The organism is Bradyrhizobium sp. 26S5, from assembly GCF_036923295.1.
GTDB lineage: Bacteria > Pseudomonadota > Alphaproteobacteria > Rhizobiales > Xanthobacteraceae > Bradyrhizobium > Bradyrhizobium septentrionale.
On record NZ_CP145948.1, the window covers coordinates 57,672 to 113,800 of the forward strand.

At 64.9% G+C, this 56,129-nt stretch carries 53 protein-coding genes, 1 tRNA gene and 2 pseudogenes (2 of these 56 cut by a window edge); 31 read left to right on the forward strand and 25 right to left on the reverse strand.

What is annotated here, in order from left to right; translation table 11 throughout:
* Both pncA and V5279_RS00270 read right to left on the reverse strand, forming a co-directional pair.
* Positions 1-623, reverse strand: partial view of a bifunctional nicotinamidase/pyrazinamidase gene (gene pncA, locus V5279_RS00265; RefSeq protein WP_338694087.1) — the 5' portion only. 100 nt of this gene lie to the left of the window's left edge; the window shows 623 of its 723 coding nt (coding positions 1-623); the start codon lies at positions 621-623; its stop codon lies beyond the left edge, outside the window.
* 97 nt (positions 624-720) lie between these two features.
* Entirely contained in the window at positions 721-1,656 is a 936-nt protein-coding gene (locus tag V5279_RS00270; RefSeq protein ID WP_338694089.1) for a hypothetical protein, read from the reverse strand.
* Positions 1,657-2,271: 615 nt separating this feature from the next.
* Here V5279_RS00270 and dnaK point away from each other — a divergent pair.
* The 8 genes from dnaK (at position 2,272) to V5279_RS00310 (ending at position 9,433) form a co-directional block, all read left to right on the forward strand.
* A complete protein-coding gene (gene dnaK, locus V5279_RS00275) occupies positions 2,272-4,173 on the forward strand; it encodes a molecular chaperone DnaK (RefSeq protein ID WP_029081006.1) in 1,902 nt (633 codons plus the stop codon).
* A 146-nt stretch (positions 4,174-4,319) separates the two neighbouring features.
* Positions 4,320-5,453 (forward strand): molecular chaperone DnaJ, encoded by a 1,134-nt coding sequence (gene dnaJ, locus V5279_RS00280; RefSeq protein WP_029081007.1) that lies wholly within the window; start codon positions 4,320-4,322, stop codon positions 5,451-5,453.
* Positions 5,454-5,548: 95 nt separating this feature from the next.
* On the forward strand, positions 5,549-6,151 hold the full coding sequence (locus V5279_RS00285; protein ID WP_029081008.1) for a class I SAM-dependent methyltransferase: 603 nt from the start codon (positions 5,549-5,551) through the stop codon (positions 6,149-6,151).
* A gap of 51 nt (positions 6,152-6,202) precedes the next feature.
* Positions 6,203-6,781 (forward strand): NAD(P)H-dependent oxidoreductase, encoded by a 579-nt coding sequence (locus V5279_RS00290; RefSeq protein ID WP_338694093.1) that lies wholly within the window; start codon positions 6,203-6,205, stop codon positions 6,779-6,781.
* A 6-nt stretch (positions 6,782-6,787) separates the two neighbouring features.
* Positions 6,788-7,498, forward strand: coding sequence for an orotidine-5'-phosphate decarboxylase (gene pyrF, locus V5279_RS00295; protein WP_338694095.1), 711 nt, complete (start codon positions 6,788-6,790; stop codon positions 7,496-7,498).
* Positions 7,499-7,520: 22 nt separating this feature from the next.
* Complete coding sequence (locus V5279_RS00300) at positions 7,521-7,817, forward strand: DUF1330 domain-containing protein (RefSeq protein ID WP_166300201.1); 297 nt, start codon at positions 7,521-7,523, stop codon at positions 7,815-7,817.
* Between the two features lie 132 nt (positions 7,818-7,949).
* Positions 7,950-8,762: a 4-hydroxy-tetrahydrodipicolinate reductase gene (dapB, locus tag V5279_RS00305; RefSeq protein ID WP_166212892.1), complete on the forward strand. Its 813-nt coding sequence runs from the start codon at positions 7,950-7,952 to the stop codon at positions 8,760-8,762.
* Between the two features lie 47 nt (positions 8,763-8,809).
* On the forward strand, positions 8,810-9,433 hold the full coding sequence (locus V5279_RS00310) for a 2,3-bisphosphoglycerate-dependent phosphoglycerate mutase (protein ID WP_166300205.1): 624 nt from the start codon (positions 8,810-8,812) through the stop codon (positions 9,431-9,433).
* Between the two features lie 202 nt (positions 9,434-9,635).
* Here V5279_RS00310 and V5279_RS00315 read toward each other — a convergent pair whose 3' ends face one another.
* A complete protein-coding gene (locus V5279_RS00315) occupies positions 9,636-10,532 on the reverse strand; it encodes a bifunctional helix-turn-helix domain-containing protein/methylated-DNA--[protein]-cysteine S-methyltransferase (protein WP_338701755.1) in 897 nt (298 codons plus the stop codon).
* 57 nt (positions 10,533-10,589) lie between these two features.
* A complete protein-coding gene (locus V5279_RS00320; RefSeq protein ID WP_338694099.1) occupies positions 10,590-11,165 on the reverse strand; it encodes a DUF2244 domain-containing protein in 576 nt (191 codons plus the stop codon).
* A gap of 22 nt (positions 11,166-11,187) precedes the next feature.
* Between V5279_RS00320 and nth the strand changes: the two genes are divergently transcribed.
* From nth to V5279_RS00350, 6 genes are all read left to right on the forward strand, one after another.
* On the forward strand, positions 11,188-11,958 hold the full coding sequence (nth, locus tag V5279_RS00325) for an endonuclease III (RefSeq protein ID WP_414645987.1): 771 nt from the start codon (positions 11,188-11,190) through the stop codon (positions 11,956-11,958).
* Positions 11,959-12,022: 64 nt separating this feature from the next.
* Entirely contained in the window at positions 12,023-13,174 is a 1,152-nt protein-coding gene (locus V5279_RS00330) for an HlyD family secretion protein (RefSeq protein ID WP_338694103.1), read from the forward strand.
* Positions 13,161-14,789 (forward strand): MFS transporter, encoded by a 1,629-nt coding sequence (locus tag V5279_RS00335; RefSeq protein ID WP_338694105.1) that lies wholly within the window; start codon positions 13,161-13,163, stop codon positions 14,787-14,789. The genes V5279_RS00330 and V5279_RS00335 overlap by 14 nt, the downstream gene beginning before the upstream one ends.
* A gap of 150 nt (positions 14,790-14,939) precedes the next feature.
* Positions 14,940-16,001: a type III polyketide synthase gene (locus V5279_RS00340; RefSeq protein WP_338694107.1), complete on the forward strand. Its 1,062-nt coding sequence runs from the start codon at positions 14,940-14,942 to the stop codon at positions 15,999-16,001.
* Positions 15,998-16,510: an isoprenylcysteine carboxyl methyltransferase family protein gene (locus V5279_RS00345; protein WP_338694109.1), complete on the forward strand. Its 513-nt coding sequence runs from the start codon at positions 15,998-16,000 to the stop codon at positions 16,508-16,510. Before V5279_RS00340 ends, V5279_RS00345 begins: the two co-directional genes overlap by 4 nt.
* Positions 16,507-18,075 (forward strand): DHA2 family efflux MFS transporter permease subunit, encoded by a 1,569-nt coding sequence (locus tag V5279_RS00350; protein WP_414645885.1) that lies wholly within the window; start codon positions 16,507-16,509, stop codon positions 18,073-18,075. Before V5279_RS00345 ends, V5279_RS00350 begins: the two co-directional genes overlap by 4 nt.
* Here the strand turns inward: V5279_RS00350 and V5279_RS00355 are convergent.
* The 3 genes from V5279_RS00355 to V5279_RS00365 form a co-directional block, all read right to left on the reverse strand.
* Positions 18,072-18,824 carry a sulfate transporter family protein gene (locus V5279_RS00355; RefSeq protein ID WP_338694111.1) on the reverse strand — a complete coding sequence of 251 codons (753 nt, stop codon included), beginning with the start codon at positions 18,822-18,824 and terminating at the stop codon, positions 18,072-18,074. The genes V5279_RS00350 and V5279_RS00355 overlap by 4 nt on opposite strands.
* Before the next feature lie 91 nt (positions 18,825-18,915).
* Positions 18,916-20,328: an MFS transporter gene (locus V5279_RS00360; protein ID WP_338694113.1), complete on the reverse strand. Its 1,413-nt coding sequence runs from the start codon at positions 20,326-20,328 to the stop codon at positions 18,916-18,918.
* A gap of 208 nt (positions 20,329-20,536) precedes the next feature.
* A complete protein-coding gene (locus V5279_RS00365; protein WP_338694115.1) occupies positions 20,537-21,460 on the reverse strand; it encodes a LysR family transcriptional regulator in 924 nt (307 codons plus the stop codon).
* A gap of 171 nt (positions 21,461-21,631) precedes the next feature.
* Between V5279_RS00365 and V5279_RS00370 the strand changes: the two genes are divergently transcribed.
* Both V5279_RS00370 and V5279_RS00375 read left to right on the forward strand, forming a co-directional pair.
* Positions 21,632-22,801 carry a CoA transferase gene (locus V5279_RS00370; RefSeq protein ID WP_338694117.1) on the forward strand — a complete coding sequence of 390 codons (1,170 nt, stop codon included), beginning with the start codon at positions 21,632-21,634 and terminating at the stop codon, positions 22,799-22,801.
* A 7-nt stretch (positions 22,802-22,808) separates the two neighbouring features.
* On the forward strand, positions 22,809-23,756 hold the full coding sequence (locus V5279_RS00375; RefSeq protein ID WP_338694119.1) for a hydroxymethylglutaryl-CoA lyase: 948 nt from the start codon (positions 22,809-22,811) through the stop codon (positions 23,754-23,756).
* 208 nt (positions 23,757-23,964) lie between these two features.
* On the opposite strand, the gene nikR is transcribed toward V5279_RS00375, so the two are convergent.
* Positions 23,965-24,408 carry a nickel-responsive transcriptional regulator NikR gene (gene nikR, locus V5279_RS00380; RefSeq protein ID WP_338694122.1) on the reverse strand — a complete coding sequence of 148 codons (444 nt, stop codon included), beginning with the start codon at positions 24,406-24,408 and terminating at the stop codon, positions 23,965-23,967.
* A gap of 201 nt (positions 24,409-24,609) precedes the next feature.
* Here nikR and V5279_RS00385 point away from each other — a divergent pair, with 201 nt between their 5' ends.
* The gene (locus V5279_RS00385; protein WP_338694124.1) at positions 24,610-26,754 is read left to right on the forward strand and encodes a TonB-dependent receptor; all 2,145 of its coding nucleotides are present in this window, start codon (positions 24,610-24,612) and stop codon (positions 26,752-26,754) included.
* Between the two features lie 4 nt (positions 26,755-26,758).
* Here the strand turns inward: V5279_RS00385 and V5279_RS00390 are convergent, their stop codons facing one another.
* Complete coding sequence (locus V5279_RS00390; RefSeq protein ID WP_338694126.1) at positions 26,759-27,640, reverse strand: YiiX/YebB-like N1pC/P60 family cysteine hydrolase; 882 nt, start codon at positions 27,638-27,640, stop codon at positions 26,759-26,761.
* 198 nt (positions 27,641-27,838) lie between these two features.
* On the opposite strand from V5279_RS00390, the gene V5279_RS00395 reads away from it, so the two are divergent.
* Positions 27,839-29,251: an NAD(P)/FAD-dependent oxidoreductase gene (locus V5279_RS00395; RefSeq protein WP_338694128.1), complete on the forward strand. Its 1,413-nt coding sequence runs from the start codon at positions 27,839-27,841 to the stop codon at positions 29,249-29,251.
* A gap of 1,058 nt (positions 29,252-30,309) precedes the next feature.
* Here the strand turns inward: V5279_RS00395 and V5279_RS00400 are convergent.
* The 5 genes from V5279_RS00400 to pheS form a co-directional block, all read right to left on the reverse strand.
* Positions 30,310-31,251, reverse strand: a complete 942-nt coding sequence (locus tag V5279_RS00400) for an MBL fold metallo-hydrolase (RefSeq protein WP_338694130.1) — start codon at positions 31,249-31,251, stop codon at positions 30,310-30,312.
* Between the two features lie 36 nt (positions 31,252-31,287).
* A complete protein-coding gene (locus V5279_RS00405; protein WP_338694132.1) occupies positions 31,288-32,064 on the reverse strand; it encodes a sulfite exporter TauE/SafE family protein in 777 nt (258 codons plus the stop codon).
* A gap of 215 nt (positions 32,065-32,279) precedes the next feature.
* On the reverse strand, positions 32,280-34,688 hold the full coding sequence (gene pheT, locus V5279_RS00410; protein ID WP_338694134.1) for a phenylalanine--tRNA ligase subunit beta: 2,409 nt from the start codon (positions 34,686-34,688) through the stop codon (positions 32,280-32,282).
* Positions 34,685-35,119 carry an endonuclease domain-containing protein gene (locus V5279_RS00415; protein WP_338694136.1) on the reverse strand — a complete coding sequence of 145 codons (435 nt, stop codon included), beginning with the start codon at positions 35,117-35,119 and terminating at the stop codon, positions 34,685-34,687. Before V5279_RS00415 ends, pheT begins: the two co-directional genes overlap by 4 nt.
* Positions 35,120-35,292: 173 nt before the next feature.
* The gene (gene pheS / locus V5279_RS00420) at positions 35,293-36,375 is read right to left on the reverse strand and encodes a phenylalanine--tRNA ligase subunit alpha (protein WP_338694138.1); all 1,083 of its coding nucleotides are present in this window, start codon (positions 36,373-36,375) and stop codon (positions 35,293-35,295) included.
* A 221-nt stretch (positions 36,376-36,596) separates the two neighbouring features.
* Between pheS and V5279_RS00425 the strand changes: the two genes are divergently transcribed.
* On the forward strand, positions 36,597-37,028 hold the full coding sequence (locus V5279_RS00425; RefSeq protein ID WP_166300241.1) for a hypothetical protein: 432 nt from the start codon (positions 36,597-36,599) through the stop codon (positions 37,026-37,028).
* 2 nt (positions 37,029-37,030) lie between these two features.
* On the opposite strand, the gene rplT is transcribed toward V5279_RS00425, so the two are convergent.
* From rplT to infC, 3 genes are all read right to left on the reverse strand, one after another.
* The gene (gene rplT / locus V5279_RS00430) at positions 37,031-37,390 is read right to left on the reverse strand and encodes a 50S ribosomal protein L20 (protein WP_029081033.1); all 360 of its coding nucleotides are present in this window, start codon (positions 37,388-37,390) and stop codon (positions 37,031-37,033) included.
* 77 nt (positions 37,391-37,467) lie between these two features.
* Positions 37,468-37,668: a 50S ribosomal protein L35 gene (gene rpmI / locus V5279_RS00435; protein ID WP_008539890.1), complete on the reverse strand. Its 201-nt coding sequence runs from the start codon at positions 37,666-37,668 to the stop codon at positions 37,468-37,470.
* Between the two features lie 415 nt (positions 37,669-38,083).
* Positions 38,084-38,560 (reverse strand): translation initiation factor IF-3, encoded by a 477-nt coding sequence (gene infC / locus V5279_RS00440; protein WP_338701759.1) that lies wholly within the window; start codon positions 38,558-38,560, stop codon positions 38,084-38,086.
* A gap of 289 nt (positions 38,561-38,849) precedes the next feature.
* Between infC and V5279_RS00445 the strand changes: the two genes are divergently transcribed.
* The 3 genes and pseudogenes from V5279_RS00445 (at position 38,850) to V5279_RS46855 (ending at position 40,283) form a co-directional block, all read left to right on the forward strand.
* Positions 38,850-39,677, forward strand: coding sequence for an alpha/beta hydrolase (locus V5279_RS00445; protein ID WP_338694160.1), 828 nt, complete (start codon positions 38,850-38,852; stop codon positions 39,675-39,677).
* A gap of 155 nt (positions 39,678-39,832) precedes the next feature.
* Positions 39,833-40,096 (forward strand): annotated as a pseudogene (locus V5279_RS46850) (nuclear transport factor 2 family protein); the annotation flags it as partial.
* Between the two features lie 4 nt (positions 40,097-40,100).
* Positions 40,101-40,283 (forward strand): hypothetical protein, encoded by a 183-nt coding sequence (locus tag V5279_RS46855; RefSeq protein ID WP_414646003.1) that lies wholly within the window; start codon positions 40,101-40,103, stop codon positions 40,281-40,283.
* Positions 40,284-40,412: 129 nt separating this feature from the next.
* On the opposite strand, the gene V5279_RS00455 is transcribed toward V5279_RS46855, so the two are convergent.
* From V5279_RS00455 to V5279_RS00465, 3 genes are read right to left on the reverse strand one after another with little or no spacing between them, the layout of a single operon-like run.
* Complete coding sequence (locus V5279_RS00455) at positions 40,413-41,210, reverse strand: acyl-CoA thioesterase domain-containing protein (RefSeq protein WP_338694162.1); 798 nt, start codon at positions 41,208-41,210, stop codon at positions 40,413-40,415.
* A 34-nt stretch (positions 41,211-41,244) separates the two neighbouring features.
* Positions 41,245-42,435 (reverse strand): tRNA epoxyqueuosine(34) reductase QueG, encoded by a 1,191-nt coding sequence (queG, locus tag V5279_RS00460; protein ID WP_338694164.1) that lies wholly within the window; start codon positions 42,433-42,435, stop codon positions 41,245-41,247.
* The gene (locus tag V5279_RS00465) at positions 42,384-43,076 is read right to left on the reverse strand and encodes a glutathione S-transferase family protein (protein WP_029081039.1); all 693 of its coding nucleotides are present in this window, start codon (positions 43,074-43,076) and stop codon (positions 42,384-42,386) included. The genes queG and V5279_RS00465 overlap by 52 nt, the downstream gene beginning before the upstream one ends.
* 263 nt (positions 43,077-43,339) lie before the next feature.
* Here V5279_RS00465 and V5279_RS00470 point away from each other — a divergent pair, with 263 nt between their 5' ends.
* Complete coding sequence (locus V5279_RS00470) at positions 43,340-44,146, forward strand: undecaprenyl-diphosphate phosphatase (protein WP_166300165.1); 807 nt, start codon at positions 43,340-43,342, stop codon at positions 44,144-44,146.
* Between the two features lie 197 nt (positions 44,147-44,343).
* Here the strand turns inward: V5279_RS00470 and V5279_RS00475 are convergent, their stop codons facing one another.
* Positions 44,344-45,312 (reverse strand): complex I NDUFA9 subunit family protein, encoded by a 969-nt coding sequence (locus V5279_RS00475; RefSeq protein WP_338694168.1) that lies wholly within the window; start codon positions 45,310-45,312, stop codon positions 44,344-44,346.
* Between the two features lie 148 nt (positions 45,313-45,460).
* On the opposite strand from V5279_RS00475, the gene V5279_RS00480 reads away from it, so the two are divergent.
* Positions 45,461-45,547, forward strand: a tRNA-Leu gene (locus V5279_RS00480).
* A gap of 144 nt (positions 45,548-45,691) precedes the next feature.
* Here the strand turns inward: V5279_RS00480 and V5279_RS00485 are convergent.
* From V5279_RS00485 to V5279_RS46865, 3 genes and pseudogenes are all read right to left on the reverse strand, one after another.
* Positions 45,692-45,907 (reverse strand): hypothetical protein, encoded by a 216-nt coding sequence (locus V5279_RS00485; protein ID WP_338694170.1) that lies wholly within the window; start codon positions 45,905-45,907, stop codon positions 45,692-45,694.
* A gap of 32 nt (positions 45,908-45,939) precedes the next feature.
* Positions 45,940-46,095, reverse strand: coding sequence for a hypothetical protein (locus V5279_RS46860; protein WP_371261198.1), 156 nt, complete (start codon positions 46,093-46,095; stop codon positions 45,940-45,942).
* A gap of 64 nt (positions 46,096-46,159) precedes the next feature.
* Positions 46,160-46,342 (reverse strand): annotated as a pseudogene (locus V5279_RS46865) (hypothetical protein); the annotation flags it as partial.
* Between the two features lie 299 nt (positions 46,343-46,641).
* Between V5279_RS46865 and V5279_RS00495 the strand changes: the two are divergent.
* On the forward strand, positions 46,642-47,853 hold the full coding sequence (locus tag V5279_RS00495) for a GNAT family N-acetyltransferase (protein WP_338694171.1): 1,212 nt from the start codon (positions 46,642-46,644) through the stop codon (positions 47,851-47,853).
* Between the two features lie 34 nt (positions 47,854-47,887).
* Here the strand turns inward: V5279_RS00495 and V5279_RS00500 are convergent, their stop codons facing one another.
* On the reverse strand, positions 47,888-49,156 hold the full coding sequence (locus tag V5279_RS00500; protein WP_338694173.1) for an MFS transporter: 1,269 nt from the start codon (positions 49,154-49,156) through the stop codon (positions 47,888-47,890).
* A 438-nt stretch (positions 49,157-49,594) separates the two neighbouring features.
* Here V5279_RS00500 and V5279_RS00505 point away from each other — a divergent pair, with 438 nt between their 5' ends.
* The 6 genes from V5279_RS00505 to lptB all read left to right on the forward strand — a co-directional run.
* Entirely contained in the window at positions 49,595-52,375 is a 2,781-nt protein-coding gene (locus V5279_RS00505) for an autotransporter outer membrane beta-barrel domain-containing protein (RefSeq protein WP_338694175.1), read from the forward strand.
* Between the two features lie 128 nt (positions 52,376-52,503).
* Positions 52,504-53,118, forward strand: coding sequence for a ribonuclease D (locus tag V5279_RS00510; protein WP_166300175.1), 615 nt, complete (start codon positions 52,504-52,506; stop codon positions 53,116-53,118).
* A 166-nt stretch (positions 53,119-53,284) separates the two neighbouring features.
* Positions 53,285-54,007, forward strand: a complete 723-nt coding sequence (gene lptC, locus V5279_RS00515) for an LPS export ABC transporter periplasmic protein LptC (RefSeq protein WP_338694179.1) — start codon at positions 53,285-53,287, stop codon at positions 54,005-54,007.
* Positions 54,004-54,747: an LptA/OstA family protein gene (locus tag V5279_RS00520; protein WP_414645886.1), complete on the forward strand. Its 744-nt coding sequence runs from the start codon at positions 54,004-54,006 to the stop codon at positions 54,745-54,747. The genes lptC and V5279_RS00520 overlap by 4 nt, the downstream gene beginning before the upstream one ends.
* A 29-nt stretch (positions 54,748-54,776) precedes the next feature.
* A complete protein-coding gene (locus V5279_RS00525) occupies positions 54,777-55,466 on the forward strand; it encodes an LptA/OstA family protein (protein ID WP_338694181.1) in 690 nt (229 codons plus the stop codon).
* Between the two features lie 320 nt (positions 55,467-55,786).
* Positions 55,787-56,129 carry the 5' end (the start) of an LPS export ABC transporter ATP-binding protein gene (lptB, locus tag V5279_RS00530; RefSeq protein WP_166300181.1) on the forward strand. 638 nt of this gene lie beyond the right edge of the window, so 343 of the gene's 981 nt are visible here — the first part of the coding sequence; the start codon lies at positions 55,787-55,789; the stop codon falls past the right edge of the window.

The window sequence follows — 56,129 nt, forward strand, 5'->3', positions numbered from 1 at the left end:
TCCTCCACCACATAGGTTTCGAAGTCGGCCTTGCGCGCATCGAGCGCGGTCCAGGCCACGCAGAAATCGGTGGCGAGCCCGGCGACGAACACGCGATTGATCTTGCGCGCCGTCAGATAGGCGCCAAGCCCGGTGGTGGTCTTGCCGTCGGCTTCGGTGAAGGCGGAGTAGCTGTCGACGTCCTTGTGAAAACCCTTGCGGATGATCAGCTCCGCCTGCGGAATCGCAAGTTCCTTCGACAGCGCGGCGCCGTCGGTGCCTTGGACGCAGTGGTCGGGCCACAGCACCTGCTTGCCATAGGCGAGGTCGATGGTCTCGAACGGTTTCTTGCCGGCATGGACCGAGGCAAAGGAGACGTGACCGGGCGTGTGCCAGTCCTGCGTCATCACCACATTGGCAAAGCTCTTGGCGATCTTGTTGATCACCGGCACCACCTGCTCGCCGTCCTTCACCGCGAGGCTGCCGCCGGGCAGGAAGCAGTTCTGCACGTCGATCACGAGCAGCGCGGAGCCGTCGTCGGGCTTGATTGCGGCGGCCCAGAGATTCCTGGGAACCAGCGTCGCGAGCGCCATCGTGCCAAAGATCGTGCCAAGGCCTGCAACAATCCGTCGTCGATCGAACATCGCGCCCTCCTCGCTTTGTGTGATTATCGCGCGAGGAGGCTAGTTCCGTTCGTGGAGCTGCGAAAGCCCGATTTTTCGGAGGGCTTTGCGAAAGGGATCAGCCGCGCGGCTGGATGCCGTCGCGCACCGCGCGGAAGCGCGGGAAGGCCTTCTCCCAATCGGTGCGCGGCGAGCTGCCGATGATGCGCATCGAGGTTTGCGCGCCGAACCGCAGCCACTGCACGATGGTCACCGGGGTGTTGTCCTTGCCGCTGACGGCGTCGATCCGGGTCTCGAAGCCGGGCTGGCCGTCGATCCGGATCGGCTCGGACATGGTGATCCGCCCGTCGCGCACGCCGGGGATCGTAGTCGCGATCTGCTGGGCGAAGCGGCCGCGATCATCGGGTGTGGCCGGGGCCGAGCCGATGATGCCAAGCAGCAAGAAGGGCTTGGTCTCGAGGGCCTTCTCGTCGCCGTCGGCCATCAGCAGTGCCGCGCCCGGCGCCAGCATGCGGATATTCTTGAAACCGCTGAGCTCGGTGACCTTGAACGGCATCATGCCGAGCTGCTCGTCGACCGGCACCTCGTTGCGGATCTGGGCGGTGGCGAACATCTGCCGCACGGCGTCGTCGGTGTAGATCTTGCTCGCATTCTCCGGCACCTGCACCGCGACATAGCCGGAGAAGGTCGGCCCCGGCAGGATCATGGAATAGCGCCGCACATTGCTGGCGCCGTCGCGCCCACTCTCCACGGTGTAGTAGGCGAGGCCGGCCGGCGTCTCGAGGCTCTCGGGCTTGATATTCCCGGTGCCGGCGGGATTGGCCTTGAACGCGCTCACGACCTCCGCGTAGGCGTCCGCGGGCAGGTCGGCGATCAGGACCTTCACGCCCTGGTCCTCAGTCTCGAAGCCGATGAACGACTTGGCCCGGTTGAGGCCCACCAGCGGCTTCATCCCGACATGCGCGCCCGGCGGAAACACCACGTCGGCGGCGAAGCCACGACAGGTGGCAGCAATCAGCAAGGCAACCGCAACGAGAACTCGAAAAGGCGTCATGGGAGGATCTACCGGTTTTGCTTGGTGGCCGCGCAACGGGCCCGGTGCAGGGCTGGGTGGCCTCTTTCAGTCGGACCGCTTTTAGCGGTTTTGATGACCCTGCAACAGGCCGCCAAACCTCCGCTCCGGGCCCGCGAGCCCGATTCCATGGGCTTTTCGCCCTGATTGGCTGGCACTTTTCAGCTTCCCGACGTGTCCACGAGCCTACCGCCTGCGGCCGCCCAGCGGCCAAACAGCGCGCCTCGGCCGTGCGCCGCTCTCGCATACGACGTTTGTGAGCGTTCACTCAACAGCGGTGACGCCGCGCGGCGGACGTTGGCGCCCTAAATCATTGCCGATTTGTTAACTTGGCTTGGGCCTGTCTCGGGGCGTGGCTTGGGCTCGTTGCGGACCTGCTTCGGGCGGCCTGAACTGGCGCCGCAGTCGGGCTGACACAATCTTTCAAACGTCAGTCTTTTCAGGCCTCAACGTTGCGTCCAGTCCTTGCGGGCAGGACCCTCTCTCCTATATCAGGCTCACCGTCGCAATATCGCGAGTATGTGAACGTCTGGGGGTTCGGTACGGAGCGCCGTCAGGGCCCAACCAACCTGCCGCAACAAAGAGGATATCAAAACCATGGGTAAGGTCATTGGGATCGACCTCGGCACCACGAATTCGTGCGTCGCCGTAATGGATGGCAAAAACGCCAAGGTGATCGAGAACGCGGAAGGCATGCGGACGACGCCGTCGATCGTTGCTTTCACTGACGATGGCGAGCGCCTCGTCGGCCAGCCGGCGAAGCGCCAGGCGGTGACCAATCCCGAGCGTACGTTCTTTGCGGTGAAGCGCCTCATCGGCCGCCGCTATGACGACCCGATGGTCGAGAAGGACAAGAAGCTCGTTCCCTACAAGATCGTCAAGGCATCGAACGGCGACGCCTGGGTCGAAGCCGATGGCAAGACCTATTCGCCCTCGCAGGTCTCGGCCTTCATCCTGCAGAAGATGAAGGAGACCGCTGAGGCGCATCTCGGCCAGAAGGTCGAGCAGGCCGTCATCACGGTTCCCGCTTATTTCAACGACGCACAGCGTCAGGCCACCAAGGATGCCGGCAAGATCGCCGGCCTTGAAGTGCTGCGCATCATCAACGAGCCGACCGCTGCCGCGCTCGCCTACGGTCTCGACAAGTCGAAGACCGGCACGATCGCCGTGTACGATCTCGGTGGCGGCACCTTCGACGTCTCGATCCTCGAGATCGGCGACGGTGTGTTCGAGGTGAAGTCGACCAACGGCGACACCTTCCTCGGCGGTGAAGATTTCGACATGCGCCTTGTTGGTTATCTGGCCGACGAGTTCCAGAAGGAGCAGGGCATCAACCTGCGCAACGACAAGCTCGCTTTGCAGCGCCTGAAGGAGGCCGCTGAAAAGGCCAAGATCGAGCTGTCGTCGACCACGCAGACCGAAATCAATCTGCCGTTCATCACGGCTGACCAGACCGGCCCGAAGCATCTGACGATGAAGCTGACCCGCGCCAAGTTCGAGGCGCTGGTGGCCGACCTCGTCGAGAAGACCATCGAGCCGTGCCGCAAGGCGCTGAAGGATGCCGGCCTGACCGCCGGCGAGATCGGCGAAGTGGTGCTGGTCGGCGGCATGACCCGCATGCCGAAGATCCAGGAAGTCGTGAAGCAGTTCTTCGGCAAGGAGCCGCACAAGGGCGTCAACCCCGACGAAGTCGTCGCGATCGGCGCTGCGATCCAGGCCGGCGTGCTGCAGGGCGACGTCAAGGACGTGCTGCTGCTCGACGTGACCCCGCTGTCGCTGGGCATCGAGACGCTGGGTGGTGTGTTCACCCGCATCATCGACCGCAACACCACGATCCCGACCAAGAAGAGCCAGGTGTTCTCGACGGCCGAAGACAATCAGGGCGCCGTCACCATCCGCGTCTTCCAGGGCGAGCGTGAAATGGCGGCCGACAACAAGATGCTCGGCCAGTTCGACCTGATGGGCATTCCGCCGGCTCCGCGCGGCATGCCGCAGATCGAGGTGACCTTCGACATCGACGCCAACGGCATCGTCAACGTCTCGGCCAAGGACAAGGCGACCGGCAAGGAACAGCAGATCCGGATCCAGGCATCCGGCGGTCTGTCCGAAGCCGACATCGACAAGATGGTCAAGGACGCCGAGGCCAATGCGGCCGAGGACAAGAAGCGCCGCGAGGCAGTCGACGCCAAGAACCATGCCGACGGCCTGGTTCATTCGACCGAGAAGGCTTTGGCCGAGCACGGCTCGAAGATCCCGGACACCGACCGCCGCGCGATCGAAGACGCCGTCAGCGACCTCAAGGAAGCGCTGAAGGGCGACGACGCCGAGGCGATCAAGGCCAAGACCAACACGCTGGCGCAGGCTTCGATGAAGCTCGGCGAGGCCATGTACAAGCAGCAGGCCGAGGCCGATGCGGCCAAGGACGCTGCCAAGGATGACGTTGTCGACGCGGAGTTCACCGAGGTCGACGACGACAAGAACAACAAGAAATCTGCTTAAGCGGGTTTGAGATGATGGCCCTCACACCAAAGAGCACGCGACGCGTCTCGGAGGAGTGGGGGTCATTTTTCTTTAAGGCGATCGCTGCATCTTCCAGACAGGCGCAATCCTTGGCGATAGCGATGAACTCCGGACGGAATTGAAGGATGTCGACCAAGCGCTGCTATTACGAGACCCTCGAGGTCGAGCGGAACGCGGACGAGACCAAGCTGAAAACGGCTTTCCGCAAGCTCGCGATGAAGTGGCATCCGGACAAGAATCCGGGCGACTCCAGCAGCGAGGTCCGGTTCAAGGAAATCAACGAAGCCTATGAGGTGTTGAAGGACGGCGACAAGCGCGCCGCCTACGACCGCTTCGGCCATGCCGCTTTCGAGCAAGGGATGGGCGGCGGCGGTCCCGGCTTCGGTGCCGGCTTCGCCTCGTCCTTCTCCGACATTTTCGAGGACCTGTTCGGCATGGCCGGGCAGCGCCGCGGCGGCGGCGGCCGCGAGCGTGGCGCCGACCTGCGCTACAACATGGAGATCACGCTCGAGGACGCTTTCCAGGGCAAGACCGCGCAGATCGAGATCCCGGTCTCGGTCACCTGCGAATCCTGCTCGGGCACCGGCGCCAAGGCCGGCACCAAGCCGAAGACCTGCTCGCATTGTGGTGGCGCCGGCCGCATCCGGCAGGCCCAGGGCTTCTTCACGCTGGAGCGGACCTGCCCCGGCTGCCAGGGCCGCGGCCAGATGATCGAGGACGCCTGCACCTCCTGCGCCGGTTCCGGCCGGGTGACGCGCGACCGCGCGCTGTCGGTCAACATTCCCCCGGGAGTCGAGGATGGCACCCGCATTCGTCTCGCCGGCGAAGGCGAGGCCGGTGTCCGCGGTGGCCCGCCCGGCGACCTCTACATCTTCCTGTCGCTGACCACGCACCAGTTCTTCCAGCGCGATGGCGCCGACCTGCACTGCCGCGTGCCGATCTCGATGGTGACTGCAGCACTCGGCGGCGAGTTCGAGGTGCCGACCATCGACAAGGGCAAGACCAAGGTGAAGGTGCCTTCCGGCACCCAGTCAGGCCGGCGATTCCGCATCGCATCAAAGGGTATGCCGGTGCTCCGCTCGCGCCAGACCGGCGATATGTATGTCCAGGTCGTGGTCGAAACGCCGCAGAATCTGACGAAGAAGCAGCAGGAATTGCTGATGGAGTTCGAAAAGCTGTCGTCCGGTGCAACCCAGCCGGAGGCAGCGGGTTTCTTCTCTAAGGTCAAGGACTTCTTCGGAAACCGCACCACCCAGTAGTTGTCGTCGCGCTTGACCGTAACGGCTTCGATCTATACGTCTTTATGACCGTTTTCTGACAACCGCTCGATTGTGCGGTCCCGCCTGGTAGCGACATGCCCCTGCAATCGTCCGTGCGTGCGTCGAAGAAGCCCCTCCGTCTCGACGACGAGGTTCGTTTTCTCCGTTCATGGATCGAGAAGCCGCTGCATATGGGCGCAGTGATGCCGTCAGGACGGCTGCTCGCTCGCACCATGGCGCAATATGTCGATCCTGACGCGGAAGGTCCGGTGGTCGAGCTCGGACCCGGCACCGGGGCGATCACCAATGCGCTGATCGAGCATGGCGTCGATCAAAAGCGGCTCGTGCTGGTCGAATACAATCCCGGTTTCTGCGCATTGCTGCGTGAACGCTATCCGCAGGCCAGGGTGGTCCAGGGTGACGCCTACAGGCTTCGCGATACGCTGTGGGAGGTGCTGAAGTCTCCTGCCTCCGCCATGGTCTCCGGCCTGCCGCTGGTCACCAAGCCGATGCTGACCCGCCTCAGGCTGGTCCGCGACGCCTTCCTGGCGCTTGCCCCCGGTGCGCCCTTCGTGCAGTTCACCTATTCGGTGGTGCCCCCGATTCCGAAGTCGCTGCCCGGCGTGTCCACAGAGGCGTCCGAGCGGATCTGGATGAACCTTCCGCCCGCGCGGGTCTGGGTGTATCGCAAGGGCTGATCGCCCTGCGGTGTCGCGCTGGGCGGCGCGCGCCCTAACCGCGATTTCGAAATGTCCGCGCTGAAAATCCTCGTGATCCCGGGATCGCTTCGATCCGGCTCGCTCAATACGAAGCTCGCTGCCGTGCTGGCGCAGGAGCTCGCGCAGCTGGGGGCCGACGTCACGCGCATCTCGCTCGGCGATTTTCCGCTGCCGATCTATGACGGCGACCTGCAGGCGAAATCGGGCGTGCCGCAGCACGCGGTCAATTTGAAGCGGATGATCGGCGCCCATCATGGCGTCCTGATCGTGACGCCGGAATACAATTCCTCGGTGCCGGCGCTGGTGAAGAACACGATCGACTGGGTGAGCCGCGTGCAGGATCCGCACGAGGCCCGCGGCCAGGTGTTCCATGGCCGCGCCTTCGCGATCGCAGCGGCATCCGGCAACCGGCTCGGCGGCACGCGCGCGCTGGCGGCGCTGCGCCTGATCCTGTCGGCGTGCCACGCGACCGTGATCCCGAGCCAGCTCGCGCTGTCATTCGCCGAGCAGGCCTATGACGATATGGATCATCTGAAGCACCAGGCCGACATCGACGCGATGCGCGCGCTGGTGCGGCAGCTGGTCGACCATTCCCAACGCATGATGTGAGGTGACATGCAGCCAGCCAAGATCGCTCCAAGAGACCGGTTGATTGCGGCGCTCGATCTGCCGTCCGTCGCTAGCGCCGAGGCGATGATCGACAGGCTCGGCGACAGCGTCACCTTCTACAAGATCGGTTATCAGCTCGGTTATGCCGGCGGCCTCACGCTCGCGAAGCAGCTCGCAGGCAGCGGCAAGAAGGTGTTTCTCGACCTCAAGCTGCACGACATAGGCAATACGGTCGCGCGCGGGGTCGAAAGCGTCGCCGGTCTCGGCGCGACCTTCCTCACCGTGCATGCCTATCCGCAGACCATGAAGGCGGCAGTCGAGGCACGCGCCGGCTCTACCCTGAAGATCCTCGCGGTGACGGTGCTGACCTCCTACGATGACAACGATCTTCAGGCCGCGGGCTACGGCCTCAGCGTCTCCGATCTCGTCGAAGCGCGCGCCAGGCAAGCGCAGGCGCTCGGTATCGACGGCCTTGTCAGCTCGCCCGAGGAAGCCGCAGCCTTGCGCAAGATCGTGGGCGATCAGATGAACCTGGTGACGCCGGGCATCCGCCCCGCGGGCTCCGCGACCGGCGACCAGAAGCGCATCATGACCCCGGCCCGTGCGATCGCCGCCGGCGCCGACTATCTGGTGGTCGGGCGTCCGGTGATGGAAGCCGCCGATCCGAAGGCCGCAGCCGAAGCCATTCACGCCGAAATCGCCGAGGCGCTCGCCTGAACAACAACGAGGGAGAACAGAGATGGCGAAGGGATACTGGATTGGACGCGTCGACGTTCACAATGAGGAGGGCTACAAGCCCTACATGGCGGCCAACCCGGCGATCTTCCAGAAATTCGGCGGCAAGTTCATTGTTCGCGGCGGCAAGTTCACCGGCGTCGAGGGCCAGAGCCGCTCGCGCAACGTCGTGATCGAATTCCCGGACTATCAGACCGCGCTCGCCTGCTACAACTCGCCGGAATACCAGACCAACCTCAAGGTGCGGCAGCCGCATTCGATCGCCGACCTCATCATCATCGAGGGGCACGACAGCCCGTAGCCCGGACACCAAGCCGCCGGTTCGATTGCCGGGAACAGCCGTGGGATTCGTCCGTTGGAGCCATGATATCGGCCCGGAAAAGCGGTTTCCCCTTTTCCGGATCATGCTTTATACGGCCTGCAGAGGTGAGCCATGGCTGACATGCGTCTGATTGTTGCGGGAGCCGGCGGCCGGATGGGCCGCACGCTGACGCGGGTGATTTCCGAAACCCCGGGGGCGGTGCTGGTCGGCGCGCTGGAAGCGCCGGGCTCGGAGCTGCTCGGCAAGGACGCCGGCGTGCTCGCCGGCCTTCCCGCCAATGGCGTCGCGCTGTCGGCCGATCTGTGGTCGATGTCGGCGGGCGCCGACGGCATCCTGGATTTCACCGTGCCGGCCGCGACCATCGCCAATGTCGCGATCGCGGCCGAGCGCGGCCTCGTCCACGTCATCGGCACCACCGGCATGTCGCAGTCCGACGATGCGGTGATCCGGAGCGTCACCGACCGCGCCATCGTGGTGAAGTCGGGCAATATGAGCCTCGGCGTCAATCTGCTCGCCGCGCTGGTCAAGCGCGTCGCGCAGTCGCTCGACCAGAGTTTTGACATCGAAATTCTCGAGCTGCACCACAAGTCCAAGATCGACGCGCCGTCGGGCACCGCCCTGATGCTCGGCGAAGCCGCCGCTGCCGGACGCAAGATCGCGCTCGATCAGCATTGGGCGCGCGGCCGCGATGGCCTGACCGGCGCGCGGCGTGCGGGCGATATCGGCTTTGCCTCGTTGCGCGGCGGCACCGCGGCCGGCGATCACAGCGTGATCTTTGCCGGTCCGTCGGAGCGCATCACGCTGTCGCATCATGCCGAGGACCGCGCGCTGTTCGCGCAGGGCGCGCTGAAGGCGGCGCTGTGGGCGCATGGCAAGAAGCCCGGCATGTACTCGATGGCCGACGTGCTCGGGTTGAGCGACTGAGATCGCCCCGACGAGATGAAATCCAGCTAAGCGAAACGGAATCTGAAATGAGTGATCGCCTTCTTGTGCTCGTTCGTCACGGTCAGAGCGAATGGAATCTGAAGAACCTGTTTACCGGGTGGAAGGACCCTGATCTCACCGAGCAGGGCATCGCCGAGGCCAAGGACGCCGGCCGCAAGCTGAAGGCGCAGGACCTGTCGTTCGATGTCGCCTTCACGTCCGATCTGACGCGCGCGCAGCACACGCTGAAGCTGATGCTCGCGGAGATCGGCCAGACCGGATTGCCGACCACGAAGAATCTGGCGCTCAACGAGCGCGACTATGGCGATCTCTCCGGCCTCAACAAGGACGACGCCCGCAAGAAGTGGGGCGAGGACCAGGTCCTGATCTGGCGCCGTTCCTACGACGTGCCGCCGCCTGGCGGCGAAAGCCTGAAGGACACGCTGGCGCGCACGCTGCCCTACTACGTGCAGGAGATCCTGCCCGGCGTGCTGCGCGGCCAGCGCACGCTGATCGCCGCCCACGGCAATTCGCTGCGCGCGCTGATCATGGTGCTGGAGAAGCTGACGCCGGAGCAGATCCTCAAGCGCGAACTCGCGACCGGCGCTCCGGTGGTCTATCGGCTCAATGCCGATTCCACCGTTGCGTCCAAGGTCGATCTGGCGGGGTAGGCGAGGCGATCACTCCGCTCAACCCGTCATCCTGAGGTGCGAGCGGAGCGAGCCTCGAAGGATGCACGGCCACCAGCCGGGCCGTCGACCCTTCGAGACGCGCTTCGCGCTCCTCAGGGTGACGGTGTGAGGCTGGAAGCCTGGCTTAAGCAAGTCAGCCGTAAGATGGGTTTCGGTTCGCTCTACCCATCCAACAATCAGGCTAATGCAACCCGATCTGGCCGGCTTCCCAGCCGAGCATCGCCTGCTTGCGGGTGATGCCCCAGTGATAGCCGGTCAGCGCGCCGCTCTTGCCGAGTGCGCGATGGCAGGGCACCACGAACGACACCGGATTGCGGCCGACCGCGGCGCCGACGGCGCGCGAGGCCTTCGGGTTGCTGATCTTGCAGGCGATGTCGGAATAGCTTACGGCGCGGCCCATCGGCACCTTGAGCAACGTTTCCCACACCCGCACCTCGAAGTCGGTGCCGATCAGGACCACGCGCAGCGGCTGGTCCGCCCGCCACAACCTTGTATCGAACACGCGCTGGGCCAGTGCAGTGGTGCCGTCGGTGTCCTCGACAAAGGTCGCGCTCGGCCAGCGTCGCTTCATGTCGGCGAATGCAGTCTGCTCATCGCCGGGGTCGGCGAAGGCAAGTCCCGCGAGCCCGCGATCGGTTGCGATCACGATCGCGGTGCCAAACGGCGAGGGGTGGAAGCCGTAGCGCAGCGTCATGCCGCCGCCGCCGGTCTTCCATTCGCCTGGCGACATCGCCTCATGCGTGACGAACAGATCGTGCAGCCGTCCCGGCCCCGACAGACCCGAGTCGAGCGCCGCGTCGAGCACGCTGGCGGAATCGCGCAGCAGGTTCTTGGCGTGATCCAGGGTCAGCGCCTGCATGAAGCCCTTCGGCGTGAGCCCGGCCCAGCGGCGGAACAAATGATGGAGTTCATCCGGCGTGACGGCGGCGGCATCGGCCATCGCTTCGATGGTCGGCTGTGCGCGCCAATGCTCCGAGATGAACGCGATGGCGCGCCGCACCGAATCATAGTCGCGCAGCGCGGCGTTCTGGGGGCCCGGCTTGGCCAGGCGCTGGTCATGTATGGCGAGTGTCATCATGGTGTCTGATTTAGGAGCCATGGCGCAATCAAACCACCCGATTTCTGACAAGCTTACTCAAGCGATGGGGTTGTAGGTCGGGCCGCGTTTCGCGGTGTTCAGCGCAGCCGTCAAGGCTTTGGAAAAGCTGGCCTTTTCGTCGGGGCCGAGGAAGCTGCCGATGCTGATCCGGCGGCCCCGGGACACCAGATAAAGCCGCTCGATGCCGAATTCTTCGTGCGAGATCTGCTCGAATCGCACCCAGAGCGGATTGAGCACCCATTCCGCCACATGGCCGCGGTGACTGATCCGGCGGACCCGCAGTTCCGACGGCGTCACCGTGATCTCCTCGCTTGCTCTGGCGGTACGGAAATTGACCTTGAACGCCCAGTAGATCACCAGCACGTCGAGCCCGAAGAAGCCGAAGATCGGCCAGGCGCCCAGCCACCAGAACACCGCGCCGGCGACGAAGCTGACCACGGTGACGAACGACATCAGCACGATGAAGCCCGTGCGGTTCAGCGAGCGGTGCGGCGTCAGCAATGCCGAGAACAGCTTTGGCTCGGCCCCGACGTCATCAGCCTCGAGGTCACCAGTCTCAACGTTACTGGCCCTGAGGTCGTCGCTCGGATCAAAGTCGTTGCCTGCGGTCATGACGTATCAGTATATCCCGTTCATGGCCAAAATCATCCGCTCTCAACGCGCCAGCTCATCAAGCGTTCGGTCCGCACCGAAGAAGGCCGCGAAAACGCCAAAGCCGCTGCCCAACCGCGCGGCAAAGACGGCGGCCAAGAAGGCCGCCAAACCAAAGCCGTGGACGGCGGCGGAGGTCTACGAGGCCTTCGACCGGTTCCGCAAAGCCAATCCCGAGCCGAAGGGCGAGCTCGAGCATCTCAACCCCTACACGCTGCTGGTTGCGGTGGTGCTGTCGGCACAGGCGACCGACGCCGGCGTCAACAAGGCGACACGGGCGCTGTTTGCGATCGCCGACACGCCGGAGAAGATGCTTGCGCTCGGCGAAGACAAAGTCCGCGAGTACATCAAGACCATCGGGCTCTATCGCAACAAGGCCAAGAACGTCATCGCGCTTTCTGAGAAGTTGATCACCGAATTCGGCAGCGAGGTACCGCGCACGCGCGCCGAGATCGAGTCATTGCCCGGTGCCGGTCGCAAGACCGCGAATGTGGTGCTCAACATGGCATTCGGCGAACACACGATGGCGGTCGACACCCATGTGTTTCGCGTCGGCAACCGCACCGGTCTCGCGCCCGGCAAGACGCCGCTTGAGGTCGAGCTCGGACTCGAGAAGGTGATCCCGACGGAGTTCATGCTGCACGCCCATCACTGGTTGATCCTGCATGGCCGCTATACCTGCCTCGCGCGCGGGCCGCGTTGCGAAGTATGTCTGATCAATGATCTTTGCCGGTGGCCGGAAAAGACCGTCTGAGCCATGATCGTCATCATGTGCTAACCGGTTGTCTCGCGTTCCGGCGTAACCGAGGGAGTGAGGTGTGACAGAGCAGGTTCAGGGCGGTCCGTCACAAGCCAGCCAGACCGCGCCCGCACCGGTACCGGCGCCAGCCAAGCCGCAGCCTGCGGCGAACGGTTTCTGGGGCCGCTTCGCCATTCCGCTGTTTGCGGTGCTCGCCGCGCTCACCTTCGTCGCGGTGGCGACCACGCGCTGGGATGCGTGGGTCGGCAGCGCCACGATCCAGACCACCGATGATGCCTATGTGCGGGCCGAGCTGACCCAGCTCTCCAGCCGCGTGTCCGGCGAAGTCCTGACCGTCGCTATCTCCGATTTCCAGCGCGTCAAGGCCGGCGATCTCCTGGTGCAGATCGATCCCGCGGACTACCAGGCCCAGGTCGCGCAGGCCGAGGCCGGTGTGGTCGGCGCGCAGGCCGCGCTCGACAACCTCAACAATCAGGTCGAGCTGCAATATGCGACCATCGCGCAGGCCGAGGCTTCGCGACTGTCCGCGGAAGCGCAGCAGACGCTGGCTCGCCAGGAGGAAGAGCGTCAGCAGTCGCTGTCGCAAACCGATGCCGGCACGCGGCAACGGCTCGAGCAAGCAACCGCATCTTACGCCAAGGCAGAGGCCGATGTTCAGGCCAGCCGCGCGGTGATCGCTGCGCAGCGCCATCAGCTCGAGGTCCTGCAGGGCACCAAGAAGCAGCGCGCCGCCGATCTTGACGCCGCCAAGGCCCTGCTCGCATCGGCCAAGCTCAAGCTCGGCTACACGAAGATCATAGCGCCGTTCGACGGCGTCACCGGCGAGCGCCAGGTGCAGCCGGGCGACTATGTCAACATCGGCACCAATCTGATCAATGTCGTGCCGCTGCCGAACGTCTATGTGATCGCCAACTACAAGGAAACGCAGCTGACCAACGTCAGACCGGGCCAGCCGGTCGAGGTCACCGTGGATACTTTCTCCGGCGAGAGGCTGCGCGGCGTGGTCGAGCGGATCGCGCCGGCGAGCGGATCGCAATTCGCGCTGCTGCCGCCCGACAATGCCACCGGCAATTTCACCAAGGTGGTGCAGCGCATCCCGGTGCGGATCCAGTTCGAGAAGAACCAGCCATTGCTCGAGCGCCTGCTGCCGGGCATGTCGGTCGTGACGCGGATCAACACCGGCGAGGCGGCCGCCAATGGCGGAAAGTGACGACCGCGGTCATGGTCCGGTCTCGCGCGGCGACGTCGCGCGCTATCCGCTGTTCGCCGTGGTCGCGGTGCTCCTCGGCGCGTTCCTGGCGAACTTCGACAGCCGCCTGACCACGGTCGGGTTGCCCGACCTGCGCGGCGCGTTCTCGCTCAGCTTCGACGAGGGTGCCTGGCTCTCGACCGCTGCGATCGGCTCGCAGATCTTCGTCGCACCCGCGGTGGCCTGGCTCGCCACCGCGTTCGGGCTGCGCCGCGTGCTCGGGATCCCGAGCCTGATCTACGCCGTGGTCTCGCTGACCATTCCGTTCGTGCGGGACTATACGACGTTGATCGCGCTCAGCGTCGCGCACGGCATGTTGCTCGGCACCTTCGTGCCGGCGACGCTGATGATCATCCTGCGCAATCTGCCGATCCGCTGGTGGCTGCCGGCGATTGCGATGTATTCGATCCGGGTCGGCTTCGCGCTGGACTCGTCGAGTTCGCTTGTCGGCTATTATGTCGAGCACCTCGGCTGGCAATGGCTGTATTGGCAGGGCGTGGTGGTCGCGCCGCTGATGGGCCTGATGGTCTATCTCGGCACGCCGAACGAGCCCGTCAATCGCGACCTGCTTCGCAATGCCGATTGGGGCGGCATGCTGTTGCTCGGCGCCGGGGTGTCGATGGTCTATGCCGGGCTCGATCAAGGCAACCGGCTGGACTGGCTGTCGTCGGGCACGGTGATGGCGCTCCTGATCGGCGGCGGATTGTTGATCATTGGCTTCATGATCAACGAGACCTTGGTGCGCCAGCCCTGGGCGCATTTCAACGTGCTGTTCTCGCGCAATATCGGGCTCTCGCTGATCGTCATCCTGCTGTACACGCTGACCAGCCTGTCGAATTCGTCGCTGGTGCCCAACTTCCTCAGCGCCGTCAGTGCGCTGCGGCCGGAGCAATCCGGCGTGCTGCTGTTCACCTATGGCGCGCTGCCGATGTTCGTGCTGGTGCCGGTCTCGATCCTGCTGCTCCGCCATCTCGATCCGCGCGTCGTCGTGGTGCTCGGCTTCTCGGCATTCGCGGCCGCCAATCTTTGGGGCACCCAGCTGAGCCATGTCTGGGCGCGGGAGGATTTTGTCGGCATCGTGCTGTTGCTGTCGGTCGGGCAGGCGCTCACACTGCTGCCGATCATCATGATGGCGCTGTCGAACTCCGATCCGTCACGGGCGACGGCGTTCGCGGCCTATATCCAGATCTGCCGGCTCGGCGGCGCCGAGATCGGCATCGCGCTGATGGGCACCTGGCTGCGGGTTCGCGAGCAGATCCACTCGAACTATCTCGGGCAATACGTCCAGAGTGGCGATGCCGACGTCGTGCACCGGCTGCAGCGGTTGACGGAGGGATTTTCCGGCCACGGCATCGGGGCGGCGACCGGGCGCGCCGTCGGCACGCTCGCGGCGCTGGTGCAGCGCGAGGCCAACACGCTCGCCTATATTGACGGCTTCTGGCTCTGCTTCTGGCTCGCGATGCTGGCGCTGTTCCTGGTCGCCCTGATCAAGCGGGCACCGCCTGGCCCGCTGTCGCCGGTGCCGTTTGGCTTCGTGAAGAACGTGATGCGCAAGTTCGGCGCAGCGGCTTCCTGATCGAGCCTGTGCGCTGTGATTTGCGCGAGGCGGCACTGATATCGCCGGCGGGTCAACTTATAGTGAATGCAGTGCTCTCACCTGTGTGGTGAGCGTCTGAAATATTTTGCTAATCGCGCGGTTCCACACAGCGGGGGAACCGGAGCTACGATGAGCTACAACAGGCAGACGGCCGCGCTTGTCTCCATGGCGACGGCGGTTCCACCGCATCGATTCCATCAGGGACAAGTGCTGCAGGCCGCGCGAAACCTCCTGGCCGACCGCTATCCCGAATTCGAGACGCTCTCCAGCCTGTTCGCCAACACCGGCATTCAGCGTCGCTATGGCGTGAAGCCGATCGAATGGTATCTCGAACGGCGCGGTTGGCCGGAGCGGACGCAAGCCTTTCTCGAGGGTGCGGAGGCGCTGTATGTCGACGTCGCCCGCAAGGCGATCACCCGCGCCGACCTGACCGGCAGCGACATCGATATCGTGGTCACGGTGTGTTCGACCGGCATCGCCACGCCGACGCTGGATGCGCGCGTCGCCGGCAAGCTCGGGCTGCGAACGGATGTGTCGCGCGTGCCGGTGTTCGGCCTCGGCTGCGCCGGCGGCGTGTCGGGCCTGTCGATCGCATCGAGGCTGGCGGAAGCGCGGCCGGGTGCCAACGTGCTGCTGGTCGCGCTCGAGCTCTGCACGCTCGCGGTCCGGCACGACGAACTCACCAAGGCGAACATCGTTGCCGCCAGCCTGTTCGGCGATGGCGCCGCCGCGATCGTGCTGCGCGCCGGGGACGGCGGGGCGACCCGGATCGAGGCGACCGGCGAAAAGCTGTGGCCTGATACGCTCGACATCATGGGCTGGACGGTCGATCCGGAAGGATTCGGCGTCGTCTTTCAGCGCACCATTCCGGATTTTGTTCGCGACAACCTTGGGCCGGCCGTTGCCGAAATTCTGGCGCGGATGCAGCTGACGGCCGACGATATCGACCGCTTCCTCTGCCATCCCGGCGGCACCAAGGTCATCGCCGCGCTGGAGCGGGCGCTGAAGCTCGATCAGGGCACGCTCGACCACGAACGCGACGTCATCGCCACGTGTGGGAACATGTCGGCCCCGACGGCTCTCTTTGTCCTCGAACGCGCCTGCGCCAAGGGATTGCCGCCCCGCTCGCTGCTCACGGCGCTCGGGCCCGGCTTCACGCTCAGCTGTGTTGCGCTCAGGCACGCGGCGTGAGTTTCGCTTCGATCATCCTTGCGCTGGTCACCTTGCAACGTCTCGGCGAGCTGGTGCTGGCGCGTCGCAACACGGCGCGGCTGCTGGCGCAAGGCGCGGTCGAGGTCGGCGCCAATCACTACCCGCTCATTGTGCTGGTGCACGCCGGCTGGCTGATCGCACTGTGGATCTGGGGCCGCGACCAGGATGTCAATCTGGCCGCGCTCGCGGCCTTTCTACTGCTGCAAGGCCTCCGGCTGTGGGTGCTCGCCGCGCTCGGTCCGCGATGGACCACGCGGATCATCGTGCTGCCGGGCGCGCCGCTGGTCGCGTCCGGGCCTTACCGGATCTTCCCGCATCCAAACTATGCCGTCGTCGTCGGTGAAATCGCGCTGCTGCCACTCGCACTGCATCTGCTAGTGTTGGCGCTGATCTTCACCGTGCTCAATCTCGCGGTGCTTGCCATCCGGATTCGCGCCGAGAGCCGCGCGCTCTCCGTCGCCGGCTGGCCGCGCCCAGGCACGCCATGAGCGGCCGGGCGGAGCACTGCACCGACAGCCCATCGGCTGCGACCTGGGCCGGCTTTCTGCTGATGTGCCTCGGCATGTTCATGGCGATCCTCGACATCCAGGTCGTCGCGACCTCGTTGCCGACGATCCAGCGCGCGCTTGCGATCTCGCCGGCGGCGATGAGCTGGATCCAGACCGCCTATCTGATCACGGAGGTGATCGCTATCCCGCTGACCGGATTGTTCACGCATGCGCTGTCATTGCGATGGCTGTTCGTCATTGCCGTGAGCCTGTTCACCATCGCCTCCGTCGGCTGCGCCTTCAGCGGCGGCTTTGCCGTACTGCTGACATTTCGCGTGCTGCAGGGATTTTCCGGCGGCGTCCTGATTCCCGCGGTGTTCTCCGCCGTGTTCATGCTGTTCCCGGCGCGCCTTCATGCGGTGGCCACCACGATTGGGGGCGTCGTCGCGGTGCTTGCACCGACTGTTGGACCCGTCGTCGGCGGCTGGATCACGCAGACCTGGTCGTGGCCGTGGCTGTTCCTGATCAATGTGCTTCCGGGCGCGATTGCGGCCTCGGTTACATCCTTGCTGCTTCCGAAGCAGGGCCTGCATCTCCGCGCGTTCTCCAGGCTGGACGGGTGGTCGCTCGTCCTGCTCGCGGCCGCACTCGCAAGCTTCATGATTGGCCTGAAGGAAGCGCCGCAACGCGGCTGGCTCTCGATGCTTTGCGTGAGCTTGCTGATTGGAAGCATTGCCGGGATGGCGCTGCTGATCCGGCGCACGCTCCGCGCGGCGTATCCGATGGCACAATTGACCCTTTTCAGACGGCGTTCGTTCGCGGCCGGTTGCGCCCTGAGCTTCTGCCTCGGCATCGGCCTCTATGGCTCGACCTATCTGATGCCGGTGTTTCTCGGCTTCGTCCGCCGCCATGATGCCTTCGAGATCGGCAGCATCATGCTGGTCACGGGAGTCGCGCAGCTGATCGCAGCGCCGCTCGCGGCAATCCTCGAAAGCCGCATCGGCGCGCGGTTGTTGACCGGTGCGGGCTTCGCCTTGTTCGCGCTCGGTCTCGGTCTGAGCGCGTTTCAGCCCCGCACTGCGGATTTCGCCGAGATGTTCTGGCCGCAGATCGTGCGCGGCGTCGCGATCATGTTCTGCCTGCTGCCGCCGACGCGCATTGCGTTGGGCGCGCTGCCGGAGGCGGAGGTTGCCGACGCCAGCGGACTGTTCAACCTGATGCGCAATCTGGGTGGCGCGATCGGGATCGCCCTGATCGACACCATCCTCTACGGGCGAAGCTGGATTTATGGCGAGGATTTCCGTGCCCGCCTGCTGGCCGGCGATGTCACCGCGGCGCAGGCGATCGGGCTCGATCCGAAGTTGTTGATCGACCGTCTGCCGGGGCCGCCGGATGAAGCGACAATCGCGTTCGTCCGGCCGCTGGTCGAGCGGGCATCGCTCGCGCTCACCGTCAACGAGGCATGGGCGATGCTCGCCGGCGTGGCGATCGTCGGGCTTCTGCTGGTGCCCCTGGCGCGCGATCGGGCGCCCGCATCACTGCAGGTGCCTCCGGATGCGGCCTAGACCGAGGGCACGTTGCTTCGCCGCGCCGGCTCGATCACCTCGCGCCGGGGACCTGACAGCCGCTTGTACATGTGCACCATGAACGCCATGCCGAACAGCGGCGTCGCCAGATTGACGAGCGGGATCGAGACGAAGGCCGCGATGAACAGGCCGGCGGTGAACACGGTCGCCGCATTCTCCTTGCGCATCGCCTTGGCGTCATCAGGCGAACGGAATCGCATCGCCGCAAGCTCGAAATATTCGCGACCCAACAGCCAGGCGGTCGCGATAAAGAAGATGATGAAGCCCGCGCCCGCGAACAGCACGAACGGCAGCGCGACCAGGTAGACCAAAATCGTCAGCAGCGCCGTCTTGACGCCCTCGATCGTGGCGATTGTGACCGGTAGCGCCGTGCCGGGATGGTCGGCCGGATAGTGCTCGCGCTCGACATGGTCGGCGACGCCGTCGACAAACAGGCTCGCCACCAGCGAGGTGATCGCGGGCATCAGGAAGATGCCGCCGAGCACGACGCCGAGCCCTGCCGAGATCGAGATGATCCAGGACAGCACGTGCAGCGTGGAATGGAAGTTGGGGCCGAGTATGCCTTCGGCCCAGAGCTCGCCAGTGTCGGCAAACCAGCTCAGCAGCCGCTGCAAGCCGATCGCCAGCACGGTGATCAGCACCAGCGCAAGCCCGATCGAACGCCACAGGATCGTGCGCATCGGCGGCGACAGGATTTGCGAAAGCGCCTTGACGGCGGCGTCCAACATGACTGGGTTACCTCTGCAGAATGACGAGCGCAGAGGTAGACACCCAATATGGCTTCGGCAAGTGCCGTTTATGTCGCGATCAAAAAGAGCTCTAGGCGTCGAGCGGCTTGCCGCGGACGTTGGGTCCCCAGACACCGACAGCAATGATCACGATGAGCATCGCCGCGGTGATCAGGCCGAACACCCCGCCGACGCCGGCCTCCTTCAACATGAACGCCACGATGAAGCCGGAGAAGGTCGCGCTGAGCCGGCTCATCGAATAGACCAGCCCCGCGGCGCGGGCCCGGATCGCGGTCGGGAATACCTCGGTCTGATAGGCGTGGTAAGCGTAGGACAGCGTCATGTTGGCCCCCGTCACCAGCACGCCGCTGGCGATCAGCAGCACCGGCTCGGTGAGTTGCGCGAACGCAAGGCCGAACACCGAGATCGCGGCGGCCGCGCCGCAAATGATCCATTGGCGCTCGAAGCGGTCGGCAAAGGTCGCGGCCAAGAGCGGCGCCAGCGGATAGGCGAAGGCGATGATGAAGGAATATTGCAGGCTCTTGGTGACGTTGATGCCCTTCTCGACCAGCAGCGCCGGAACCCAGTTGGAAAAGCCGTAGACGCCGAACGCCTGGCAGAAATTGAAGATCATGAACAGCAAGACGAGCGAAGCGTAAGGCGGCCTGAACAAATCGGCATAGCCGGTCCTGACCGGTGTACGTGTCGCCACCATCGTGACCGTGGATGCGGGGCGCGGAGCGGCCGCACCCGATGAGGCCTCGAGCGTCCGCATGATTGTCTCGGCCTCGGCAACACGACCGTGGCGGGCCAGCCAGAGCGGGCTTTCGGGCACGTAGAGCCGCAGCACCCAGATCACCATGCTGGCGGCCGCGCCGATCAGCACCACCCAGCGCCAGCCGTCGATGCCATAAGGCGTGAGCGGCACCAGCCACCATGCAAGTGCTGCGACGATCGGCACCGCCGACAGCATCACCGCTTGGTTGATCGCAAATGCCCGGCCGCGCATCCAGCTCGGCACCAGCTCGGTGATGTAGGCGTCGATCGTGATGATCTCGATGCCGATCCCGATGCCGGCGATGAAGCGCCACAGCAAGAGGCCGCCGGGGGTGGTCTGGCACGCCATGATGATCGAGGCCGCGCTGTAGAACAACAGTGAATAGGTGAAGACGGCCTTGCGGCCGTAACGATCGGCGAGGAAGCCGAGGCAGAAGGTGCCGATGAAGAGGCCGGCGAAGGTCGCGGCGACGAAGGCGCCGATGCCGGAGAAGCCGAAGAAGGACTGCGTCGTCGTGGTCATCAGCCCGCTGCGGGCGAGGCCCGGCGCGATGTAGCCGGTGAAGAACAGATCGTAGATCTCGAAGCAGCCGCCGAGCGAGAGCAGGATCACCAGCCGCCAGACATAGGCGGAGGTGGGCAACGCCTCGAGCCGCCGCGAAATCCCGTCGGGCCCGGCTGTCGTGTTGGCGAGATCGGCAACCGAGCCGAGTTCGACGGCGCTCATGATGGTCCTCCCCGTATGGTCCAGCGGCCGCCCTTCTTGTGAGGTCGTGCCGGTCACGCATGTTTGGCAGCCGGAAGCCAGAAATCCAGACGAACATATCGAAGGAATCGTTCGATATTTTCGATAGCGCTGTTTCCGACGCGCTTTCTTCACGCGAACCGGTGCCCACCCCGCATCAAGTGCGGGGCAGGCTCCGCTTGAAATCGCTTTAGATCAGGAGCGTGGCCTCCCACGCGCCACGCCCGACCTGTTCGGCGATCAGCGAGCGGATCAGCCGGCACATCTCCTCCATGACATAGGTCATCGGTCGGTTGCGCAGGCGGCACAGATAGAGCGTGCGGCTCAGTTTGGGTTCGATCACCTCGCGTGCGACCAGCGCCCCCGCCTGCAACGGCTCTCGCACGAGGTGCGTCGTCGCGATCGTGCAGCCGAGGCCCGCGGTCAAGGCGCCGATCATGCCGCTGGTCGAATTGAGATGCAGGATGGCGTTGGCCTCCAGCCGCTTCAGCGGCACGGGGTCGTCCAGCAGGGCGCGGGCCGACAGCCCGTGCCGGAGCAGGATCAGCGGTAGCTGCGCCACCTGCTCGAACGTGATCGGCCTTTTTTTGCCGATCAGCTTTTCGGTGCCGACGCAGAACATCTGCTCCTCCAGCACCGGCTCGGCGATCAGGTCCTTTTCCGAGGGCGGATTGTAGACCAGCGCCAGGTCGACCTCCGAGCTCATCAAATGCAGCAGTGTCGCGCCCGAGAGACTTTCGGTCAGCGCCAGCTTCAGGTTCGGATACTTCGTCAGCACCGTCCGCATCAACGGCACGCCGATCGCCTTCATCCCGGAATTGGCCATGCCGATCGAGATCTCACCGGCAATCGCGCTACCGCCTTCCTTGATCTCGCGCTCGGCCGCCGCCATCGCGCGCAGGATGATGCGGGCGTGCTCATAGAGCCGTTCGCCGGCCGCGGTCGGTTCCATGCCGCGCGGCTTACGCTCGAACAGCGGCGTGGCGAATTCCGCCTCGAGATTGGCGATGTGATGGCTCAGCGCGGATTGCGCGACATTGGCCTGATCCGCCGCCCGCGACAGGTTGCGCTGCTCGTAAACCGCGATGAAATAGCGAAGCTGGCGCGAATCCATGAGGGCTCAGCGTTCTAGAACCGCGAATACACTATTCGACAGATTATATTTTTCAGATAGCGTGCGGAAGCCTAACCTGCGCCGATAGCAAAGCGTTTTCGAGCGAAGTGGGTACCGGTTCGCGTGAAGAAAACGCGTCAGAACAAGAGCGCAACGAGCACGGAGAAACCGATGACCGGGAGCGGACTGCCGTTGGAAGGCGTGAGGGTCGTCGAGATGACCCACATGGTGATGGGCCCGACCTGCGGGATGATCCTGGCGCAACTCGGCGCCGAGGTGATCAAGGTCGAGCCTCCCGCCGGCGACAAGACCCGCTCGCTCGGCGGCATGGGCGTCTCGTTCTTCCCGCTGTTCAACCGCGGCAAGCGCAGCGTCGTGCTGGATTTCGCCAAGCCTGAGGACCGCGACACGATGCACCGGCTGCTCGCCGGCGCCGACGTGTTCCTGGAGAACTTTCGCGACGGCCAGCTCGACAAGCAGGGTCTTGGCGCCGAGGAGCTGCGCAAAAAATATCCGCATCTGATCATTGCCGGCCACAAGGGCTTTCTGTCGGGCCCTTACGATCATCGCCCGGCGCTCGACGAGGTCGTGCAGATGATGTCGGGCCTTGCCGCGATGACCGGCACAAGCGACAAGCCGCAGCGCGTCGGTTCCTCCGCCAACGACATCATGGGCGGCATGTTCGGGGTGATCTCGATCCTGGCCGCGCTCTACCAGAAGCGGGGCGGCAACAGGAACGGCGCCGATATTCGTATCGGCCTGTTCGAGAACTGCCTGTTCCTGGTCGCCCAGCACATGGTCGAGTACGAGATGACCGGGCGCAAGCCGCGCTCGATGCCGGAGCGCGAGCATGCCTGGCCGATCTACGACATCTTCGATGCCGCCGGCGGCGACCGCATCTTCATCGGGGTCGTCACCGAAGGCCATTGGCAGAGTTTTTGCCGCGAGTTTGGCCTGACGGAATTCGCCGACGATCCGACCTTGCGCTCCACCACGGACCGCATCATGGCGCGCGACCGGATCATTCCGCGTGTCGCCGAGGTGGTCAAAGGCTGGAACGTGGCCGATCTGTCGGCCAGGCTCGACGCGCTCAACATCTGCTTCTCGCCGATCAACCGGCCGGAAGACCTGTTACAGGACCCGCATGTGCTGCGGCCCGGCGGCCTCGTCAACAATTTGAACGCCGACGGCAAGCCGTTCCGCGTCCCCGCATTGCCGGTCGAATGGAACGGCAGCAATATCGGCGAAGGATTGAGAGTGCCGGTGCTTGGCGCCGATACCGACGCGGTGCGCGCCGAGCTGGCACAACAGAAGATTTCATCAACCGGAAACGCTGCGTGAGGCTGACATGACCCGCGTCCACGATATCTATCCCAACGACAAGGTAACCTTGCGCGAAGTCGGCCTGCGCGACGGTCTGCAACTGGTGAAGAAATTCCCGTCGACCGCGGCGAAGCAGCGCTGGGTGCGCGACGAATATGCCGCGGGCGTCCGGCATTTCGAGGTCGGTTCGTTCCTGCCGGCAAAAACCTTTCCGCAGTTCGTCGATGTCCGCGACGTCGTCACGACCATTGCCGCGCTGCCCGGCGCGCACGGCGTCGCGCTGGCGCTGAACGAGCGCGGCGTCAACGAGGCGCTGGTCTCCGGCGTCGCCGAGATCGCCTCCGTGGTGTCGGCGACCGAGGAGCACAGCCAGGCCAATGCCAACCGCTCGCGTGAATCCGCGATCGAGAACGTCAAGCGGCTCTGCGAGCTGCGCGACGCCAGCGCGCACAAGCCCGTGGTCAATGCCGCGATCTCGATGGCGCTGGGCTGCTCGATCGTCGGTGCCGTCGATCCCAGGGAGGTGCTGCGCCTCACCGAGAAGCTGTACGAGGCCGGCGTCGACATGGTCGCGATTGCCGATACCGTCGGCTATGCCGGGCCGAAGCAGGTCGGTGAGCTGACGCGGGGCGCGGTGAAGATCGCAGGCTCCAAGCCGGTCTGCGTCCACCTGCATGACACCCGCGGCATGGGCATCGCCAACGCTTCCGCCGCGCTCGACGAGGGCGCCCGCGTGCTCGACGGTTCGCTCGGCGGCCTCGGCGGCTGCCCGTTCGCGCCGGGCGCCACCGGCAATGTCGTGTTCGAGGACCTCGTCTTCCTCTGCGAGAGCAAGGGATTTCCGACCGGCATCGATCTCGACTGGCTGGTCGCGGTGCGCGCGATCCTCAAGTCCGAGATGCCGGGCGAAGCGCTCTATGGCGGCCTCGCCCGCGCCGGCCTCCCGGGCGGCACCAAGGCGAGGGCGGCGTAGCTGTTCTTCTCCCTCGCCCCGCTCTTGCGGGGAGAGGGTCGGGGTGAGGGGCCTTCTCCGCGAGTGACGCGCGTGGATGGACCTGTACCCTCTCACCCGGATTGCATCTGGCGATGCGACATAGCCGAAGCATAGCTTCGGCGTTCTTTGGGACGGCCGCCGGAGGCGGCCTACGCCTCTCCCCGCAAGCGGGGCGAGGTAAGCACCTTCAATCATGCGTGTGCCGATGCCCCCGCTTGCGCGGCTTCTTGTCCGCGGCGGTCGGGATCATCACGACGCGGCCGTAACGCACGCCGCGTTCGGCGATGACGTGGTCGGCAAGATGCCGGACCTCGCCGCTGGCGCCCTTCAGCGCCGTCACCTCCATGCAGCTGTCGTCGTCGAGATGGACATGCAGCGTCGCCAGCGACAGGTCGTGATGGCCGTGGAAATTCTGCACCAGCCGCTTCGACAGATCGCGTGCGGCGTGATCATAGACATAGACCAGCGCCGCGACGCATTGCCCTGACGGCGCCTCCTCCGCGCTCTGCTGCAGGCCGGCGCGCGCCAGGTCGCGGATCATCTCGGAGCGGTTCTGATAGCCGCGCGCCTCTGCGGCCGCGTCGATCTCCGCGAGCAGATCGTCCTCGATGGTGATGGTGATGCGTTGCATGGACTATCCGTGTTGGCGGGCCGCCGCGGCGGTATGACATTTTTCTTGTAAGGTCATACTGCGCTTGCTAGCGTCGCTTCGCCGGGTTGGTTGGAGCTGGTGCGGTCGTCGCGTGACTGTAGCAGGTATCATGCGGGGGCATGGGCGTTGCGTCGGACTGTATGGCGGATATTTCCCGCCGCCGCATCCATTGCAGCCTTTGTGCCCGCTGCCGAAGCGCAAACCGTCGACGCGCCCGGGCAGCTGCCGCCGGTGACGGTGACGTCGCCCGACCGAGCGCCTCCCAAACGCAGCAAGCCGTCCCAGCGTCCGCACCATGTCGCCGCCGGCGGCCGCAGGCCGGCCGCGCCGCAACCGAGCCAATCCACCTCTGCGGCACGCGGCGTCACCGGCGGCTCCGCAACGGTGTCTTCCAGCCTGCAGCCGACCGCAGCCAGCGCGGGGCAGATCAGCGGCGACGAAGTGAATGCACGGCCGGTCTCGCGCGTCGGCGAGGTCCTTGAGGCGGTGCCGGGCCTGATCGTCACCCAGCATTCCGGCGAAGGCAAAGCCAACCAGTATTTCCTGCGCGGCTTCAATCTCGATCACGGAACCGATCTTGCCATCACCGTCGACGGCATGCCGGTCAACATGCCGACCCACGGTCACGGCCAGGGCTATGCCGACATCAACTTCCTGATCCCGGAGCTGATCCAGTCGATGGATGTCCGCAAGGGCCCCTACTACGCCGACAAGGGCGATTTCGCCTCGGCCGGCGCCGTCGACATCAACTATCTCGACCGGTTGTCGAAGAACGTCGTCGAGCTGACCGCCGGCAGCTTCGGCTACCAGCGCGCGATGGCCGCGGGCTCGACCAAGGTCGGTGACGGCACGCTGCTCGCGGCCTTGGAGGCCAACAAATATAACGGCCCGTGGGCCGTGCCGGACGACATCCGCAAGCTGAACGGCGTGCTGCGCTACAGCCAGGGCACCGCGACCGACGGCTTCTCGCTGACCGCGATGGCCTATTCCAACGGCTGGAATTCGACCGACCAGGTGGCGCAGCGCGCGATCGACCAAGGCCTGATCGGCCGCTACGGCTCGCTCAATCCGACCGACGGCGGCACCTCGAGTCGCTTCAGCCTGTCGGGCAATTGGGCGCAGTCCAGCGAGTACGGGCAGACCAAGGCCAACGCCTATGTGATCCGCTCCTCGCTTCAGCTCTACAACGACTTCACCTATTTTCTCGACGACCCCGCCAATGGCGACCAGTTCAGCCAGACTGATAAGCGCGCCGTCTATGGCTTCGATGCCAGCCACGCCGTCGATATCAGCGTCGCCGGCATCGACACCCAGACGCGGGTGGGCGTGCAGACCCGCTACGACGACATCAATGTCGGCCTGTTCAAGACCGTGCAGCGCGAGATCCTCTCCACCGTGCGCAACGACCAGGTGCAGGAGGGCAATGTCGGGCTGTGGGCCGATACGACCGCGCGCTGGACCGACTGGCTGCGCACCACGGTCGGCATCCGCGAGGATTATTTCGCCGGCCACGTGCTGAGCGACACGCCGCAGAATTCCGGCAACGCGCAAGCGGCGATGACGAGCCCGAAGGCCGGCATCGTGCTCGGTCCCTGGGCCAAGACCGAGTTCTACGGCAATGCCGGCTTCGGCCTGCACTCCAATGACATCAGGGGCGCGACGATTACCGTCGATCCCAACGACAAGGTCACGCCGCTCGATCGCGTGCCGCTGCTGGTACGCTCGAAGGGCGCCGAGTTCGGCATCCGCACCAAGGCGGTCGACGGCCTGACCTCGTCGCTTGCGGTGTTCGTGCTCGACTTCGATTCCGAATTGCTGTTCGTCGGCGATGCCGGCACCACCGAGCCGAGCCGGCCGAGCCGGCGGGTCGGCGTCGAGTGGACCAACCAATACAGGCTCTCGCCGTGGATGAATCTCGATTTCGACCTCGCCTATACCCGCGCGCGCTTCACGGATTATGATCCGGTGGGTAACTTCATTCCCGGCGCGCCGGCCTGGGTCGCCAGCGGCGGCGTCACCTTCGGCCGCGAGACCGGCTGGTTCGGCAGCCTGCGCGCCCGCTATTTCGGCCCGCGCCCGCTGATCGAGGATGACAGCGTCCGCTCGCTGTCGTCGTTTATCGTCAACGCTCGCGCCGGCTACAAATTCGACAACGGGACGCGGCTGCAGCTCGACGTCCTCAATCTCTTCAACGCACAGACCAACCAGATCGAATATTACTATCTGTCGCGGCTGCCGGGCGAACCGATCGACGGCGTCGCCGACCGCCATGTGCATCCGGCCGAGCCGCTTGCCGTGAGGCTGACGCTGGCGGCGACGTTCTGAACGCTCACCCCGGCGTGAGCTCCGTGGTCATCACTTCCGCAGCCGGAAGCGTCGCCTCTTCGTCAATCGCTTCAGGAACAAGCGGCGGCGACTTAGATTCTGGAAACACACTGAATTCGCCCGCTACCTCCTGGAGCGGCTTCTGCTTGTCGGCCCAGTGCAGGGCCGTGTAGTCGAAACCGTGCACGATGGTGGGTTTGACGACTTCGAAATAGGGCGAGATGTCGAAGTCGCGCGGCATGTAGAGCGAGGAATCGCGGATATGCAGGATCTCGCGGCGCGCCTTTCGGCTGGCGGCGCGCGTGATCTTGGGCAGGATCGGATAGCGCACGGCGTCGAACGCCTGCGCGATCAGCGCCGAGCAGATGATCTTGGTCGGATCGCCGGAGCCGAACGCGATCATGCGGCGGCGCCAGCGCTGCGGGATCGGCAGCGGAAACAAGAAGCGCGCGAGATCGACGATGTTCTTGGTGTCGTAGCCGAAGCCGATCCGGTTGATCGCGTAGCGGCACACCGTGGTGCGGTCCTCGAATGACAGGCCGACCGGACGGCAGAGGCGGGTGTGATAGGACAGATATTTCGAAAGCGGCGCCGAGGTCACGCCCTCGCCGATATTGGCCTCGATCAGCACATGCTGTTCGCCGTCAGGCTCGAACGCACCGTCGATCGGTCCGACAAAGAGTGCGGCGTGCGACCAGGTTGATTGCGTGAGGTATTTGATGATGCCGGAAATCCGGTTGTTGCCTTCGACCAGCAGCACATCGCCGGGCTGCATGATGCTCCGCAGATGGTCCGGGTCGCTCGGCGTGAACGGTTCGTAACCGGGGACCTCCTTCTGCAGGTACCCCGCGATCCATTTACCGACGGTATCGAGCATTAAGCCCATGGATTCCCCCCAGCGGTTCTACGACCGCTTGTGTTGGCTTAATCATGGTCGCAAGCCGTTGCAATTTAGTTCATGCCATCAGCGGATCAATCATGATTGATTTACCATGATGGTTGCTGCGGTCGGTGAGATACGGCACAGTTCGTGAAGCGTTCCCGTTTTCTGCAAGTCCCCGGAAACCATGCTCGAAGCTATGTCATGACAGTGACTCGCCGCGATTTCCTGTCGGCGTCCGCAGCTCTCGCGCTGGCGCCCGCGCTGGGCGGCCGGGTGCTTGCCGCGCCGCCGCCGCGCGAGGCTGACATCGTCGTGATCGGCGCGGGTGCCGCGGGCATTGCCGCGGCGCGGAGGATCGTCGCCGCCAACCGCAAGGTGATTGTGGTGGAGGCGTCCGGCCAGGTCGGCGGCCGCTGCCAGACCGATGCATCGACATTCGGCGTGCCGTTCGACCGTGGCGCGCGCTGGATGCACAATCCCGAGACCAATCCGATGATCCGGCTGGCGCGCTCCGCGGGCCTCGACATCGTCACGGCGCCCGCAGGTCAGAAGATTCGCATCGGCCGGCGCTACGCCCGCCCGGGCGAGACCGAGGAATTCCTGGCGGCGCTGGTCCGCGCCAACCGCGCCGTCGACGACGCGTCGCGCAAGGCCGATATTGCCTGCGCCGCGGCGATGCCGAAGGATCTCGGCGATTGGGCCGGCACCGCGGAATTCCTGCTCGGCGCCAATTTCAGCGGCAAGGATCTGAAGGACCTCTCCGCCGTCGACAAGGTGCGCGCGCAGGATCGCAACACCGCGATTGCTTGCCGGCAGGGGCTCGGCACGCTGATCGCCAAGCTTGCCGAGCAGCTGCCGATGGTGCTCTCGACGCCGGCGCAGCGCATCCTGTGGAGCAATCGCGACGTGATGGTCGAGACGCCCACAGGCAAGATCACCGCGCGCGCCGCCATCGTCACCGTCTCGAGCAATGTGCTTGCGAGCGGCAATATCAAGTTTGCGCCGGAACTTCCGAAGCGCGCGCTCGATGCCGCGGCCAAGCTCAGCCTCGGCAGCTATGATCGCATCGCGTTGCAACTCCCTGGTAACCCGCTCGGACTGTCGCGCGACGACGTCATTATCGAGCAGAGCAATTCGACGAGGACGGCGCTGCTCTACGGCAACATCGCGGGATCCTCGCTGTGCACGATCGACGTCGCGGGGTCCTTCGGTCGCGATCTGTCGGCGCAGGGCGAGAAGGCAATGTCCGCGTTCGCGGTGGAATGGCTGACCAAGCTCTATGGCAGCGAGGTCGGCGCCGCGGTGAAGCAGACCAGCGCGACGCGCTGGAATGCATCGCCCTTCATCCTCGGCGCGATGTCGGCAGCAGTGCCCGGCGCACAGTTCTCCCGAAAGATTCTGACCGAGCCGATCGGCGCGATGTATCTCGCCGGCGAAGCCACGCATGAGACGCTGTGGGGCACCGTCGATGGCGCCTGGGACAGCGGCGAGCGCGCTGCCGACGCCGCACTGCGCCGGATCGGCGCGCTGAAGGATGCGGCGCCGGAGCCAGCAGCGCCGGTCGCAAAACAGAAGCGCCGCGGGCCGCATCGATCTGCCGGGCCGATGAATTGATCTTTCGGTGAGATCAGGCATCGCGGGCGGATGTTTGGGTAGAAGCCGCCCGACAACCGACGTCGTCCCGGCGAAGGTCGGGACCCATAACCACCAAATCCAATTGTGGAAGTGAGCTGCGGCCCGAGCGGCGCGCAGCAATGACTGTCTGTGGTTATGGGTCCCGGATCGCGCTGCGCTTGCCCGGGACGACAGCGAATTTGTTGCGGGTTTTGAGCCATACATCCGCGTCCTCGCGACATGATTTGCCCGAGTTTTGTCTTTCGTTTCGCCGCTCTTCGATCAGAGGGCGCAGGGAAAGCCGGGTGCCGATCGCACCCATGGGCCCCGTGCAAAGGTAGAAAGCACGGGGGTAGGACCACAGGCGTAACCGGAAACAACCCGGCTTTCCCTGCGCGATGGTTTTACGGCTTACTTCGTGCTCTCCCCGGCGAGACTGGGCTTTTTTGTCACCGTCCCCGCAAAACGCATTCGCGTTTTGCGGGGAGACACCGGCCACTAGGGCGTCAGGACCACACGACTTCACCGTCCGCGTCACATGCGTTCGTCGCTCGCATGATCAGCGTCCACCGCATCTCACCGCAACGTTCGTGACGACCGCGAAGCGCCCCTCGATCGGGTGAGACGGGGCGGATTATAGGTCTGAGTTTGGTTTCCGATAAATCGAAATATTTTTGCGACGGGGTCTTGCGCCGTCGGGCAACTCAGATGTAGGGGCGCGTGATAGAGGCACCGGCGGCAGGGTTCCCTCTCCCCTTGCGGGAGAGGGTTAGGGAGAGGGGTGCCACACGACGTGCTATTTCCGCGTTTATCACGGCAGCAAGAACGAGATTGCAAGAACGATGCTCTCATCGATTATCTCGCCCGGGGCCAGCCCTCTCCCCAACCCTCCCCCATCGCAAGTCGGGCCTGCCCGACTTGCGCGAATCAATGATGCGCAACCGGGGTAGACCCCGGTTGCGTGGGGGAGGGAGCCTGAGCCGTGTGCTCACCTCACAATCATTCCGGGTTCGTGCTTCGCACGCCGTCAGATGCGCAATTGCGTGGAGTCCGCCGCCTCACACCGGCAGCTTCAGCTCCATCAGATCCTTTGCCACCACGATCCGGCCCTTGAAATTCGTCTTCACGTCCCGTGTCCAGTCGTCGTCGGTCACGAGCGGATCATCACCAGGGACGAAGTGGCTCAGCACCAGCGTTTTGACGCCGGCGGCGGCCGCGATGCGGCCGACGTCTTCGGTCGAGGTGTGGCTGTCGAGCAGATGCTTCTTCAGCGTCGCGCCGTTTTTGGTCTTGGCGACCAGCCGATCGACCGCGGGAATGTAGAGGCATTCGTGTACCAGCACGTCGGCACCCCTGGCGAACTCGGCGAGTTTTGGATTGTAGGCGGTGTCGCTGGAGAACACGATCGTGCCATCAGGCGTCTCGAACTTGTAGGCGAAATTGTCCGTGATCGGCGGATGCGGCGTGCGGAACGCAGTGACGGTGACATCTGATGTTTTCAGCACCACGCCATCGTCGGTGATGTCTTTCGCGATCAGCAGTTTGCGCGGATCGGGCCGGCCTTCGTCCTCGATCCGGGTCTCGACGTCGAACTTGTTCAGCTCCCAATAGTCCTTGGTCATCGTCTCGATGCCCATGGGACCGAACGAATGGATCGGCGTCGAGAGGCCGGCCGCCCAGGCGTTGTAGAACAGATTGCCGTATTCCAGATTGTGATCGGAATGATGGTGGCTGATGAAGATGTACTTCACGGACGGGATCGGCACGCCGGCATTGACCAGCTGACGGCTGACGCCCATGCCGCAATCGATCACGAACGGCGTGTCGTTGACGACGACCAGATTGGCCGGATTGGAGGCGCCGTTGCCGACGCGGGGGCCGCCCTTGGTGCCGAGGAACACGATACGGGTGCGCGGCTTTGTGGTCTGCGCGCGCACCGGCGACGCGAGCATGGCAGCGCTGCCGAGCGCCAGTTTCAATGCGTTGCGGCGATCGATCATCGTGTTCCTCCCTCGGTCTTCTGAACCGCGGCGACCCTAGCCGCCGCGCAAGATGCCATCAAGCGCGGGCAGGCCGACGATGACGGCCGCCGCGATCAGCGCGTAGCAGATGGCGCGAAACACCTGCTCGCTTGCCTTGCCGAACAGCGAGGCGCCGAACCAGACGCCGATGCCGTAGACCGGGCCCACGATCAGCGAGAACTTGATCGACTCGATCGTGATCAGTCCGGTGAACCAGTAGCTGACCAGCGAGAAGAGATCCGAGGCACCGAAGAACAGCACGATGTTGGCGCGCGAGATCATCGACGAGATCGGGCGGCCCAGCCAGTAGGCGACGATCGGCGGGCCGCCGGTCTGCGCAAGTCCGCTGCAAAAGCCGGAGAGGCCACCGACGCCGACCGACAGCGCGGCGTGATCCTTGCCGTGGTAGCGCCAGCCAGACAGCAGCAGCGCGAGCAGTGCCGCGACGAAGCCGGAGATGATCCAGCGCGTGGTGACGGGCTCGAGCACCGTGAGGAAGTAGGTGCCGATGGGAACGCCGACCAGCGCGCCGGCCACCATCACCGCGGTCGCCTTGCGGTCGGCATGGGTCCAGGCGTTCGGCAGCAGCGGCGCCGCGGCGACGAAGTCGATGATGAGCAGGAGCGCCGCCACCAGCCGCGGCCCGGCGACGCTGCTTGCGAGCGGCATGAAGATCAGCGCCGAGCCAAACCCCGAGAAGCCGCGCGCCGTGCCCGACACGAACGCGATCGCGCAGATCGCGAGCGCGATGCTGGTCGAGATGTCGGAGGGGAGGAGGGTGAAGGGGGTCATGGGAGGGGTGGGCGATGAGTCTCGATCTGGTGTCCAGCGGGCGCGCTGGTATGGTTCAAATCAGGACGGTATTCCGTCAAACCCGTCATCCTGAGGTGCGAGCGGAGCGAGCCTCGAAGGATGAATCGGCCACAGGCGGGGCCGTCGACCCTTCGAGACGGCCGCTACGCGGCCTCCTCAGGGTGACGGTGCCAATACAGCGCCTGCGACCGGCATCACGCCCGGAGCGTGCCGCCGGTCTTCTTCGTCACCTCGGCGACGACCTTGGCGGCGACGGCGTCGATCTCCTGGTCGGTCATCGTCTTCTCGCGCGGCTGGATCGTGACTGCGATCGCGATCGACTTCTTGTCGGGATCGATGCCCTTGCCTTCATAGACGTCGAACACGGTCACGGCCGTGATCAGCTTCTTGTCGACATTCTGCGCCGCACGGACGATGTCGCCCGCCTTGACGCTGCGGTCGACGATGAAGGCGAAGTCGCGCGACACCGGCTGGAATGCCGAGAGCTCCAGCACCGGCTTGGCGCGGGTTGCCCTCTGCTTGCCTTCCGGAATCCGCTCGAGGATCACCTCGAACACGATCATCGAACCATCGGCGCCGAGCGCCTCCGCCGTACGCGGATGCAGCTCGCCGAAAGTGCCGAGCACGTTCTGTGGGCCGATCTGGATGGTGCCGGAACGTCCCGGATGCAGCCAGGCGGGGCCGCCGGGGACGATCTGCAGCGCCTGCATCGGCGCGCCGGCGGCCGCCAGCACGGCGAAGGCATCGACCTTGGCGTCCATCGCGTCCGCCGTCGCCGAGCCGGTCCAGGAACGGCCCGCTCCCTTCGTCGAGGCATAGCCATGGCGTACGCCGGAGGCGGCCACCAGCTGGTCTTCCGGCCGGTCGCCGCGGAACACCTGGCCGACCTCGAACAGCGCGACGTCGGGATAGCCGCGGTTGATATTGGCCTGAGCCGCCGCGACGAGGCCGGGCAGCAGGCTCGGCCGCATGTCGGACAGATCGGCCGCGATCGGGTTGGCGAGCACGAGCTCGCTCTGGCCGCCGCCGAACAGCTTTGCCGCGTCGTTGGTGATGAACGACCAGGTCACGGCCTCCACCATGCCGCGCGCGCCGAGCGCGCGCTTGGCGCGGCGGGTGCGCAGCTGCATCGGCGTCAGCACCGGCTTGCGCGGCTCCTCGCCACGCTCGAACGGCGTCATCGGCACCTTGTCGACGCCGACGATGCGCACGATCTCCTCGACGATATCGGCCTTGCCGTGCACATCGGTGCGCCAGGACGGAACCGCGACCTTCACCACGGGGCCGTTGCCGGCCAGCATGAAGCCGAGCCGGGTGAGGATCAGCTTCACCTCGACCAGCGGCACCTCGATGCCGGCAAGGCGTTTCACCTCGCTGAGCGGGAAGTCGATGACGCGGTCCTCGCCGAACTGCTTGCCGACCACGACGTTCTCGGACGGCGTGCCGCCGCACAGCTCCAGCACCAGTTTGGTCGCGAGCTCGAGCCCGGGCACCATGAAGGCCGGATCGACGCCGCGCTCGAAGCGATAGCGCGCATCCGAATTGATGCCGAGCTTGCGGCCGGTCTGCGCGATGTTGATCTCGTTCCACAGCGCCGATTCGATCAGCACGTCGGTGGTGTTGTCGTCGCAGCCCGAGGCCTCGCCGCCCATGATGCCGGCGAGCGATTCGACGCCGTGCTCGTCCGCGATCACGCAGACATTGTTGTCGAGCGTGTAGGTGCGGCCGTCGAGCGCGAGCAGCGTCTCGCCGTCCTTGGCGCGGCGGACGGTGAGGTTGCCCGTCACCTTCCTGGCGTCGAACACGTGCAGCGGACGGGCGCGGTCGAAGGTCATGAAGTTGGTGATGTCGACCAGCGCGTTGATCGGACGCAGGCCGATCGAGGTCAGCCGCTTCTGCAGCCATTCCGGCGACGGGCCGTTCTTCACCCCGCGCACCAGCCGCAGCGCGAAGCCCGGGCACAGCGTCGGGTCTTCCACCGTCACCTGAACCGGGCAGGAGAATTCGCCCTTGATCTGCTTGATGCCCTGGTCCTTGAACTTGCCCATGTCGGCGGCGGAGAGATCGCGCGCGATGCCGTGCACGCCGGTGCAGTCCTGCCGGTTCGGCGTCAGATTGATCTCGATGGTGGGATCGCCGAGCCCGGCCCAGTCCGCATAGCCCTTGCCGAGCGGTGCATCGGCCGGCAGCTCCATGATGCCGTCGTGATCCTCGGAGATCTGCAGTTCGGCCGCCGAGCACAGCATGCCGCGGCTCTCGACGCCTCTGATGGTGCCGACGCCGAGCGTGATGTTCTTGCCCGGGATGTAGGTGCCGGGGGCTGAGAACACGCTGATCAGCCCGGCACGCGCATTCGGCGCGCCGCACACCACCTGCACCGGCGCGCCGCCGTCGCCGGTGTCGACCATGCACACCCGCAGCCGGTCGGCATTCGGATGCTGCTCGGCCGAGATCACGCGCGCGATGGTGAACGGAGCGAGCGCCTTCGCCTTGTCCTCGATGTTCTCGACCTCGAGCCCGATCATGGTGAGCTTGTCGGCGAGCTTGTCGAGCGGCTCGTCGGTCTCGAGATGTTCCTTCAGCCAGGAGAGGGTGAACTTCATGACGATGATTTCTCTTGTCCCCTCTCCCGCTCGCGGGGGAGGGTTAGGGTGGGGGCTCTCTCCGCGATGGCAGCGGCAATTGTTTCAAGGACGCCTGCGCGATTTGTCATGACGTCGAGATTGCTGAAGCGAAGAACCTTGAAGCCTTTCGCTTCGATGACGGCCGAACGCGCGGCATCGGTGCGTTCGCCTTCGTTCGAAAAATGGTGGCCGCCATCGAGTTCGATTACCAGCGTTGCCGCGTGGCAGACGAAGTCGGCGATGTAGTTATCGATCGGCACCTGGCGGCGGAAGGTTGCGCCGTTCAGGCGATTGCCGCGGAGCTCCGACCAGAGAATTCGTTCCACGTCGGTCGAGTTGCGTCTGAGCGCGCGCGCGTTGGACCGAAGTCTATCGGACACCTTCCAATCCGGATGCTCAGGATCGACCATTGCCAGCCCCTTTGCGGAGACACCCCCACCCCAGCCCTCCCCCGCAAGCGGGAGAGGGAGTCCGACCGTCCGCGGCGATGGAGTCTTCGTATCCACTTGAGCAAGTCCTATCCATTCCCTGCGGGGGAGGGTTAGGGTGGGGGCTTTCTCCACGGTGGGAACGAAGTTCAGGCTCACGTACTCAATCCCCCCGCGATCGTCGGGATGTCGAGCGGCTTGAAGCCGTAGTGGTTGAGCCAGCGGACGTCGTTTTCGAACATTTGGCGCAAATCGGCGATGCCGTATTTCAGCATCGTGATGCGGTCGATGCCCATGCCCCAGGCAAAACCCTGGTAGACGTCGGGATCGATGCCGCAGGCGCGGAGCACGTTCGGGTGCACCATGCCGCAGCCGAGAATCTCCATCCAGTCCTCGCCCTCGCCGAAGCGGATCTCGCCCTTGTCGCGACGGCACTGGATGTCGACCTCGAGCGACGGCTCGGTGAACGGGAAGAACGACGGCCGGAACCGCATGTTGATGTGGCCGACCTCGAAGAACGCCTTGCAGAACTCGTGCAGGATCCATTTGAGGTGGCCGAGATGCGAGCCCTTGTCGATCACGAGGCCCTCGACCTGGTGGAATTGCGGCGTGTGGGTCGCGTCCGAGTCGATGCGATAGGTGCGGCCGGGGCAGATCACGCGGATCGGCGGCTTCTGGGTCAGCATCGTGCGCACCTGCACCGGCGAGGTGTGGGTCCGCAGCAGCATGCGCGAGCCGTCCTCCTTCGGATTGAAGAAGAAGGTGTCGTGCATCTCGCGCGCCGGATGGCCGATCGGGAAGTTCAGCTTGGTGAAGTTGTAGTCGTCGGTCTCGATGTCCGGACCGTCGGCGATTGCGAATCCCATGTCGGCGAAGATGGTGTTGACCTCTTCGAACACCTGGCTCAGCGGGTGGATGCGGCCGGTCTCCGCCGGCGCCTCGCGCAGCGGCAGCGTGACGTCGATGGTCTCGGCGGCAAGGCGCGCATCGAGCGCGGCCGCTTTCAGCACGTCGCGCCTGGCTGCGAGCGCCTGGGTCACCGCATCCTTGGCGAGGTTAATCCTGGCGCCTTCGGTCTTGCGCTCCTCCGGCGACATTTTTCCAAGGGTCGCAAGAAGCGCCGAGATCGAGCCCTTCTTGCCGAGGGCGGAGACGCGCACCGCCTCGAGGGCGGCTTCGTCACCGGCTGCGACGATCTGGTCGAGGATGGACTTTTCGAGCGTTGCGAGGTCGGACACGGTCAATTCCTGCGCTTGAGCGGCGCATGATCTGGCGGGACAAACCGGTACCCGAACCGGTGCTCGCCTTTGCGGACCATGCGCCAAAAATTCGGCTGGGTTGTCGCCGCCCGAAGGCCGTAACGTCAAGCAAAAAGCCGGTCATTTCGGGCATATGACCGGCAGGGTTGAACCCGGCGCGCGGGGGACGCTACCCAAGTGGGATGTGAGGAGACTGCCCGATGCCCGTGAGACCCCGCCTGACCGCTGCCCGAGTTGCCATGGCCAGTTTGGCCGCCATCATGTCGATGTCAGCCTCACCGGCGCTGGCGGCGGTCTGCATGGACAAGTCGATGACCCAGGACGAGATCGTCGACACCATCAACGCCCAGCGCAGCTGTGACGGCGCGATGAAGGTGTTTCGGGTGTGCGAGTTCGGGGCGAGCGGCGACGTCCTGCTCGGCGCCGCCGTCGAGAAGAAATGCGAAGCGGACTTCCTGTCCGGCCTCAAGGGCGCGCCGAAGCGGGCGTACCAGCACGAGATGCAGGTCTGCGACCGCAAGTACCGGAATCAATCCGGCACCATGTACATCTCGTTCACGGCGTTCTGCCGGGCGGAAGTCGCCCAGCGCTATTCGCACAAGGCGCTAAACGCGGGCCCCAACGCGCGCTAGGATCAGGCCGCCAGCGCGGCCTTGGCCTTCTCGGCGATCGCCTGGAACGCAACCGGCTCGTGGATAGCGAGATCCGACAGCACCTTGCGGTCGACGACGACGCCCGACTTGGACAGGCCGTTGATGAACACGCTGTAGGTCATGCCGAACGGACGGACCGCGGCGTTGATGCGCTGGATCCAGAGCGCGCGGAAGGTGCGCTTCTTGCGCTTGCGGTCGCGGAAGGCGTACTGGCCGGCCTTTTCGACGGCCTGCTTGGCCGTGCGGATCGTGTTCTTGCGGCGGCCGTAATAGCCCTTGGCGGCCTTGAAGACTTTCTTGTGCTTGGCGTGAGAGGTCACACCGCGTTTGACGCGAGACATGACGGAAATCCTTGAGATCTAAGAAGAGGTGACGGGGCGCCGCACAGTTGCGGCGGGGTTCAAGCGGATCAGCGCGATCAGGCGTTCGGCAAGAAGTACTTCTTGACGTTGTCGCCGTCGGTCTTGAACAGCACGCGGGTGCCGCGGAGCTGACGGATCTGCTTCTTCGTCCGCTTGATCATGCCGTGGCGCTTGCCGCGCTGGGCGTGCATGACTTTGCCAGTGGCAGTCACCTTGAAGCGCTTTTTAGCGCCCGACTTGGTCTTCAACTTGGGCATTTGGCTCTCCTACTGCACAGCACGAAAATCGCCCCGAGAGGCGTCCGGCCGGCCAAAATGCTCGTTAGAGCGTTGGAAGTGCTATGGTTTTTTCCGAATTGAAAGAACCTGCACGATACGTCGCCACGGCAGCCCTTGATCAGCCGGGCGGCGAAGGCCCGGCTTATGCCAGAGGATCGGCGGTTTTGCAACGTTTTGCGGGATGGAACCGGCGGGTGGGACCCGGAAGGCCGGGATGGGGGTCCAGCCGCAGACGCCGCCGCACGTGGAGAGAGCAGATCCCCACCCGCTTTGCTCAGGCGAGCAAGGCGACCCCCCCCTTTTTCTAGGGGAGGTTGGCTCCATCCGGGCTACGAAACGAAACAGCCCGCCGATCCGGCGGGCCGCTCCAAATGCTGAAATCGACTAACTCGAACTAGCGCGGCGCCAGCACCATCACGACCTGGCGGCCCTCGAACCTCGCGTCCTGCTCGACCTTGGCGAACTCAGCCACGTCGGCCTTCACCTTGTCCAGAAGCTTGGTGCCGATCTCCTGGTGCGCCATCTCACGACCGCGGTAGCGCAAGGTGATCTTGACCTTGTCGCCTTCCTCGAAGAAGCGCTGCATCGCGCGCATCTTCACGTCATAGTCGTGATCGTCGATCATCGGGCGGAGCTTGATCTCCTTGATCTCGACGACCTTCTGCTTCTTGCGGGCTTCGGCGGCCTTCTTCTGCGCGGAATATTTGTATTTGCCGTAGTCCATGATCTTGCAGACGGGAGGACTGACATTCGGCGAAATCTCGACGAGGTCCATGCCGGCTTCCATGGCCATCTTGATGGCCACCATGGTTTCGACGGTGCCTTGGTTGACACCGGCGGCATCGATCAACTGGATCTGCGCGTTGCGAATCTCATCATTGGTGCGCGGCCCGTCTTTGGCGACTGTGGGCGGGGCTCTATTGGACGGCGAATGGGTAACTCTCCAAAGTTGTGAAAGGGAAGGCGGATATTTTGAAGCAAGACGCCGCAACGGGCAAGCGAACTCGCTTTCTAAGCGGCAAAACCGTCAATTGCGAGGCATTTTAGCCACGCCCGGCACATATAGCGGGTGCATCAGCTCCGCAAGCCGGGTTTGCCGCCGTTGACCGGTGCCGCGCGACGATTGAAAAGCAGAGGTCTGACACGCGAGTGACCGAACCATGAGCCAAACCGCCGCATCCGGGCAGGAACCCGCCTTTATCGAGGTCGGCGAGGGCAGTGGAGCACGCCGGATCGCGGTGCGCGCCCGTGCCGGTGCCGCTCCCGGCGGCGCAATTGGCGCGCCCGGGCTGTTCTGGCTCGGCGGCTTCAAGTCCGACATGACCGGCACCAAGGCGATCGCGCTCGACGCATGGGCCGCCGAGCACGGCCGCGGCTCGGTCAGGTTCGACTATTCCGGCCATGGCGAATCCGCCGGCGATTTCGCTGACGGCACGATCGGCCGCTGGCTCGAGGAGAGCGTCGCGGTGTTCTCGCAGTTCTGCAGCGGGCCGCAAGTCGTGATCGGCTCCTCGATGGGCGGCTGGATGGCGCTGCTGCTGGCGCGCGAGATCGCCAAACGGGGCAATGCTGGCGGAAGCGGCTGTGCGTGGCTCGCCGGCCTCGTGTTGATCGCGCCGGCGCCTGATTTCACCGAGGAGCTGATGTGGAAGGCGTTCCCGCCGGAGATTCGCGCCGAGATCGAGACCAAGGGCCTGTGGCTGCGGCCGTCGGACTATGGTGACGGCTCGCCCTATCCGATCACCCGCAACCTGATCGAGGAGGGCCGCAATCATCTGCTGCTCGGCAGCAAGATCGACGTCGGCTGTCCGGTGCGCATCCTGCAGGGCGCGCAGGATCCCGACGTGCCGTGGAAGCACGCCTTCGCGCTGGTGCATCGCCTGCCGGCCGAGGACGTGGTGCTGACCATGATCCAGGACGGCGACCACCGCCTGTCCCGTCCGCAGGACATCGCGCGGATCATCGCCGCGGTGGCGAAGATCGGCTAAGGTTTTTCATCTTGCGCGATGTCATCATCCGCGAAAGCGGATGATCCAGTACGCCGCGGCCCCTCGATTCAAGGCAACGGCTCTGGAATACTGGATGCCCCGCCTGCGCGGGGCATGACAGAGTGGTTGGGAGAGACGCCATGGAAACGACAATGATGCTGTGCGCGTTCTGCGACGCGGTCGAGCAGCGCAACGGCAAGGCGTTTGCAAAGCTCTTCACCGAGGACGGCGTCTATCACGACGTGTTCTACGGCGCGTTCAAGGGGCACGCCAAAATAGCCGAGATGATCGACGACTGGTTCTACCGGACCGCGACCGATTTCCGCTGGGTCATGCATGATCCCGTCTCTGACGGCGCGACGCTCTATGCGCGCTACACGTTCAGCTACCGCTCGACCTTGCCGGAAGCCAAAGGCGCGCGCGATGTTCGAGGGCGTCGCGATCATGCGGCTGCGCGACGGCAAGATCACCGAATATCACGAGGTCGCCAACACCGCGCCGGCCTTCGTCGACCTGAATTTTGCGTCGGAACGGATCGCCAAGATCGTCGGCAAGCAGGGTGCCGCGCTGAGGGCGCGGCCGGAGATGAAGCGGCATCTCACCTAGCGCCGTCATTCCCCGGTGCGCAATTGCGCACCTGGGGGCATCGCGCAGCGATGAACCCGGAATCTGGAAGTTGTGGCGCGAGATTCTGGGCTCGCGCTTCGCGCGCCCCGGAATGACGACCGGGGACAATTACGGCGGCGGCGGATTGGTCATCGGCTTGCGCTGCGCCAGCGCCGCCACGGTCGACGTGCCGATCGGGCCCTGCTCGTCATAGAGCCAGCATTCGCCGATCGCGACGCCGTCGGTGGCGTGCTGGTTGACGACCTCGAAGCCGATCCAGTTGGTCACCGGCAAACGGTGCAGATAGATCGTGACGTCGCTGTTGATGTAGCCGAGCCCCTGGTCGCCGGCATTGGCAAAGGGGCTCGCGAAATCCGCGCCGGTCGCGACATGGACGAACGGCGTCATCTTCACGCCGGCGACGAGCTCGCGCACCTCGCTCATCCAGAGCCGGCGCTCGCCGAGCGAACCCATGTGGCCGACAATTGGCCGCGTCTCCCATTTGCCGTTCATGCCGAGCCTGGGATCGGACGGCTTCGGAATCTCCGCGGGCGCCGGCACCCGCCAGTTCGGCGGCGACCACACATTGCCCGGCGCATTTTCCGTCCGGCGCAACAACTGGCAGGAGGCGCGCGCCATGCTGGTGCCGCCGGAGACAAACTCGGCCTCGATCACCTTGATGCGGAGCCCGTCGCGGACGAGCTTCGTCGTCACCTCGACCGGCGTCGTGATGTTGGGCAGCCGGAACATGTCGACTGTCAGCCGCGCCGGGACGAAGTCGTCGGAGCCGTGACGCTCCTCGATGGCGAAGCCGAGCAGGCCGATCACGACGCGGCCGTGCATCGATTCCGGACTCCACGGTCCGTTCGCAACGGATGTCGGCATGAAGCCGTCGCCGTGCCTGGTGAAGAAGGGCTGGTTTGTCATGGTTGTCGACCATGACGGGAATGCCGCGATGAAATCAAGAGGCCGCTGCCGCGCGCCACTCCTGCTGCACGCTGACATCAGGCTCGCCGCCGGCGCGTGAGGCCAGCGCCGCGAACGCATCGCGGGCGATCAGTTGCGACAGTGCCCACACCGCGGCGCCGCGCACCAGCGGGCTCGCATCGTCGAGCAAACGCTGCGCCTCGCCGGCAAGGCTTGCATCGCCGGAATTGCCGATCGCGATCAGCACATTGCGGATGAAGCGGTCGCGGCCGATGCGCTTGACCGGCGACTTCGTGAACAGCGCGCGAAAAGCTGCATCGTCGAGCCGCGCCAGCTCGCCGAGCGCAGGTGCGCGCAACGCATCGCGCGCGGCAAGCTTCTGCTCGCGTCCCGCTTGCGCGAACTTGTTCCACGGACACACCGCGAGGCAATCGTCGCAACCATAGATGCGGTTGCCGATGCTCCTGCGGAATTCGTGCGGGATCGGGCCCTTGTTCTCGATCGTCAGATAGGAGATGCAGCGCCGCGCATCGAGCTTGTACGGGGCCGGAAACGCTGCGGTCGGACAGATGTCCTGACAGGCGCGGCAGCTGCCGCAATGATCGGCTTCGCTATCGTCGCGCGGCAGCTCGGTGGCGGAATAGATCGCGCCGAGAAACAGCCACGAGCCAAACTCGCGCGACACCAGATTGGTGTGCTTGCCCTGCCAGCCGATGCCGGCGGCCTGCGCCAACGGCTTCTCCATCACGGCAGCGGTGTCGACGAACACCTTCACCTCGTCGCCGGTCGCAGCAGCGAGCCAGCGCGCCAGTGTCTTCAGCCGCTTCTTGATCACGTCGTGATAGTCGTCGCCCTGGGCATAGACCGAGATCGCGCCGTGCGATCGGCGCGCGAGAATTTTTAGCGGATTGTCGTCCGGCCCGTAATTGACCCCGAGCATGATGATCGAGCGCACACCGCCCCACAGCACGCGCGGATCGGCGCGCCGCTCCGGATTGGCGGCAAGCCAGTCCATGTCGCCATGGCCGCCGGAGCCGAGGAACTCGAGGAAATACTGTCCGGCTTCGCCCGTCGCGTCAGGAGCGGTGAAGCCGATGGCATCGAAGCCGAGCGCACGCGCCTCGCGCGTCAGTGCCGCCTTGAGATCGGCAGGAGAGAGCCGGACCGCCGGGTTCAGAAGTCGAGGTCCACATAGGTCCGCGACGCCGGCACCCCCGCCAGCCATTCGCTGAGCAGCGGGCGGAACGACGGGCGGGATTTCACCCGCGCGTACCACGCCTTTGCTGCGTCGTCCTCGCTCCATGGCACGTCGCCCAGATAGTCGATCGCCGAAAGATGCGCCGCGGCGGCGAGGTCCGCGTAGGTGAGGCGGTCGCCGGCGAGATAGTTCCGGGTCTTCGCGAGCCAGCCGATATAGCTCAGATGATAGCGCACATTGACCTTGGCGGCGCGCATGATGTCGGGGGCCGGCGGGCCGCCGCCATTGTCCTCGCTCATGAAGCGCTTGTAGATCCGCTCGGTCACCAGCGGGTTGGAGGCTTCCTCGAAGAATTTCTCGTTGAACCACGCCATCAGCCGGCGCACCTCGACGCGTTCGGCGGTCGAGGTGGGCAGCAGCCGCCGCTCGCCGGCATCGAGGCCATGCGCCTCGTCGACATATTCGGCGATTACGGGAGCTCCCGGAACCGGCGGAAAGCCCTCGGCGATCAGCACCGGCGTGGTTGCCGCCGGATTGAGCGCGAGATACGCCTCGCGCCGCTCCCACACCCGCTCCTCCACCAGCCGCAGATCGAGCCCGTACTCGCCGAGCACGAGGCGAATGAATCGCGAATGCGGACAGAACGGATGGTGATACAGCGTGTACATGAAGTCCTTGGTAGTTCCGCGGCGATTAAGAAACCATCAACCTGTGTGACCTGAGCCTGCAATTTGGCCAGACCTGCTCCGGTCGTCTCTATGTCGCGTCAGCACGCAAACCGGTAGCCACCCCCGCAGATGGTGCGGGTCACAAAAACGCTATAGCCCAGCAAATCGGTCAGGTAACCCATTGTTTGACGATTTTTTGCGATTGCGGCCAATGTGCGAATAAGCGAGAAGAATCCCGTTTTCCACACAGGGCAGGCCACATCATGATGACGGATATGCTGCGAGCGGTGATTCTCGGCATCGTCGAGGGCGTCACAGAGTTCCTGCCGGTCTCCTCGACAGGCCACCTGCTGCTCGCGGAACGCTTCTTCAATCTCGGCGAAGGCAATTTCTGGAAGAGCTTTGCGATCCTGATTCAGCTCGGTGCGATCCTCGCGATCCTCGCGCTCTACTTCACCAAATTGTGGCGCGTCGCGCTCGGCATGTTCTCCAATCCCGACGACCGCCGCTTCGTGATCGGCGTGCTGGTCGCCTTCCTGCCTGCCGTCGTGATCGGCCTGATCGCCGGCAAATACATCAAGGAATTCCTGTTCAATCCGTGGGTGGTCTGCTTCACGCTGATCGTCGGCGGCGCCGTCCTGCTCTGGGTCGATCAGCTCGATCTCAAGGTGTACGAGGACGATGCGACCCGGTTCCCGCTGTTGATGTATTTCTGGATCGGCGTCGCGCAGTGCCTGGCGATGATCCCCGGCGTGTCGCGCTCCGGCGCCAGCATCGTGGCCGCGATGCTGCTCGGTGCCGACAAGCGCTCGGCGGCCGAGTTCTCGTTCTTCCTCGCGATCCCGACCATGGTCGGCGCGTTCGCCTATGATTTCTACAAGAACCGCGCCGACTTCACGTCGGACAATCTGAGCGTCATCGCGGTCGGCTTCGTGGTGTCGTTCATCACCGCGATGATCGTGGTGCGGGCGTTCCTCAACTTCGTCACCCGCCGCGGCTTCACGTTCTTTGCCTGGTGGCGCGTGATCGTCGGCACCCTCGGCCTGATCGCGCTGGCGATGGGGCGGTAACGCGTTGTCTTACCTCGCCCCGCTTGCGGGGAGAGGCTTGCAGCTCAGGCACAGCGTGAATTTCCATCCATCACCGTCATCCTGAGGAGCCGCGGAGCGGCGTCTCGAAGGATGCACGGCCCAGCTCTCGGCCGTTCATCCTTCGAGGCTCGCTGCGCTCGCACCTCAGGATGACGGGGAGAATTGGGGAGCGCAGGCTACGCGCTCTTCTTCTGGAACTGCCCGGTCGCGCGGAAGCGCCAGAGATATTGCGGGGCGATCGCTTCCATCGAGTCGGGCGCGATGCCGAGGCCGGCGAAAGTGAGCCCGGCGGCCTTGGCGGCATCCGACACCACATTGTCCGAACGCAGCATCGCGACCTGGTCGGGCGTCAGCGTGAATGGGCCGGGCGCAAACTGCAGGACATACGATTGCAGCTTGGCGAGGCCGAACGGCAGCGGCGCCAGCATGCGATCGCGCTGGGTGATCTGGAGGATGATCTCCATCACCTCGCGCATGGTCAGCACCTCAGGACCGCCGAGCTCGTAGGTCGCGCCCGGCTTGGCCTTGCCGTCGACGGCATCGGCCACCGCGTCGGCGACGTCGGCGACATAGGCCGGCTGCAGCTTGTTGGTGCCGCCGCCGACCAGCGGCAGCACCGGCGACATCCGCGCCAGCGCCGCAAAGCGGTTGGTGAACTGATCCTCCGGCCCGAACAGCAGCGACGGCCGCATGATGGTGGCCTGTGGCAAGGCCGCCTGCACCGCCGCCTCGCCGGCCGCCTTGGCGCGGTAGTAACCCGACAGCGAATTCTCGTCAGCGCCGATCGCCGAGACATGGACCATCCGGGCGCCGGCCGTGGCCGCTGCCTTGGCGATGGTCTCGGCGCCCTTCACCTGCACGGCGTCAAAGCTCTGTCCGCCGCCCTCGGCCAGGATGCCGACCAGATTGATCGCGATATGCGAATCGCGCATCGCCGCCTCGACCGAGGCCGGATAGCGCACATTGGCCTGAACCGCATGAATCTGCCCGACGCGGCCGAGCGGCTGCAGATGGAAGGCCAGTTCGGGCCGCCGCACCGCGACTCGCACGCGATAATCGCGCTTGCAGAGCGCCCGGACCACGTTCCGTCCCAGAAAACCCGATCCGCCGAAGACCGTGACGAGCGTTTCCAGGTTCGATGCCATGAGGTAAATTCCTGCCGGATTCGAGAGCGATTGAGCGTATTTAGCGCCTCTCGCGATACGCCATCAGCCCAATCCTGTACAGGCTATTTGAATTTCCAATCTCGAATTTGACAAGCGCGTAACCGATCCTTACTAAGCCGCTCCACATGCCCAGGTGGCGGAATTGGTAGACGCGCTGGCTTCAGGTGCCAGTGGCTTAACGGCCGTGAAGGTTCGAGTCCTTTCCTGGGCACCACCCCCTTTTTAAGCGATTGAAATCGCTCAGCATCCACAGGGGTGGGTGCGGCGAGGCCGTAACCCGCCGAGGGTGGGGCGAGACGGCGATTATACCGTTGGCCCTCCGCGCTATACCCGTGGTCGGTTGCTCATTTCCGAGCCGTTAGACGACGCGGACGCAGTCTCGTTCGATCCAAATGGAGTGCATGTAGCTTGGCTCCTCCAAGACCTCCCCGACTTCGAGTTCGACCAGGTCTCCTTTGAGATCGACGACTGGAAAATGGCGGCCGAGGCACCTCATGAATAGTGCCCGCGTCTCCATGTCTTCCGGCAGCGCCTCCGGAACAGCCACGACTTCAACTCTGTCCCCGATCTTCATTATCAACGCCTCCGGCGGCCACCAAAACGAGTCTAGGCGCGCATTCCAACCGCAGGACCAAACGGCGGGTCATCATCGTTCGGCGGCGCCGGCGCGTAGTGATCGAATTGCATGGTGAAGGTCGCGCGGCCCCGGCCTGCCACGCGCAGGCCATTCGTGTACCCGAACATGTTCATCAGCGGCACCATTGCCGCGATGACGACGTTGTCGCTGTGCGCGCTTTGATTCTGAATCGTGGCACGGCGCAGGGACGCGCTTCAAGAGGTCGATCTTGGTGTCGAGCTGCAGCTCGCTGATGCCCCTCAGGATGATCTGGCCGGACTCGGGATCGGTCGACACGCGGAAGGAGGGATCCTCCGCGGTCAGCTCGGCGAGTGCAGCCTTAAGCCTCTGATGGTCGGCTTGCGACTTAGGCTCGATCGCAATTTCGATAATGCCGGGTTGCACTGAGCGGTCCACCTTCGCTCCATGATATCACGAGATGGACCGTGAGGTGTGTTAACCACGCGGCCGCCGAATACGTCGTTCCGTTGTCAACATGGAGCCTGACGGTCGGTGTAGCCAAAACGGAACCGATAGCCTCATGACCAGCAGGTAAACGATGGAGGTAACCCCCCTTCTCTCGTCCTGCGACACTTTACCATTTTTGTCCCGACATCGAATTACGCTCAGATGGCGCGCCGACCGGACGGCCTCAGCTGCGCTGGGACTATGCACTACGACAGGGCTAGGGGATGATCGCGATCGAAAGCCACGCGGCGCGGGCTCAACCAGCGCGCATCGCCACCGTCGACATCGTCCACGATCTCGACGCCGCCGAGGCTATCTGGCGGAGTCTCGAGAACTCCAACCATTCCATCACGCCCTTTCAGCGCTTCGACTTCCTCGCCCCGTGGCAGCGTGAGGTCGGTGAGCGCGAGGGATTATCGCCTTTCATCGTTGTTATGCGTGACGGCGACGCCCAACCACGGGGCTTGCTGCCGCTTGCTCTGCAAACAGCGCTGGGGGTGCGCCGCGCGAGCTTCATGGGCGGCGAGCACGCAACCTTCAACATAGGCTTGTGGGATCGCGAGTTCGCTGCCGGTGCCACGAAGGCCGATCTCGACGCAGTCATCGCGATGCTCGCCAAGCGCGACGAGGCCGACGTACTGGTGCTGCGCCAACAGCCGGCGCAGTGGCGCGACGTGCAAAATCCGCTGGCGCTGCTGCCTCATGAACCCCCGGTCTTCAACTGCCCGATGCGCACAATCGAGCCGGGCGCAACGGCCGCGAACCTGATCGGCAATCCCTCCCGCCGCATGAAGCTCAAGCAGCGCAAACTGCTGGAGCTGACCGGCTACCGCTATCACGTCGCCTCTGCCGACGCCGACATCGCCCGTCTGCTCGACTGGTTCTTCCGCGTGAAGTCGGAGCGGTTGGCCGAGCGGAAGCTGTCCAATGTGTTCGCCGAACGCGCCGTGGAGACATTCATCCGCACCGCTTGCATGACAAAGCTGCCCCACGGCGGCCGTGCCATCGAAATCCATGCGCTCGAATGCGACGAGGAAGTGATCGCGATCTTCGCCCTGGCTGCCGACGGCCACCGCTTCTCGACGATGTTCAACACCTACACTTTGTCAGACAATGCGAAATTCAGCCCCGGCCTGCTCTTGATGCAGGAAATCATCCATCATTTTGCCGGCCGGCAGTATCGCGCCTTCGACTTCGGCCTCGGCTCGCATGAATACAAGCGGCTGTTCTGTAAGGACGACGAGCCATTGTTCGACAGTTTCATTCCGCTCACCAGGCTCGGCCGACAGGCCGCCGGAGTGATGTCCGCGGTGGACCGCACCAAGCGGTTGGTGGAGCTCCACCCGAAGCTTCGCGGCGTTGCGCAGCAACTTCGCAAGGTCTTGCTTGACAAAGCATTCTGCACAATTCCTCTCGTTTCCTTGCTTCAAATGTAGCTACCGAACTTCGTCAACCGCCCGGCACCTCCCGTCAGACGATGCGCCGGCCGGCGCGGCGCGCGATCGGCCGCTGCACGAAATACATCGCGGTCAGCGAGATCAGGGTCGTGGCGACGACGATGTAGCCGAGACGGTCGAAGTGCAGCAGCGAACCGTCCGGGTTCTCGGCGATGATCGCCGCCGCGAACACCGAGCCCAGCCCGCCCGACAGCTGCTGCACGGACGCTGAGACCGCGCTGAACGAGCCGCGCTGGCTGGCATCGGGGATCGCCGACATCAGCGCCTGTGACGGGATCATGCGCGAGAAGATGCCCACGAACATCAGCACATTGACGACGATGGCGGTCAGCAGCGAGACTTGGCCGAGATTGGTGTAGATCAGCACCATGATGACGGACACCACGCAGCCGAACGCGAAGGTCGGATATTTGCCGAATTTGTCGCTGGCGCGGCCGACCAGCGGCCCGATGAGGATGCTGAACAGGCCGGAGACCAGATAGATCGTCGGCAGATGGACGATGTCGATGCCGAGATTGTGCACGGTGAAGGCGCTGCCGAACGGCATCAGCATGAAGCCGCCCGTCGCCAGCAGCGTCGTCACCAGGAAAGCCAGCGTGTAGCGCGGCTGCCCGACGGTTGCGACCAGATGGCGGAACGGATTGCTGTCGTGCTGCAGCTTGAGATGCCCGTCGACCGGCTCCATCACCAGCGCGATGACGGCGATTGCCGCGATCGACAGGCCGACGATGGCGACAAAGCAGATGTGCCAGTTCCAGTGATTGGCCAAGAAAAGTCCGGCCGGGACGCCGAGCACCTGGCTCGCGGCGAACGCCGTCTGCAGCACGCCCATCGCGCGGCCGCGCTGTTGCAGCGGAAACAGGTCGGTGACGATCGCAAGCACGACGGACCCGATCACGCCGCCGAACAGGCCGGTGACGATGCGGCCGAGCAGCAGCACTTGGAAATTCTGCGCCACCGCGCAAAGCACGGTGCCGAGCATGAAGCCGACATAGAAGAACAGCAGCAGCCGCTTGCGGTCGAAGCGATCGGCAAAGCCGGCAGCGAGGATGCCGGAAAATCCGGCGGCGAAAGCGTAGGCGGACACCGCGACGCCGAACTGCCCGGCCGTGATGTTGAGCGACGGCATCAGGATGGCGCCGAGCGGCGACATGATGATGAAGTCGAGGATCAGGGTGAATTGCGTGAAGGCAAGCAGCGCGATCAGGAACGATTGATAGCGCGTAAAGCCGCGCTCCTGCTGGTCGTCGTCGATCGGCGCGGCAATGGTCTGTTCCGACATGAGGCTCATTTCACTGCGAGGCTGGGTGGGGCTGGCCACAGATAGGGAGGGCGCGGGAGGATTTCATGGGGCGCGCGGGCAACAGTTCCATCGAAATCGCGAGCTTGAGGAATGGCTTGGCCGTGCGCATCACGTGGAAACTGGCGCGAAAACGCGGACAGCCGGACGTCCGGCCCGCAACGGCAATTGTTTCCGGTTGTGTCGGACGATAACTGCAACGGGTGAGTGGTGGTCTTCACAACCTTGAAAGCGTACGCACGTCAAGGATGTGAATCGGAACGATGCAGCTCATGGTTCCATCTGTGGCGATGGCGCAACAGACCGCTGCAAATTGTCTCAAGCTTGAACGGAGCGATCAGCCGACGCTGAGAGCGGGGCAGGGGGTAGCAGAGGGCGCGAGGCCGGGGGCTCGGGTTCGCGCCGATATTGGAGAAGGGCATGGTTTCATCGCGGCTCGCGGCGATCCTGTCGTGCACTTTGGGTGGCGGCTGTTGTCTGTCCGTGTCGCAGGCGTTCGCCGCCTGCGACAGTCTCGCGCCGGTGAGCGGTCAGACGGTGACCTGCTCGACCGCTGCGCCGAATCCATCAGCCGTCGGCGTGCAGGCCGCGGCCGGCAGCTCGAACGTCACCGTGAACGTGCTGCAGGGCGCCGGCATCACGCCGGGCGCCGGAGCGACCGCGATCGGCCTTGTCGCCGGCAGCACCGCCACCAACAACGGCACGCTGACGATCAGCGGCGGCGGCACCGGAATCTTCGGCAGCGGCAACGGCAATGTCTTCACCAACGGTGCGTCCGGTGTGATCACGACCACAGGTGCCGGCAGCAACGCGATCGCCGCCAGCAGCAACGGCAACACGCTGATCAACAACGGCACCATCACGACGCAGAACGGCACCTCGCGCGGGCTTGCCATCACCGGTCTGACGCAACACAACAACAATACGCTGATCAATACCGGCACGATCACGACCCAGGGCCCGCAGTCGCACGGCCTCTATGTGCAGACCGGCGACAGCAACAGCTTCACCAACAGCGGCACCATCACCACGGCGGGCGCCGGCGCGCGTGCGATCTTCTCCGCCGGACAGTTCGCAAACATGACCAACACCGGCACGCTGCTGACGACCGGCGGCGATGCCGGCGGCACCGCCAACAACACCGTTTTCATGCAAGGCAATGCCGGCGTGCTGCGCAACAGCGGCACCATCGAGGCGCGCGGCGTCAATGCCGACGGCGTATTCTCCAACACCGCGGGATCGTCATTCACCGCCCGCATCGAGAATCTCGCCGGCGGCCGGATCATCAGCCAGTCGGGGCCCGCGATCCGCACGCTCAACGGCGCCACCACCATCGTCAATGCCGGCCTGATCGCCGGCAACAGCGGCACTGCGCTCGCGGGCGGCGGCGGTGCGGTGACGATGATCCTGCAAACCGGCTCGCAGATCGTTGGCCTCGCGGATGGCGGCGGCGGCAACAACCAGGTGCGGCTGCAGGGCAGCGGCACGGTGAACAACCCGTTCACGCGATTCCAGACGCTGACGATGGAAGGTGCCGACTGGACCTGGGCCGGCACCGGCAGCTTCGCCAACACCTTCATCAACAGCGGCTCGCTGACGCTGCAGACGTCGCTGACCGGCAATGTGTCGATTGCATCAGGCACCAGCCTGCTGGCAGGCAACGGCGCCAACCCGTCGATCACGCCGTTTCCGAGCGGACCGCCTGTTACCGTCACCAATGCCGGCGTCATCAACCTGACCAATGGCGGCGCCGCCGCCGCGAACAGTCTGACGATCGCGGGCAACTATGTCGGCAATGGCGGCGGGCTCTTTCTGCGCACTGTGCTCGGTGGCGACGGTTCGCCGTCGGATCGTCTCGTCATCTCCGGCGGCAATGCGTCGGGCTCGACTGCCGTCACCGTCACCAATGCCGGTGGCGCGGGCGCGCTCACCACCGCCGACGGAATCATGGTGGTGCAGGCCGTCAATGGCGGCACCACGGCGGCAGGCGCATTCGGTCTTACCAACGCCGTCGTGGCCGGCGCGCACGAATATTTGTTGTTCCGCGGTGGCGTGTCCGCCGGCAGCGCCGACAATTGGTATCTGCGCTCAACGTTGTTGCCCGGCACGGCTGCGCCTGCGCCGCCGCTTGCGCCCCCACCGCCGCCGCCGACATCGCCCGATGTGGTCCCGCCGCCATCGACGCCGCTCGCGCCCGACGTGTCGGCGTTGACGCCGCCGCCGGCGGGCGCCGCGCCGGTCGAGCTCTATCGCGAGGAAGCCTCGGTCTATTCGGCGCTGCCGCAGGTCGCGCAAAAGCTCGGGCTCGCGACGCTCGGCACCTTCCATCAGCGCCAGGGCGATCAGGCCCTGCTGACCGGCGGCGGTGAACAGCCGGCGGCGTGGGCGCGCGCCTATGGCTCGCACAGCTCACAGGGCTGGGCCGGCACGGTCAGCCCCTCGTTCGACGGCACCATGGCCGGCGTGCAGGTCGGTGTCGACATCCTGCGCTTTCAGTCCGCGCCCGATCACCATGATCGCGCGGGCTTCTTCTATGCCTATGGCTGGGCCAGCGGCACCGTTAACGGTTTTGCGCTCGGCTTGAATGATGTCCGCACCGGCACGCTCTCGATCGACAGCCAGAATGTCGGCGGCTACTGGACCCATATCGGGCCCTCGGGCTGGTATGTCGACGCCATTCTGATGGGCAGCTTCTACGGTGCAAGTCCGCAATCGGATCGCCAGGTCGGCGCGCGTGTGTCGGGCACCGGCGTCGCGGCGTCGCTGGAAGCAGGGGTACCGATCCCACTGAATCGGTTTGTCGCGATCGAGCCGCAGGCGCAGCTGATCTGGCAACGCCAATCGTTCGACAGCTTCAACGACATGTTCTCCAGCGTCGCACTCGGCAGCGCCGATACGCTGACTGGCCGGCTCGGGGTCCGCGTTCCCGCGACCTTCACGGTTGGCACCGCCGAACTGCGTCCCTATCTCGAGGCCAATCTCTGGCACACCGCCGCGAACGACCGCAGCATCACCTTCGCCACGACAGACCTGATCGGCGTGCAAAGCCGCGGCACCGCGGTCGAGATCGGCGCCGGCGTCTCCGCGCAGCTCAATCGCGCGGTCAGCGCCTATGCGAGCGCGGGCTATACGACCTCGGTGGACTCGATGCATCGCGAGGACATCACCGGCCGGTTCGGGCTGCGCGTCAGCTGGCAGTAGCGGTGCGCCGGCGTCGGACGGTGTGGGGCAGCAAGCCATTGTCTCCGCTGCACAATGGCGCTACACCGTGAACCAACTGTGCCAGCGATAGCCTGTCCCGACAGCGATTCGACGAGGTTTTTGACAGCATGACCATCCGCCTGCATCGCGGCGACCTGCCCGATCTGTCCCGCTACACCGATTCGGTGGCGATCGACACCGAGACCATGGGACTGCATCCGCATCGCGACCGGCTCTGCGTGGTGCAGATGTCGAACGGCGACGGCACCGCCGACGTGATCCAGATTCCGAAGGGACACACCGATTCGCCGAACCTGAAGGCGCTGCTCGCCAATCCCAAGATCACCAAGATCTTCCATTTCGCGCGGTTCGACGTCGCGGTGCTCTACAACACTTTCGGCGTGATGCCGGCGCCGGTCTATTGCACCAAGATCGCCTCGCGCCTGTCGCGCACCTACACCGACCGCCACGGCCTGAAGGATCTGGTGCGCGAGGTGCTGAACGTCGAATTGTCGAAGCAGCAGCAGTCGAGCGACTGGGGCGCGCAAAGCCTGAGCGAGGCCCAGCTCGCCTACGCCGCCTCCGACGTGCTGCACCTGCACGCGCTACGCGACAAGCTCGATGTCATGCTGGCGCGCGAGGGACGGACGGATCTCGCCAGGGCCTGCTTCGAATTCCTGCCGACGCGCGCCAGGCTCGATCTCGACGGCTGGGAGGCCGAGGACATTTTCGCCCATTCATAATGGGCGCCGAATTCGTCGCAGCAGGGGCGATTCCGCCCCGTTTCGGCCAAACTGTTCACGCGTGGTCCGGGTTGAAGTCGGCTTGGGGGGCGCGACGCCGGGTCCCGGCTGCATATTTGGGCGGCTCCGGCTAGAATAGGGGCGATTTCGCGCCTCTGGAGCTCAGGTGAATTCGGTTCAGAATCCAGCCTATGTCACGGGCCTCGAGGCGCGCTTTGCCGCTGCCGCGCGGCACAGCCGTATGGTGCGGATCCTGCGCATCGCGGTGCCGGCGGTGGTCGGGCTGTCGATGGCCTCGATCATCTCCATCTCGGTGTTCAATCCATTCCACGACGTGATCCCCAAGCTGCCGCTCGAGATGGACAACCTCGTGGTGTCGGGCACCAAGATCACGATGGAATCGCCGCATATCGCCGGCTTCTCGACCGACGGGCGGCCCTATGAGATGTGGGCCAAGGCGGCAATCCAGGACGTCACCGATCCCGACCATGTCGAGCTGAAGACCATCCGCGCCAAGGTGGCGCAGCAGGATCAGTCGACGGTGACGATGGATGCGCGCACCGGCTTCTTCGACAACAAGAAGCAACTGCTCGACCTGCGCCAGGATATCTTCCTGCAATCGTCCACCGGCTATGAGGCGAAGCTGACGCAGGCCTTCGTCGACATCAACAAGGGCAATGTGTCGTCGGACGAGCATGTCGACGTCAAGCTGCTCGAGGGCACGCTGACCTCCGATCGCCTGCGCATCTACAACAGCGGCGAGCTGGTGCGGTTCGAAGGTAATGTCGTGATGAATCTGGACAAGCTCGGCGACAACAACCCGCCTGCCGAGCCCGCGCCGCCTCCTCCGCCGCCACCGAAGGCGCGCAAATCCGCCAACACGAAATGATTTTGATGATGAGACGTTTTCCGCACGGCATCGCAATGGCGGCCTTTCTGCTCGCGCTGTTCGCAGTGAGCCCTGCGTCCGCGCAGGGCACGATGACCGGCGTTCCCAACGCCATGCAGGGCTTTTCGCAGAACCGCGACCAGCCGATCCAGATCGAGGCGGCCTCGCTCGAAATGCGCGACAAGAAGAAGGAGGCGACCTTCGCCGGCAATGTGAAGGTCGTGCAGGGCGACACCACCATGACCTCGAAGATCCTGGTGGTGTTCTACGAGGATAAGTCGACCCAGGCGCCGGCACCTGCGCCGGCCGGCAAGGCCGCGGCCGCCAAGGGTGCTGCGCCGATGCAGTCGGCGACACCAGGCCCCGGCGGCGCGTCCTCGATCAAGCGGTTGGAGGCGAAGGGCGATGTCGTTGTGACCCAGAAGGACCAGGTCGTCACCGGCGAGACCGCGATCTTCGACACCAAGACCAATCTGATCACCATGCTCGGCGGCGCCGGCGGCCAGGTGGTGCTGACCCAGTGCCAGAACGTGCTGCGCGGTGACCGCCTGCTGGTCGACATGACCACCGGCGTCTCGCGGGTGGAATCCAGCAGCGGCAAGGTGCAGGGCCTGTTCATCCAGTCGCAGGGCGGACAGAGCGGCAAGGGCGGCTGCCCAGCGCCGGCTGCCCCCGGCGCGGCCCCTGCCGCCCCAGCTGCCCCGTCGCCGCTTCAGCTCATCCCGGGCAAACCAAAATAGGCGCCGGTGGCGCGAGGATCGTCATTCCGATGCTGCTTTCGCGCGCCGCAATCGTCGCCGTCCTCGCTCTGACGGCGTCCGACACCGCGCGCGGACAGGGCACTGCGTCGGTGCCCAATGCCATGCAGGGCTTCGCGCAGAACCGCAACCAGCCGGTCAAGATCGAGGCGGCCGTGCTCGAAATGCGTGACAAGAAGAAGGAGGCGACTTTCTCCGGCAATGTGAAGGTCGTGCAGGGCGACACCACCATGACCTCGAAGATCCTGGTCGTGTTCTACGAGGATAAATCGACCCAGCCGCCGGCGACTGCCCCGGGGTCACCCGCGGCCAAGGGGGCGCCCAAGGATCCTGCGGTGCAACCGGCGACGCCCGGCCCCGCCGGCGCGTCCTCGATCAAGCGGCTGGAGGCAAAGGGCGACGTCGTCGTGACCCAGAAGGATCAGGTCGTCACCGGCACGACCGCGATCTTCGACACCAAGACCAATCTGATCACCATGCTCGGCGGTAGCGGCAGCCAGGTGGTGCTGACCCAGTGCCAGAACGTGGTGCGCGGCGATCGCCTGCTGGTGGACATGACGACCGGCGTCTCGCGCGTGGAATCCGACACCGGCAGGGTGCAAGCCATGGTCGCTCAGGGGCAAGACTGCAGCGGCGCGCCGGCGCCGACGGCACAAGTAAGCCCCCCGTCAGCTTCCGCCAAACCACCAAAATCAAGATAAATCAATGCATTAGATAATATTTTGCGGCCGCGAGGTTGAAGCGCGCGGGGTGAGGCTGTATCTACTGCAGCGGTCCGGCCGAACGATGCGCCTTGAGGGGGAGCCATGTTGGCCGGTCAGGGGCATCCATTCATTCAAGGCGCGGGTGATCGCGCTTTGCCGTGTTGTTTGAGCATGATCTCCGCGCAAACGCGTCCGCTGTTGTCGCGAGGGGAGGCCGGAATCCAGATTTCCGGATCATGCTTGCGCCTTCGCGTGCGAATCGATTGGTCCGCAGGCAAAGTCGCGGGATTACCGTGAAAGGCTGAAGCGAAGCGGGGATGGTGGATTTTCTCGGCATGTTCCGGCGGCGCCCTGCGAAACGCAGCACCGGATTTGCGCGCTCGCATGACGACATCACGGCGCTCGGCGATTCCTTCGGCGAGATGCTGACGTCACCGGTGCGCGACGCGCCGCCGATGGCGCGCGCCGCCCCCGTTCCCGACGTCGAGTTGCCGCGATCGCAGCCCGCTGCAGCGCCGGCGCGTGCGCGGCCCGCGAGGAACAGCGCTCCGGCTGCGCCGCAGCTGATCAAGCGGCCGGGCTATCTGGCTGTGCATAGCGTGGAAAAGAGTTTTGGCAGCCGGCAGGTCGTGCGCGGCGTCAGCATCTATGTGCGCCGCG

Excerpts from the sequence above, each read along its gene's own strand:
- V5279_RS00270 (WP_338694089.1), bottom strand. The coding sequence starts at position 1,656 with ATGACGCCTTTTCGAGTTCTCGTTGCGGTTGCCTTGCTGATTGCTGCC.
- dnaK (WP_029081006.1), top strand. The coding sequence starts at position 2,272 with ATGGGTAAGGTCATTGGGATCGACCTCGGCACCACGAATTCGTGCGTC.
- dnaJ (WP_029081007.1), top strand. The coding sequence starts at position 4,320 with ATGTCGACCAAGCGCTGCTATTACGAGACCCTCGAGGTCGAGCGGAAC.
- V5279_RS00285 (WP_029081008.1), top strand. The coding sequence starts at position 5,549 with ATGCCCCTGCAATCGTCCGTGCGTGCGTCGAAGAAGCCCCTCCGTCTC.
- V5279_RS00290 (WP_338694093.1), top strand. The coding sequence starts at position 6,203 with ATGTCCGCGCTGAAAATCCTCGTGATCCCGGGATCGCTTCGATCCGGC.
- pyrF (WP_338694095.1), top strand. The coding sequence starts at position 6,788 with ATGCAGCCAGCCAAGATCGCTCCAAGAGACCGGTTGATTGCGGCGCTC.
- V5279_RS00300 (WP_166300201.1), top strand. The coding sequence starts at position 7,521 with ATGGCGAAGGGATACTGGATTGGACGCGTCGACGTTCACAATGAGGAG.
- dapB (WP_166212892.1), top strand. The coding sequence starts at position 7,950 with ATGGCTGACATGCGTCTGATTGTTGCGGGAGCCGGCGGCCGGATGGGC.
- V5279_RS00310 (WP_166300205.1), top strand. The coding sequence starts at position 8,810 with ATGAGTGATCGCCTTCTTGTGCTCGTTCGTCACGGTCAGAGCGAATGG.
- V5279_RS00315 (WP_338701755.1), bottom strand. The coding sequence starts at position 10,532 with ATGATGACACTCGCCATACATGACCAGCGCCTGGCCAAGCCGGGCCCC.
- V5279_RS00320 (WP_338694099.1), bottom strand. The coding sequence starts at position 11,165 with ATGACCGCAGGCAACGACTTTGATCCGAGCGACGACCTCAGGGCCAGT.
- nth (WP_414645987.1), top strand. The coding sequence starts at position 11,188 with ATGGCCAAAATCATCCGCTCTCAACGCGCCAGCTCATCAAGCGTTCGG.
- V5279_RS00335 (WP_338694105.1), top strand. The coding sequence starts at position 13,161 with ATGGCGGAAAGTGACGACCGCGGTCATGGTCCGGTCTCGCGCGGCGAC.
- V5279_RS00340 (WP_338694107.1), top strand. The coding sequence starts at position 14,940 with ATGAGCTACAACAGGCAGACGGCCGCGCTTGTCTCCATGGCGACGGCG.
- V5279_RS00350 (WP_414645885.1), top strand. The coding sequence starts at position 16,507 with ATGAGCGGCCGGGCGGAGCACTGCACCGACAGCCCATCGGCTGCGACC.
- V5279_RS00355 (WP_338694111.1), bottom strand. The coding sequence starts at position 18,824 with ATGTTGGACGCCGCCGTCAAGGCGCTTTCGCAAATCCTGTCGCCGCCG.
- V5279_RS00360 (WP_338694113.1), bottom strand. The coding sequence starts at position 20,328 with ATGAGCGCCGTCGAACTCGGCTCGGTTGCCGATCTCGCCAACACGACA.
- V5279_RS00365 (WP_338694115.1), bottom strand. The coding sequence starts at position 21,460 with ATGGATTCGCGCCAGCTTCGCTATTTCATCGCGGTTTACGAGCAGCGC.
- V5279_RS00370 (WP_338694117.1), top strand. The coding sequence starts at position 21,632 with ATGACCGGGAGCGGACTGCCGTTGGAAGGCGTGAGGGTCGTCGAGATG.
- V5279_RS00375 (WP_338694119.1), top strand. The coding sequence starts at position 22,809 with ATGACCCGCGTCCACGATATCTATCCCAACGACAAGGTAACCTTGCGC.
- nikR (WP_338694122.1), bottom strand. The coding sequence starts at position 24,408 with ATGCAACGCATCACCATCACCATCGAGGACGATCTGCTCGCGGAGATC.
- V5279_RS00390 (WP_338694126.1), bottom strand. The coding sequence starts at position 27,640 with ATGGGCTTAATGCTCGATACCGTCGGTAAATGGATCGCGGGGTACCTG.
- V5279_RS00395 (WP_338694128.1), top strand. The coding sequence starts at position 27,839 with ATGACAGTGACTCGCCGCGATTTCCTGTCGGCGTCCGCAGCTCTCGCG.
- V5279_RS00400 (WP_338694130.1), bottom strand. The coding sequence starts at position 31,251 with ATGATCGATCGCCGCAACGCATTGAAACTGGCGCTCGGCAGCGCTGCC.
- V5279_RS00405 (WP_338694132.1), bottom strand. The coding sequence starts at position 32,064 with ATGACCCCCTTCACCCTCCTCCCCTCCGACATCTCGACCAGCATCGCG.
- pheT (WP_338694134.1), bottom strand. The coding sequence starts at position 34,688 with ATGAAGTTCACCCTCTCCTGGCTGAAGGAACATCTCGAGACCGACGAG.
- V5279_RS00415 (WP_338694136.1), bottom strand. The coding sequence starts at position 35,119 with ATGGTCGATCCTGAGCATCCGGATTGGAAGGTGTCCGATAGACTTCGG.
- V5279_RS00425 (WP_166300241.1), top strand. The coding sequence starts at position 36,597 with ATGCCCGTGAGACCCCGCCTGACCGCTGCCCGAGTTGCCATGGCCAGT.
- rplT (WP_029081033.1), bottom strand. The coding sequence starts at position 37,390 with ATGTCTCGCGTCAAACGCGGTGTGACCTCTCACGCCAAGCACAAGAAA.
- rpmI (WP_008539890.1), bottom strand. The coding sequence starts at position 37,668 with ATGCCCAAGTTGAAGACCAAGTCGGGCGCTAAAAAGCGCTTCAAGGTG.
- V5279_RS00445 (WP_338694160.1), top strand. The coding sequence starts at position 38,850 with ATGAGCCAAACCGCCGCATCCGGGCAGGAACCCGCCTTTATCGAGGTC.
- V5279_RS46855 (WP_414646003.1), top strand. The coding sequence starts at position 40,101 with ATGTTCGAGGGCGTCGCGATCATGCGGCTGCGCGACGGCAAGATCACC.
- V5279_RS00455 (WP_338694162.1), bottom strand. The coding sequence starts at position 41,210 with ATGACAAACCAGCCCTTCTTCACCAGGCACGGCGACGGCTTCATGCCG.
- queG (WP_338694164.1), bottom strand. The coding sequence starts at position 42,435 with ATGGCTGGCGGGGGTGCCGGCGTCGCGGACCTATGTGGACCTCGACTT.
- V5279_RS00465 (WP_029081039.1), bottom strand. The coding sequence starts at position 43,076 with ATGTACACGCTGTATCACCATCCGTTCTGTCCGCATTCGCGATTCATT.
- V5279_RS00470 (WP_166300165.1), top strand. The coding sequence starts at position 43,340 with ATGATGACGGATATGCTGCGAGCGGTGATTCTCGGCATCGTCGAGGGC.
- V5279_RS00475 (WP_338694168.1), bottom strand. The coding sequence starts at position 45,312 with ATGGCATCGAACCTGGAAACGCTCGTCACGGTCTTCGGCGGATCGGGT.
- V5279_RS00485 (WP_338694170.1), bottom strand. The coding sequence starts at position 45,907 with ATGAAGATCGGGGACAGAGTTGAAGTCGTGGCTGTTCCGGAGGCGCTG.
- V5279_RS46860 (WP_371261198.1), bottom strand. The coding sequence starts at position 46,095 with ATGGTGCCGCTGATGAACATGTTCGGGTACACGAATGGCCTGCGCGTG.
- V5279_RS00495 (WP_338694171.1), top strand. The coding sequence starts at position 46,642 with ATGATCGCGATCGAAAGCCACGCGGCGCGGGCTCAACCAGCGCGCATC.
- V5279_RS00500 (WP_338694173.1), bottom strand. The coding sequence starts at position 49,156 with ATGTCGGAACAGACCATTGCCGCGCCGATCGACGACGACCAGCAGGAG.
- V5279_RS00505 (WP_338694175.1), top strand. The coding sequence starts at position 49,595 with ATGGTTTCATCGCGGCTCGCGGCGATCCTGTCGTGCACTTTGGGTGGC.
- V5279_RS00510 (WP_166300175.1), top strand. The coding sequence starts at position 52,504 with ATGACCATCCGCCTGCATCGCGGCGACCTGCCCGATCTGTCCCGCTAC.
- V5279_RS00520 (WP_414645886.1), top strand. The coding sequence starts at position 54,004 with ATGATTTTGATGATGAGACGTTTTCCGCACGGCATCGCAATGGCGGCC.
- V5279_RS00525 (WP_338694181.1), top strand. The coding sequence starts at position 54,777 with ATGCTGCTTTCGCGCGCCGCAATCGTCGCCGTCCTCGCTCTGACGGCG.